Source organism: Marinobacter sp. (assembly GCF_965229985.1).
GTDB lineage: Bacteria > Pseudomonadota > Gammaproteobacteria > Pseudomonadales > Oleiphilaceae > Marinobacter.
Genome location: NZ_OZ245935.1, coordinates 683312 through 739844 on the forward strand (window position 1 = coordinate 683312; position 56533 = coordinate 739844).

The 56533-nt window shown below is 53.3% G+C and carries 59 protein-coding genes (2 of these 59 cut by a window edge); 42 read left to right on the forward strand and 17 right to left on the reverse strand.

Features of this window, described 5'->3' with window-relative positions; translation table 11 throughout:
* A protein-coding gene (locus ACO06L_RS03095) for a TetR/AcrR family transcriptional regulator (protein ID WP_202348624.1) crosses the window boundary here: on the forward strand, positions 1 to 278 show its end. It extends 292 nt beyond the left edge of the window; only the last 278 of its 570 coding nucleotides appear in the window; the start codon falls outside the window, past its left edge; the stop codon is at positions 276 to 278.
* Between the two features lie 26 nt (positions 279 to 304).
* On the opposite strand, the gene nrtS is transcribed toward ACO06L_RS03095, so the two are convergent.
* Genes nrtS through ACO06L_RS03110 form a run of 3 tightly spaced genes read right to left on the reverse strand, consistent with a single transcriptional unit; the run spans position 305 to position 2282 of the window.
* Complete coding sequence (nrtS, locus tag ACO06L_RS03100; protein WP_202348623.1) at positions 305 to 550, reverse strand: nitrate/nitrite transporter NrtS; 246 nt, start codon at positions 548 to 550, stop codon at positions 305 to 307.
* Positions 537 to 1958 (reverse strand): dihydrolipoyl dehydrogenase, encoded by a 1422-nt coding sequence (locus ACO06L_RS03105; protein WP_202348622.1) that lies wholly within the window; start codon positions 1956 to 1958, stop codon positions 537 to 539. The genes nrtS and ACO06L_RS03105 overlap by 14 nt, the downstream gene beginning before the upstream one ends.
* 48 nt (positions 1959 to 2006) lie before the next feature.
* Positions 2007 to 2282 (reverse strand): glutaredoxin family protein, encoded by a 276-nt coding sequence (locus ACO06L_RS03110; protein ID WP_202348621.1) that lies wholly within the window; start codon positions 2280 to 2282, stop codon positions 2007 to 2009.
* Positions 2283 to 2498: 216 nt separating this feature from the next.
* Here ACO06L_RS03110 and ACO06L_RS03115 point away from each other — a divergent pair, with 216 nt between their 5' ends.
* Entirely contained in the window at positions 2499 to 3329 is an 831-nt protein-coding gene (locus ACO06L_RS03115; RefSeq protein ID WP_202348620.1) for an alpha/beta fold hydrolase, read from the forward strand.
* Positions 3330 to 3387: 58 nt separating this feature from the next.
* Here ACO06L_RS03115 and ACO06L_RS03120 read toward each other — a convergent pair whose 3' ends face one another.
* A complete protein-coding gene (locus tag ACO06L_RS03120; RefSeq protein ID WP_202348619.1) occupies positions 3388 to 3639 on the reverse strand; it encodes a hypothetical protein in 252 nt (83 codons plus the stop codon).
* Between the two features lie 292 nt (positions 3640 to 3931).
* On the opposite strand from ACO06L_RS03120, the gene ACO06L_RS03125 reads away from it, so the two are divergent.
* From ACO06L_RS03125 to ACO06L_RS03140, 4 genes are all read left to right on the forward strand, one after another.
* Positions 3932 to 4957 carry a lipid A deacylase LpxR family protein gene (locus tag ACO06L_RS03125; protein WP_202348618.1) on the forward strand — a complete coding sequence of 342 codons (1026 nt, stop codon included), beginning with the start codon at positions 3932 to 3934 and terminating at the stop codon, positions 4955 to 4957.
* Between the two features lie 117 nt (positions 4958 to 5074).
* A complete protein-coding gene (gene trxA, locus ACO06L_RS03130) occupies positions 5075 to 5398 on the forward strand; it encodes a thioredoxin (protein WP_202348617.1) in 324 nt (107 codons plus the stop codon).
* Positions 5399 to 5532: 134 nt separating this feature from the next.
* Positions 5533 to 6486 carry a LysR family transcriptional regulator gene (locus ACO06L_RS03135; RefSeq protein WP_064227940.1) on the forward strand — a complete coding sequence of 318 codons (954 nt, stop codon included), beginning with the start codon at positions 5533 to 5535 and terminating at the stop codon, positions 6484 to 6486.
* Positions 6487 to 6677: 191 nt separating this feature from the next.
* On the forward strand, positions 6678 to 7436 hold the full coding sequence (locus tag ACO06L_RS03140) for a hypothetical protein (protein ID WP_202348616.1): 759 nt from the start codon (positions 6678 to 6680) through the stop codon (positions 7434 to 7436).
* A gap of 111 nt (positions 7437 to 7547) precedes the next feature.
* Here the strand turns inward: ACO06L_RS03140 and ACO06L_RS03145 are convergent, their stop codons facing one another.
* Positions 7548 to 7691 carry a hypothetical protein gene (locus ACO06L_RS03145; RefSeq protein WP_162841242.1) on the reverse strand — a complete coding sequence of 48 codons (144 nt, stop codon included), beginning with the start codon at positions 7689 to 7691 and terminating at the stop codon, positions 7548 to 7550.
* 174 nt (positions 7692 to 7865) lie between these two features.
* Complete coding sequence (locus ACO06L_RS03150) at positions 7866 to 8771, reverse strand: PhzF family phenazine biosynthesis protein (protein WP_421845287.1); 906 nt, start codon at positions 8769 to 8771, stop codon at positions 7866 to 7868.
* A 339-nt stretch (positions 8772 to 9110) separates the two neighbouring features.
* Here ACO06L_RS03150 and ACO06L_RS03155 point away from each other — a divergent pair, with 339 nt between their 5' ends.
* Positions 9111 to 9413: a hypothetical protein gene (locus tag ACO06L_RS03155; protein ID WP_227716158.1), complete on the forward strand. Its 303-nt coding sequence runs from the start codon at positions 9111 to 9113 to the stop codon at positions 9411 to 9413.
* 90 nt (positions 9414 to 9503) lie between these two features.
* Here the strand turns inward: ACO06L_RS03155 and ACO06L_RS03160 are convergent, their stop codons facing one another.
* A complete protein-coding gene (locus ACO06L_RS03160) occupies positions 9504 to 10124 on the reverse strand; it encodes a carboxymuconolactone decarboxylase family protein (protein WP_227716680.1) in 621 nt (206 codons plus the stop codon).
* A gap of 56 nt (positions 10125 to 10180) precedes the next feature.
* Here ACO06L_RS03160 and ACO06L_RS03165 point away from each other — a divergent pair, with 56 nt between their 5' ends.
* Positions 10181 to 11095, forward strand: coding sequence for a LysR family transcriptional regulator (locus ACO06L_RS03165; RefSeq protein ID WP_227716159.1), 915 nt, complete (start codon positions 10181 to 10183; stop codon positions 11093 to 11095).
* Between the two features lie 24 nt (positions 11096 to 11119).
* Here the strand turns inward: ACO06L_RS03165 and ACO06L_RS03170 are convergent, their stop codons facing one another.
* A complete protein-coding gene (locus ACO06L_RS03170; protein ID WP_227716160.1) occupies positions 11120 to 11731 on the reverse strand; it encodes an NADPH-dependent FMN reductase in 612 nt (203 codons plus the stop codon).
* Complete coding sequence (locus tag ACO06L_RS03175) at positions 11724 to 12596, reverse strand: pirin family protein (RefSeq protein ID WP_202348613.1); 873 nt, start codon at positions 12594 to 12596, stop codon at positions 11724 to 11726. Before ACO06L_RS03175 ends, ACO06L_RS03170 begins: the two co-directional genes overlap by 8 nt.
* A gap of 105 nt (positions 12597 to 12701) precedes the next feature.
* On the opposite strand from ACO06L_RS03175, the gene ACO06L_RS03180 reads away from it, so the two are divergent.
* Complete coding sequence (locus tag ACO06L_RS03180) at positions 12702 to 13622, forward strand: LysR substrate-binding domain-containing protein (RefSeq protein ID WP_202348612.1); 921 nt, start codon at positions 12702 to 12704, stop codon at positions 13620 to 13622.
* Between the two features lie 96 nt (positions 13623 to 13718).
* Here the strand turns inward: ACO06L_RS03180 and ACO06L_RS03185 are convergent, their stop codons facing one another.
* On the reverse strand, positions 13719 to 14636 hold the full coding sequence (locus ACO06L_RS03185; protein ID WP_336143669.1) for an META domain-containing protein: 918 nt from the start codon (positions 14634 to 14636) through the stop codon (positions 13719 to 13721).
* Positions 14637 to 14751: 115 nt separating this feature from the next.
* Positions 14752 to 17115: a DUF1254 domain-containing protein gene (locus tag ACO06L_RS03190; protein WP_202348610.1), complete on the reverse strand. Its 2364-nt coding sequence runs from the start codon at positions 17113 to 17115 to the stop codon at positions 14752 to 14754.
* Between the two features lie 245 nt (positions 17116 to 17360).
* Here ACO06L_RS03190 and ACO06L_RS03195 point away from each other — a divergent pair, with 245 nt between their 5' ends.
* The 26 genes from ACO06L_RS03195 to map all read left to right on the forward strand — a co-directional run bounded on the left by ACO06L_RS03195 (position 17361) and on the right by map (position 42731).
* Positions 17361 to 18320 (forward strand): AraC family transcriptional regulator, encoded by a 960-nt coding sequence (locus tag ACO06L_RS03195; RefSeq protein ID WP_202348609.1) that lies wholly within the window; start codon positions 17361 to 17363, stop codon positions 18318 to 18320.
* 204 nt (positions 18321 to 18524) lie between these two features.
* Complete coding sequence (locus tag ACO06L_RS03200) at positions 18525 to 18836, forward strand: helix-turn-helix domain-containing protein (RefSeq protein WP_227716163.1); 312 nt, start codon at positions 18525 to 18527, stop codon at positions 18834 to 18836.
* Positions 18837 to 18938: 102 nt separating this feature from the next.
* The gene (locus ACO06L_RS03205) at positions 18939 to 19715 is read left to right on the forward strand and encodes a hypothetical protein (RefSeq protein WP_202348607.1); all 777 of its coding nucleotides are present in this window, start codon (positions 18939 to 18941) and stop codon (positions 19713 to 19715) included.
* Positions 19716 to 19794: 79 nt separating this feature from the next.
* A complete protein-coding gene (locus ACO06L_RS03210) occupies positions 19795 to 20373 on the forward strand; it encodes a hypothetical protein (protein WP_202348606.1) in 579 nt (192 codons plus the stop codon).
* Between the two features lie 18 nt (positions 20374 to 20391).
* Positions 20392 to 21177 (forward strand): hypothetical protein, encoded by a 786-nt coding sequence (locus ACO06L_RS03215; RefSeq protein WP_202348605.1) that lies wholly within the window; start codon positions 20392 to 20394, stop codon positions 21175 to 21177.
* Between the two features lie 48 nt (positions 21178 to 21225).
* Entirely contained in the window at positions 21226 to 21828 is a 603-nt protein-coding gene (locus ACO06L_RS03220) for a hypothetical protein (protein ID WP_202348604.1), read from the forward strand.
* Between the two features lie 87 nt (positions 21829 to 21915).
* Positions 21916 to 22170: a hypothetical protein gene (locus ACO06L_RS03225; RefSeq protein ID WP_202348603.1), complete on the forward strand. Its 255-nt coding sequence runs from the start codon at positions 21916 to 21918 to the stop codon at positions 22168 to 22170.
* A 494-nt stretch (positions 22171 to 22664) separates the two neighbouring features.
* On the forward strand, positions 22665 to 23513 hold the full coding sequence (locus ACO06L_RS03230; RefSeq protein ID WP_202348602.1) for a sensor histidine kinase: 849 nt from the start codon (positions 22665 to 22667) through the stop codon (positions 23511 to 23513).
* Positions 23510 to 24130, forward strand: a complete 621-nt coding sequence (locus ACO06L_RS03235; RefSeq protein ID WP_202348601.1) for a response regulator transcription factor — start codon at positions 23510 to 23512, stop codon at positions 24128 to 24130. The genes ACO06L_RS03230 and ACO06L_RS03235 overlap by 4 nt, the downstream gene beginning before the upstream one ends.
* A gap of 192 nt (positions 24131 to 24322) precedes the next feature.
* A complete protein-coding gene (locus tag ACO06L_RS03240; protein ID WP_202348600.1) occupies positions 24323 to 24700 on the forward strand; it encodes a response regulator transcription factor in 378 nt (125 codons plus the stop codon).
* 250 nt (positions 24701 to 24950) lie between these two features.
* Positions 24951 to 25808: a hypothetical protein gene (locus ACO06L_RS03245; RefSeq protein WP_202348599.1), complete on the forward strand. Its 858-nt coding sequence runs from the start codon at positions 24951 to 24953 to the stop codon at positions 25806 to 25808.
* 84 nt (positions 25809 to 25892) lie between these two features.
* On the forward strand, positions 25893 to 27518 hold the full coding sequence (locus ACO06L_RS03250; RefSeq protein WP_202348598.1) for an amidohydrolase family protein: 1626 nt from the start codon (positions 25893 to 25895) through the stop codon (positions 27516 to 27518).
* A gap of 51 nt (positions 27519 to 27569) precedes the next feature.
* Positions 27570 to 28913, forward strand: coding sequence for a metal-dependent hydrolase family protein (locus ACO06L_RS03255; protein WP_202348628.1), 1344 nt, complete (start codon positions 27570 to 27572; stop codon positions 28911 to 28913).
* Positions 28914 to 28966: 53 nt separating this feature from the next.
* Positions 28967 to 30310: a metal-dependent hydrolase family protein gene (locus ACO06L_RS03260; protein WP_202348597.1), complete on the forward strand. Its 1344-nt coding sequence runs from the start codon at positions 28967 to 28969 to the stop codon at positions 30308 to 30310.
* 43 nt (positions 30311 to 30353) lie between these two features.
* Positions 30354 to 31676, forward strand: a complete 1323-nt coding sequence (locus ACO06L_RS03265) for a metal-dependent hydrolase family protein (RefSeq protein WP_202348596.1) — start codon at positions 30354 to 30356, stop codon at positions 31674 to 31676.
* A gap of 60 nt (positions 31677 to 31736) precedes the next feature.
* Positions 31737 to 33230 carry a serine hydrolase domain-containing protein gene (locus ACO06L_RS03270; RefSeq protein WP_202374537.1) on the forward strand — a complete coding sequence of 498 codons (1494 nt, stop codon included), beginning with the start codon at positions 31737 to 31739 and terminating at the stop codon, positions 33228 to 33230.
* A 77-nt stretch (positions 33231 to 33307) separates the two neighbouring features.
* On the forward strand, positions 33308 to 34306 hold the full coding sequence (gene bla, locus ACO06L_RS03275; RefSeq protein ID WP_202348594.1) for a class A beta-lactamase: 999 nt from the start codon (positions 33308 to 33310) through the stop codon (positions 34304 to 34306).
* A 70-nt stretch (positions 34307 to 34376) separates the two neighbouring features.
* Positions 34377 to 36005: an amidohydrolase family protein gene (locus tag ACO06L_RS03280; protein WP_227716161.1), complete on the forward strand. Its 1629-nt coding sequence runs from the start codon at positions 34377 to 34379 to the stop codon at positions 36003 to 36005.
* 31 nt (positions 36006 to 36036) lie between these two features.
* The gene (locus tag ACO06L_RS03285; protein WP_202348592.1) at positions 36037 to 36777 is read left to right on the forward strand and encodes a DUF3299 domain-containing protein; all 741 of its coding nucleotides are present in this window, start codon (positions 36037 to 36039) and stop codon (positions 36775 to 36777) included.
* A complete protein-coding gene (locus ACO06L_RS03290; RefSeq protein ID WP_202348591.1) occupies positions 36764 to 37477 on the forward strand; it encodes a DUF3299 domain-containing protein in 714 nt (237 codons plus the stop codon). The genes ACO06L_RS03285 and ACO06L_RS03290 overlap by 14 nt, the downstream gene beginning before the upstream one ends.
* A gap of 114 nt (positions 37478 to 37591) precedes the next feature.
* Positions 37592 to 38275, forward strand: coding sequence for an ABC transporter ATP-binding protein (locus ACO06L_RS03295; protein WP_227716165.1), 684 nt, complete (start codon positions 37592 to 37594; stop codon positions 38273 to 38275).
* Positions 38269 to 39552, forward strand: a complete 1284-nt coding sequence (locus ACO06L_RS03300) for an ABC transporter permease (protein WP_202348590.1) — start codon at positions 38269 to 38271, stop codon at positions 39550 to 39552. Before ACO06L_RS03295 ends, ACO06L_RS03300 begins: the two co-directional genes overlap by 7 nt.
* 162 nt (positions 39553 to 39714) lie before the next feature.
* On the forward strand, positions 39715 to 40638 hold the full coding sequence (locus ACO06L_RS03305; protein ID WP_202348589.1) for a hypothetical protein: 924 nt from the start codon (positions 39715 to 39717) through the stop codon (positions 40636 to 40638).
* Positions 40639 to 40909: 271 nt separating this feature from the next.
* Positions 40910 to 41641 carry a type II CAAX prenyl endopeptidase Rce1 family protein gene (locus tag ACO06L_RS03310; protein ID WP_202348588.1) on the forward strand — a complete coding sequence of 244 codons (732 nt, stop codon included), beginning with the start codon at positions 40910 to 40912 and terminating at the stop codon, positions 41639 to 41641.
* A gap of 117 nt (positions 41642 to 41758) precedes the next feature.
* Positions 41759 to 41965, forward strand: coding sequence for a ParD-like family protein (locus ACO06L_RS03315; protein WP_202348587.1), 207 nt, complete (start codon positions 41759 to 41761; stop codon positions 41963 to 41965).
* Positions 41958 to 42731 carry a type I methionyl aminopeptidase gene (gene map / locus ACO06L_RS03320; protein WP_202348586.1) on the forward strand — a complete coding sequence of 258 codons (774 nt, stop codon included), beginning with the start codon at positions 41958 to 41960 and terminating at the stop codon, positions 42729 to 42731. The genes ACO06L_RS03315 and map overlap by 8 nt, the downstream gene beginning before the upstream one ends.
* Before the next feature lie 85 nt (positions 42732 to 42816).
* Here map and ACO06L_RS03325 read toward each other — a convergent pair whose 3' ends face one another.
* Positions 42817 to 43758: a LysR family transcriptional regulator gene (locus tag ACO06L_RS03325; protein ID WP_202348585.1), complete on the reverse strand. Its 942-nt coding sequence runs from the start codon at positions 43756 to 43758 to the stop codon at positions 42817 to 42819.
* 127 nt (positions 43759 to 43885) lie between these two features.
* Between ACO06L_RS03325 and ACO06L_RS03330 the strand changes: the two genes are divergently transcribed.
* Together ACO06L_RS03330 and ampC are read left to right on the forward strand one after the other, a co-directional pair.
* On the forward strand, positions 43886 to 44293 hold the full coding sequence (locus ACO06L_RS03330) for a RidA family protein (RefSeq protein ID WP_202348584.1): 408 nt from the start codon (positions 43886 to 43888) through the stop codon (positions 44291 to 44293).
* 147 nt (positions 44294 to 44440) lie between these two features.
* On the forward strand, positions 44441 to 45613 hold the full coding sequence (ampC, locus tag ACO06L_RS03335) for a class C beta-lactamase (RefSeq protein WP_202348583.1): 1173 nt from the start codon (positions 44441 to 44443) through the stop codon (positions 45611 to 45613).
* A gap of 98 nt (positions 45614 to 45711) precedes the next feature.
* Here ampC and ACO06L_RS03340 read toward each other — a convergent pair whose 3' ends face one another.
* Positions 45712 to 46434: an SDR family oxidoreductase gene (locus ACO06L_RS03340; RefSeq protein ID WP_202348582.1), complete on the reverse strand. Its 723-nt coding sequence runs from the start codon at positions 46432 to 46434 to the stop codon at positions 45712 to 45714.
* 237 nt (positions 46435 to 46671) lie between these two features.
* Here ACO06L_RS03340 and ACO06L_RS03345 point away from each other — a divergent pair, with 237 nt between their 5' ends.
* On the forward strand, positions 46672 to 47616 hold the full coding sequence (locus ACO06L_RS03345) for an AraC family transcriptional regulator (protein ID WP_202348581.1): 945 nt from the start codon (positions 46672 to 46674) through the stop codon (positions 47614 to 47616).
* A gap of 42 nt (positions 47617 to 47658) precedes the next feature.
* On the opposite strand, the gene ACO06L_RS03350 is transcribed toward ACO06L_RS03345, so the two are convergent.
* Complete coding sequence (locus tag ACO06L_RS03350; RefSeq protein ID WP_202348580.1) at positions 47659 to 48489, reverse strand: AraC family transcriptional regulator; 831 nt, start codon at positions 48487 to 48489, stop codon at positions 47659 to 47661.
* Positions 48490 to 48636: 147 nt separating this feature from the next.
* Between ACO06L_RS03350 and ACO06L_RS03355 the strand changes: the two genes are divergently transcribed.
* The gene (locus ACO06L_RS03355; RefSeq protein WP_413816184.1) at positions 48637 to 49578 is read left to right on the forward strand and encodes an alpha/beta fold hydrolase; all 942 of its coding nucleotides are present in this window, start codon (positions 48637 to 48639) and stop codon (positions 49576 to 49578) included.
* A gap of 90 nt (positions 49579 to 49668) precedes the next feature.
* Here ACO06L_RS03355 and ACO06L_RS03360 read toward each other — a convergent pair whose 3' ends face one another.
* Both ACO06L_RS03360 and ACO06L_RS03365 read right to left on the reverse strand, forming a co-directional pair.
* On the reverse strand, positions 49669 to 51681 hold the full coding sequence (locus ACO06L_RS03360) for a pyridoxamine 5'-phosphate oxidase family protein (protein WP_202348579.1): 2013 nt from the start codon (positions 51679 to 51681) through the stop codon (positions 49669 to 49671).
* A 16-nt stretch (positions 51682 to 51697) separates the two neighbouring features.
* Positions 51698 to 52345, reverse strand: a complete 648-nt coding sequence (locus ACO06L_RS03365) for a glutathione S-transferase family protein (RefSeq protein WP_202348578.1) — start codon at positions 52343 to 52345, stop codon at positions 51698 to 51700.
* Between the two features lie 163 nt (positions 52346 to 52508).
* Here ACO06L_RS03365 and ACO06L_RS03370 point away from each other — a divergent pair, with 163 nt between their 5' ends.
* On the forward strand, positions 52509 to 53405 hold the full coding sequence (locus ACO06L_RS03370; RefSeq protein ID WP_202348577.1) for a LysR family transcriptional regulator: 897 nt from the start codon (positions 52509 to 52511) through the stop codon (positions 53403 to 53405).
* Between the two features lies 1 nt (position 53406).
* Here the strand turns inward: ACO06L_RS03370 and ACO06L_RS03375 are convergent, their stop codons facing one another.
* The gene (locus tag ACO06L_RS03375) at positions 53407 to 54366 is read right to left on the reverse strand and encodes an AraC family transcriptional regulator (protein WP_202348576.1); all 960 of its coding nucleotides are present in this window, start codon (positions 54364 to 54366) and stop codon (positions 53407 to 53409) included.
* 319 nt (positions 54367 to 54685) lie between these two features.
* Here ACO06L_RS03375 and ACO06L_RS03380 point away from each other — a divergent pair, with 319 nt between their 5' ends.
* On the forward strand, positions 54686 to 55876 hold the full coding sequence (locus tag ACO06L_RS03380) for an efflux RND transporter periplasmic adaptor subunit (protein ID WP_202348575.1): 1191 nt from the start codon (positions 54686 to 54688) through the stop codon (positions 55874 to 55876).
* A protein-coding gene (locus ACO06L_RS03385; protein WP_202348574.1) for an efflux RND transporter permease subunit crosses the window boundary here: on the forward strand, positions 55873 to 56533 show its beginning. It continues 2543 nt past the right edge of the window; 661 of the gene's 3204 nt are visible here — the first part of the coding sequence; the start codon lies at positions 55873 to 55875; the stop codon falls past the right edge of the window. The genes ACO06L_RS03380 and ACO06L_RS03385 overlap by 4 nt, the downstream gene beginning before the upstream one ends.

Below are 56533 nucleotides of genomic sequence, written 5' to 3' on the forward strand. Positions count from 1 at the left end.
ATCATTTCTATGGGTGCTTTTTTATCAATACCTGCGGTGAGTACAGCGATCCCGAGCACCCGGTACACAAACGATGTGCGGCCCACAAGACCAGGGTTTTCGAGCTCCTGAAACGGCACGCTCTGGAAATCTCCACTTCAGAAACTGAAGCAGAAGAGCTGGCCAATGCACTGTTTTTATTGAAAGAGGGCGCTATTGTGAAGGCCCACGTCGAAGGCGATCTGGATGCGGCACTAAAGGCAAAAGCGATTGCCTCAAGAATGATTTCGCCGCACTGAGATACAGCGCGGCGAAATCAGGATGGTTAACGGTACCTTGAAACAGGCACATTGAGTCCGGAGGATTTCTGGCAATCCCGCTCGCTGGAAAGCTTACCGAGCGTGAAAACGCAGAAGGGAACGCAGTAGGTCAAAAGTGCCGGCAGCCATTGAATTTCCTGGTATCCGAACAGCGCATCATGCTGGTTGATCAGCAATAGAATCGTACCGACTTCAAGGGCAACCTTAGCCGCCTGGGTGTGGTAGCGCCTGAACAATTCAAGCAACTGCATGGGGCGCCTCCTTACGTTCTGTCTCTTTCAGCTTCTCCGAAGCATCCCGGAAGGCGGTGCGAACACCTTCTTCAATAACCGGGTGATAGAAAGGCATCCCGAGTATCTCGTTTACCGTAAGAGACTGCTGCACGACCCAGGCCAGGAGGTGACCTATATGCTCCGCCGCCGGCCCAAACATTTCTGCGCCCAGTAGAATGCCGCTGTGCTTGTCTGCGTAGATTTTCAGCATGCCCTGGTTTTTGGCCATCACCCGGCTTCTTCCTTGATTGTGAAAGCTGACCTTCCCGGTGATGAAGGTGTGTGGCATCAGTTCATGCGCTCGTTTGCCCACGCTGGCAATTTGCGGGTCTGAAAAGACGACCCCCAGCCCGGCACGTCGATGGCCGGCTTCAACAGTGGGAAAGGTGCCCGCGTTGCTTCCCGCGATACGCCCCTCATCTGAGGCCTCATGCAATAGGGGCAGCTCATTGTTGGCGTCACCTGCAATAAAGATGTGCGGTGCACTGGTTTGCATTGTGTGCCGGTCGTAGGTGGGAACGCCGCGGGCGTCCAGGGCAATGCCGGTACTCTCGAGGCCAAGCTTGTCAGTGTTCGGAGTGCGACCGGTTGCCGCCAGTACATAATCAACCACTACTGTGTGAACGATGCCTCCGGATGTGCGATAGGTTACCTGCACACCGTTCAGGGTTTCTTTTGCTGCGAGAACTTCCGCGTGAAGGACCAGATCAAATTCGGACTGGAAAGTATCCGCCGCAATTTTCCGGATTTCGGAGTCTGCAATTCCACCGATCGATTCGTTACGCGACAGCATCGTAATGTTGACGTTGAGTCGGCTCAGAGCCTGCCCCAATTCCAGACCGATAACACCGGCCCCGACAACAAGTACGGATGTCGGAAGGTGCTCCAGTTCGAATACATCGTCGTTAACGAGCAGGCGGTTACCCGCGCCCTCCAATACTTCAGGAATAAACGGTCTGGAACCTGTGGCAATAACAATCCGGTCGGCAGTGATTTCAAGACCGTTATCAATCTGCAAACGATGGGAGTCCACGAATCGGGCATATCCACGGACCTTGTGGCTATCATCAAACTCGTCGACATCTTCGACAACAAATCCGACGAAACGGTCACGCTCTCTTTTTACCCGATCCAAGACCGCCGCACCGTCAGTCTCAACCGTCGGGACATTAAGTCCGAAAACCCCGGCATGCTTTGCGCCGTGGGCGGCTTCTGCAGCGGCAATCAAAAGCTTACTAGGCATGCAGCCAACACGTGCACAAGTGGTGCCATAGTGGCTCCCCTCAATCAGCGCGATGCTGTCGGTATGTTTGCGAGCTTCGCGATAGGCACCCATACCGGCTGTGCCCGTGCCAATGATGGCAACATCAACTTTTCGTTTGAGCATTTTTGCTCTCCTGAGTTTTGCGTGGATCAATAAAAGGTCTGGTCGCGATCAGCTCGCCTTGGCGGCTTGGCGCTGCAGGAAGCGGACGATGTCTTGAGATTCATACAGCCAACGAACTTCCCCTTTCGATTCGATTCTCAGGCAGGGAACCTGGGCTCGGCCTCCACCTTTGATCAGCTCGGCCCGATAGGTTGGGTTTCTGGCGATATCACGTTCTTCCACTTCGATGTCGATGTGCTTCATCGCAGAGCGGGTGTATGCGCAGAAAGGGCATGAGCGATAGTGGTACAGAGAGAACGATGTGGTTTGCGAGCTGGCGGACATGGTCTGTCTCCTTCGTAATGAATGTGCCTGCAATTCTCTGTTCTTTGGCCAGAGTGGAGGTGGCAGGACGGTTGGAATAGTTGTCCATCTGTTCGAGCAGAACGCTTGTGGTGGGGTGTACAAGAATCGAACAACTAAAGCTTGCATCACCTATTAAGCTGTATATACACTTAATGGTATCAGATGATTCCTTTCAACAGGTTGAGGAAAGCGGAAATGAACCTTTCTCTGAATATGTTTCAGGCTGCGTTCGGTGTTTACAGCCGATTGCTGCCATCCAGCGCGGCATCAAAAGCGGTCGAGCTTATGACCATTCCCCGAATCAAGGCCGAACGGCGCGCGTCATCTCGCGAGCTGTTCGAGCGGGTCGTGCCTCTCGGTAATGACGGCTTGATGTCGATTTATGGGAATGGCCCGAAGAAAATTCTGGTCCTGCATGGGTGGTCGGGTTGGATCGGCCAATTCAAGGATCTGATTAGTGAGTTCGACCCTGGTGAATACACCATTTTTGCGGTTCATCCGGCGGGACATGGCGATTCAGAGGCCACCAAATCTCATCCGGGGCGGTTTATTGAGGCCGTTCTGGACGCCCACGAATACGTGGGGAGTTCTTTTGATGTTGCGATCGGACATTCACTGGGTGCGGCTGCGCTTGTGTATGCTCAATCCACCAGGGGTTGCTTTGATCGCCTGGTACTGGTTTCAGGCCCGGCAACGATTGAGGGCGTCCTGAGCCGATTCGCCCGGTTTGTAAATCTTGGCGAGCGCAGTGAGCGTCTTTTCGTTCGCGACATGGAAGAAACGGTAGGATTGAGCGTTGATCGATTGGATCTGACTACGCTTGCGCCTGGAATCGAGGTACCCGTTTTGCTCATCCATGATGATTCGGATTTGGAAGTTCCGGTTACTGAATCCGTTGCACTGAGCGAGGCGTTTCCGAGGAGCCGTTTAACCCGTACAACGGGATATGGTCATAGCCGGCTTTTACAAAACCCTGAAGTCGTTCGAGAAATCGTCGAATTTACACATTTACCGTTCCGACCATAACCCGAGACTGAAAAAAGCACCGTCCCTGGTGCCAAGACGCAAAAGAAACATCTGAAACTCAACCGTGGCTTTCGGGCTGTACCTGGCCACGGATAACAATCTGACCGCTATACGGGGCCGGATTTGCAGTATCGTTTTTGGCATCGCGATCCTGAATCTCACCACGAATCACAATTTGGCCGCTGTAGGGAGCGGGCTGAGCCTGTTCGGAGCGGGGCTCATCAGATTTACGGTCTGCGAGGGTCGCATGGGCGGGCAGGGCAGCCACAGTAATAAGGGAAGCCAGGGTAACCAGTACAAATTTACGCATTTTCAATTCTCCACAGTTTGAGTTGATTCAGCTGACTCCGATACCGGAATCGGTCGGATATCAGATGAGCGAATTGTGGGACTGAACAATGTGGAGGAATAATTCTGAAACGGTATGGCAAACATCATTATCAGTGATGGGGGTTGATGACGACTGCCCAAAAACCGCAGGTATTACTACTTATCTATCAACCGAGGTGATGTTTTAAATATCAACGCTTGATTGGTTCTGAAGGCCAGGAGTTCGAAGAATAGCAGCCAACTTTTCTACCGACACAATCTCGGAGTTGGCTATGATTTTTCGATTTTTGACCGTTTCTCTTTTAGGCGCTGTTTTGGCTTCGTCTGCACTGGCAGATTCCGCTGATTCGGTGCTTGCGCTCTCCACGGACAACGACCTGTTCGCGCCAACGCAAACGGATCGGGATTACACAGCCGGTGTAGCGATTACCTATTCCTCCAATTCCGAGGATTTCATTGGAAATCCGGTGTCCAGGGTGAGCCAGGGGCTGGACAGTTTCGTGTTTCCTTATCTGGGCCAAGAGGTCGGGAGCCCGCAAAGCGCCGCGCTTGAGCTGGGCGTTTATGGCTTCACCCCTGAGGAAATCAAGGAATCCGCGATTGATCGTAGCGATCGGCCCTACAGCAATCTGGTTTACCTGTCTTCAAGCCAGAGTTACCAGGCTCTCGGGGTCGACTCGGGCTGGACCACATCCATGACCGTGGGTGTTCTGGGACTTGATGTATTCAAATCCGGCCAGAATGCGGTTCACAAGGTGGTAGGTAGTGACCGGGCGAACGGTTGGGACCATCAGATCTCGAATGGCGGAGAGCCCACTTTCCGGTACTCGGCCGCATATCACCGATACCTGGATGCCAGCCAACCGAATCAACAGCTCAAAGTGACGTATTTCGGATCGGTCGGATACCTGACCGAGTTTGGAGCAGCATTGGTATTCCGGGATGGCCTGATTTCCTCTCCGGACAACCGATTTAACCCCGAGCTGATGGCCTACGGTGAGCGAGCGCCTGGCGTTTCCGCACCTGGCGGACGCGAGAATTATTTCTGGGGCGGCGTGTCGGTGAAAGCCCGGGCTTACAACGCTTTTCTTCAGGGCCAGTTTCGTGATTCGGACCATGAACTGGATGCCAATGATCTGAACATCTTGCTGGCTGAAGTATGGGCTGGTTATACCCACAGCTTTCTGGCGGGCACCGAGCTGAGTTATGTGCTGCGTGTTCAGAGCTCCGAGATTAAATCCGGGACGGGAAACCGAACGCTGGCCTGGGGCGGGCTGGTATTCAGCAAACGGCTGTAAAGGCCGGGTGGGCACTCATCATTACAGGAAATAGAGCTTATACCGTCCAGCAATTGGTTTTTGCACGCATCAGGCTTCAATGTCTGAACCATGCTATTTGATAAAGGAGTTGAACCCATGAGCAACATGATTGAAGTAACCGATGTAAATTTTGAGCAGGCTGTTGTACAGAGTGATCGCCCTGTGCTGGTCGATTTCTGGGCACCGTGGTGTGGTCCCTGCAAGACAGTTTCCCCCATGCTGGACGCAATCGCCGATGAGTTTGGCGATGAGTTGACCATCGCCAAAGTGAACGTCGACGACAGTCCCGATGTAACTGCAAAAATGCGGATCAGGGGCATCCCAACCCTGGCGCTGTTTCAGGATGGTGGCGTGATTGCCCAGAAAACCGGGGCCGGCAGCCTGAGTGAATTGAGAACCTTCGTGAAAGGGAATTTGTAAACCTATCCCAAAGCCTCCCGATCGGGAGGCTTCTTCGTATCAACTGCAAGAAAGTCAGGCTTTGAGAAATACTGCAATTGCGGTTCATGCCCTTCCAAGCCAGACTTGCCCGGGTCAATCTCCAGGAACTTTGAATGAAAACGCAAGAACTTCAGCTGTTGTACATTTTCGATGCCATCATGACCGAACGCTCTGTGACGCGAGCGGCAGACCGGCTTGCCATGACCCAGCCTGCAGTATCCAATGCGATTTCCCGAATGCGCCAGATCTGGAACGACCCATTGTTTGTGAGAAAGGGTCGCAACATCGAGCCAACATCCTACGCGCTCAGCCTGTGGGATCAGGTGGGCGATCACATGTACGCACTGACGAATGCAGTCAGTGCCACGCAATTCGATCCGGCGACATCGAAGCGAAAATTCCGCATCGCAGTCACGGATGTAATTGTTGAAATGATTTGGCGGCAGCTGATTGAACTTCTTGAAGACCAGGCGCCGGGCGTTGATATTCATGCCGTGCCATACACACCAGAGGGCACATACGACGACTTGCGCGAGGCGCATGTCGATCTGGCGGTCGGTATGCTTACCCAACACGATCACAGTTTGCGGAGTACGTGGTTGTTTGAAGGCGGGTATGTTCTGGCGATGCGCGCAGACCACCCGTTGGCTGGCCGACAGATCACCATGGATGAATTCCTTCAGGCACGGCACCTGCTTGTGACGATGTCGGGGGATGCACACGGATTCGTGGACAGCTACCTTGATCAGAAGGGCCAGAGCAGACGCATTGCTGCGACGGTCAACCATTTTTCGATTGTCCCCCAGGTCCTGAGGGATTCGAACCTGATCGCCGCGGTTCCCGAGTTGATAAGCCAGGACTGTGGCTTCGTGGACGGGCTATGGATGGGGCAGTTGCCTTTCGAAGTAGACCCGACCAGTCTGTATCTCATCTGGCACACACGCCACGACCGTGATCCCGGAATCGTCTGGTTGCGAAACCACGTAGAACGGCTCCTTCGCGAGCGCTGGCACGACATTATGACCAACTCGCCTTGTGGCCATTCGGCGGTAAAAGCCATCGCCTGAAACGAGTAAAAGTTCATTCATCATTTTTCGTGATGACAAAGATACCGCAACGGAATTATTCAGCCCCCCGAAAACTCCCAATAATCCTCTGCAGATGTCGCGAGTTGCGGCATCGGCAATGGCCCGGTTAAACCAGGATTGATCCGGCCAACTTGACCAATAATCTGCATATCTTGGAGTTGGGAGGGGGAATGAACGGCCAAACGAACTGCCCGTCGATGGGGTCCAGCTGGCAACCTGCTGCAATCACCGATGCCGCTGACCAGAAATGGTACAAGCCAATCATCTCTGTAAACGCCGACAACAGCGGCAACAGGCACGTTTACAAGGCTTTCAGATTCTCCCGGGGCCTGCTCGGGAATTACTTCCGGTTTCTCGCGTCCCACGAACTCAGGATGCTGAGAAAAGTCGAGCACCTGGATTTCACGCCTGATCAAGTCAGCCGGCCGTCAGACACTTCGCCTACCATCCATTATCGTCTGATCGAGGGAAGGCCGGTAAAGGAAATTGCGGCGGGCAAAGGGGTACCGCACAACTTTTTCTCACAACTTTTCAGTGATGTGAAGACCCTGCACCAGCATGGGGTTGCCCACATGGACCTCGGCAATTCCGGAAACATTCTGGTTTCGGGGCGGGGCGACCCTGCAATAATCGATTTTGGCTCTGCCATTCCCCTGAGTTGGCTCCCATCATCCATTCAGGGCTGGGCCTGCCGCAAGGATATCCTTGGGGTTCTGAAGCTCTGGCATCGTTTCGATAGTGAATCCATGCCTTTGTTTCTTGTGCATTACTACCAGAGCAATTATCGCAAAAACATTTACACGCCCAAGCGCTTTCTGAAGGCTCTGAGGCGTTGGGTAACTGGCAGCGCTGACACAGAAGGCTTGTCCGGAGTGACGACCGTGATCAGTGTGTTTTTCGGTCTCCTGGTACTGGTTTCTTTCACCTGAAGAGCGGCATTCTGTCGCTCACTACTATGCCTTGAGTTTGGCGAAAAAATTGGTAGGGGCAAACAAAAAAAGGGGCGGTCATGGTGACCGCCCCTTTTAGTTGTTCTCAGCTCAGTTGCTGATACCAAGATCGACTGTTTCGATCGCTGGATTGTTTCCGCGATCGATATCTTCCTGGCTCACACCTTCCGCCTGTGCGAAAGCAGAGAAAGCGATTACAGAGAAAACGAGAAAAAACTTGTTGATTGCGTTCATGTGATATTCCACCTTTCAAGAGAGTTAAGTTAGACAGCATCGCCGTATTGGCTTGATGGTTATTCTCTTGTTTTCCCGTCCTCAGACAAAATTGCTTTGCGGTATACAACACATCAGGTCAGGTGATGGGTTTAAACGAGCGCTCTAGCGCAGATAGCGGTCGCCTTCGGATCATCAAAATTCAACTTCCATAACTTCTCTGATTGCGCCCCGACCACCCGCGAACAGGTTCTCGATCCTGTTATCGGTTCCAATAGTCAGCCGCACGTTTATGACGCTAGGTGAGGGTGCGACCATCCAGCGACCTTGTTCGATGGTGAATTCCTGCTTTTGAATACCCAGTTGGTCACGCAGATAGCAAGCCAGCGGGCCGGCCGCCATTCCAGTCGCAGACTCTTCCTGAATGCCGTATCGGGGTGCGAACATGCGGGCGCCTGCGTCTCTCCCATCGCCAACGTCGTCGAAGGAGAATACGTAATATCCTATAAGATCCAGAGCTTCACTTAGCTTCTCGATGAGGTCGAAATCTGGCTCAAGACCCTTGATTGTCTTGCCGTCGCGAATGCCAATCACCACAAAGCTGTTGCCGGTATTGACTAACATTGGCTCGGCACCGTCGATCAGATCGTCCCTGGTTATCCCAAGGGAGAGCAGGGCGGCCCGTAGATCACTCTCGCCTAACGCTTCGAAGCGGGGAGCTTTCTGCTCCATATAGGCGGCTTCGCCCTCCATATTGACTGACCTCAGGCCATCAATGGTCTCCTTCGATGACCGATCATTAGCTAACAGCCCTTTTTGCTTCAGAAAACTGAAGGTTGCGATCGTTGCGTGGCCACAGTGAGCGATTTGCTGGGTTGGCGTAAAGAATTCCAGTTTTATGTCCGCCAACTCCGACGCAGACACAAAAGCCGTTTCCGACAAGCCGACAGCCGCCGCGATCTTCTGTTTTTGCTCGCAGCTGAACTGGTCGGCATTCAACACAACACCTGCCGGGTTGCCCCCGAAATCGCCGTCAACAAAGGCACTGATGATTGGGACTTCAATTTTCATGATGAGTATTCCTACCGTTGATTTAGTCACCTAATGTTTTCAGTGAACGGTGCCCGGAACAAACGGGTAAACCTGGTCTTTGCTTAATTTAAAATTAACCATAAACAGAATGGAGATAATGCCAAAACTACCTCCGCCCGATCGAAATTGTTGTCCCGGCAGAATACCAATACTACCTGGTTGCACCGGAAGCGAAATTTCGCACGGACAAGATTCGTGCTTTTGTATCGTGGATTATCGGCGAAGTAGGTTCTTAATCACTCATAGTCATTTTGGCTAGCAAGGCCATTCGGGAAGCTTTTCTGTAACAACATGGCTGCTCTGATCGTCAAAGAAATGACCATCGTTGATTAGGTTCGGGAGGGCGCCATGAACGGTTCGACTCAGCTATCGCAAGGAAATTACCTACCGACAGAGGGAATGAAGGGGCTTTTGCGTCGGTGGTTTTATCTGAAATTCGTTCAGAAAAAGAGCACCGTTGAATTGATGGCCACAGCCTCTGATCTTCGAAATAAAAGCGCGTTGAGTATTGTGGCGTTGCTGGATGTTGACGAGCAAATGATATCTCAAGTGGTAGATAAGAAAAGGCTCATTTTTGTTCAGAACTGCCACGCGTATCTAAAGGGCGCAGTAAATCCTGCTGGCTTGGATTCCGGCTTTTTAAACGACTGATATCTCAAACTGCCTTGAGTTTTTTACAGCCTGGTACCTATGAAATGGAGATCAAGGTGGTGCCTCTTCACCACCGTGATCTCTATTTTGTTACTCCGACAGCGGCTTAACCGACGGAAAATCAATATCAGTCGCTAAAACCCGGTTGATATAGTTTGTCAGAACGTTGAGGGCTACATTGCCAATGATTTCGACCAACTCGGCGTCGCTGTATCCGGCTGAGCGAACCTTTTGGACGTCGTCACTTGAAACATTTCCTCGCTCCTTTGTGATCTTTACCGCGAACTCGACTGCAACGACCGCTTTCTCCTCGTCTGAGCTTCCGCGTCTGGCAGCTTCAATTTCCTCAGAGCTGAGTTTTGCAACGTTTCTGCCCAGATAATCGTGAGCCGCGAGGCAGTAGTCGCAGTCGTTTATCTCCGCGACCGCCAACGCAATGCGTTCGCGTGTTTGGGCTGACAAAGAACCAGCGCTCAGGGCGCCGTTCAGCCCGAGATATCCTTCAAGGGTTTTGGGGCTATTCGAAATAATGCGGAATAGGTTTGGAACACTATCCAAGAGGCTGTTTACAGCTTCGAGCAATGATCGGGCGGCTTCGGGAGCTTCCGAAATTGAGGCTGGTGTTGGAATACGTGACATATCTTTTCTCCTGTTGATTTCGTTAAGGAGCATCGATAATAAAATTTCAAAAACAACAAATAATTGGTGCATAAAGCAATTCACTATTGCGTTTCATGAAAGGATTAATTCGGTAGGATTTCTGGCGTATGGACAAGATTGTATTGATGCGCATCTTCGTGGAAGCAGCCGAACGCGAAAGCTTCGTAGGGGCTGGCCAAAGGCTGGATATGTCGGCACCGACTGTTACTCGTGCAATTGCCCAGTTGGAGGCTTCGTTAGGCGTTCGCTTATTCAACCGCACCACCAGGCGTGTCCGTTTGACCGAGTCTGGAAACCGCTACTATCAGGATGCAAAGAGAATTCTGGAGGAAATCGAGGAGGTTGAGTCGGCGCTAGTGGGGGTTTACAGGGAGCCAAAGGGCGTTTTGTCTGTGACCGCGCCTGTGCTGTTTGGGAGAAAATACATTGTTCCCATCCTTGTTGAGTTCCTCGACAGACACTCGGAAATCCAGGTGAAGGCTGTTTTCTACGATCGAGTGAGTAATATTCTCGATGAGGGCCTGGATGTGGCAATCCGTATCGGCAACCTGAAAGACTCCAGCCAGTTCGCTGTCAGGGTTGGGAATGTCCAAAAGGTAGTGTGTGGCTCTCCGGATTATTTAAGCAAACATGGCATGCCAAACCATCCTGCTGACCTTGCTGATCATCGGATTATCCAATCTTCTGCGGTGGAATCATCGACGAACTGGTGGTTTGAGTCATCAGAGGGCAAGACTTCTGTACGAGTCTCGCCGCGCCTCCAATTTAATCAGAATGACTCTGCAATCTCTGCAGTAAAGAGTGGCTACGGAATTACGCGGCTAATGTCATATCAAGTGGGAGAGGAATTCCAAAGCGGTTCGTTAGTACGAATTCTCCAGGAACACGAAGCCGAACCCATACCGATAAATATTGTTTACCTTGAGGGGTTGAGAGCTAGTGCCAAAATTCGTTCATTCGTAGATTTGGCAAAAGAACGACTTCAGAATAATCCTCTGATCAACCATCAAATGAAACCGTGAATTCAGTGTCCAAGCTGAGGCTCGTTAGGTGGTCTGGGGTTCAAAGGCACCCAATACCTGTTCAAGCTTTTCAACGAGATCACTATTCGTCAGCTCGCCGCGATCGACATCGAAGTTATCGAAAAAGCTTGGAATACTGAGACTGCCAACGACCTTCCCATTAAAAAAGGGAGCAGCGGTTTCAGCAAGCTTCAACACGGTGTGTCCGCCACCTGGCCCCGGAGAAGTGGCGAGCATAACGATCGGCTTGTCACGGTAGACGTGTCGGCCAATTCGGCTCATCCAATCGAAGAGGTTTTTAAACGCTACAGTGAAATTGCCATTGTGTTCGGCAAAGGAAACAAGAATCGCGTCCGCTTGTTCGATTTTGGTCTGGAAGGCGTGGGCGCACTTTGGAATGCCGTACTGCTCTTCCAGGTCGATACTGTAGATCGGCAAGTCAAAATCATTAATCTCAACATAATCGATCTCCGCATTCGCCAGCTTGTTCGCGGCGTATTTCACGAGTTGTCTGTTGATGGATTTGCGACTGTTGGTCGCTGCAAACGTTAAAACTTTCATGTTCAGTCCCTCGACAGGGTTAATGATTGATGGAATAGCTGTGCCGCTGGGGAAGGGGATTTCTCCCTCACTCAAGGTGCCCCAACTCACCCGCGTTATAGCGAGCAACCACTTCATCGATTTCTTGTTGGGTGCTCATTGCAAACGGCCCGTGTTGAACGAAACGTTCATTGATGGTCTCACCGCAAAGCACCGCGAAATGGCTTCTTGTAGGAGACTTTCCTCGCACTGTGACTGCCTCGCCCTCTGCACCATTAATCGCGCTGGACTCTCCCTGGTGGAGAGTGAACCATTCGCCGCGCACCTGATATTCGATGCCGCCTTCAACTGAATAGATCCAGGCATTAAAACCCGTTTGAATGCGGTGTTCGAATACAGAGGTTTTGTCTACAAAACCATCCAGGATGGTGACGGGCCACACCGACGCTGCGTCTGTCTCGACCCCATTGCTTTGGCCAAGAACCAGCCGCACACTGTAGCCTTGCCCCTTCAAGGTCGGCATGTCTTCTCGCTTCACATGCAGGGAGCTCGGCGCCTGGCGCTTCATGCGTGCGGGCAAGTTAACGAAAATCTGCAGTCCATGAATCGTGGCGCCTTTACGCGGTGACTCGTCGTGAATGGCACCGCTGCCCGCAGTCAGCCAGTAAAGGTCGCCAGGGTTAATGTCGAAGTCATTCCCGAGCGAATCGCGGTTGTTGAATCTACCTTCCGTATCTTCAAACAAAACGGTGACCGCCGAGAGGCCCGCGTGAGGGTGGGCACCAAAGGTCGGTACCGTCATGGTGTAGTGATCCACCATGATGAAGGGATCCATCGCCCCATAGAACTGCCCGTGACGAAAACCCACACCCGTGAACCCCGCGCCCACACTCAGTGGGCTTCCCGTTACTGGGGCAAGAGCTGTCATCGAGTCATATTGTTGAGCAACTTGAAGAGTCATTGTTTTTCTCCGTTCCATTTCTGGTTTGAATAAAAGTTAGCAGCTTGGTATTTGAATAAAAATGGCTAAAATCTGAACTATTCGTTCCATATTTAGGACGCAGAGATGAACATTGACCTGAACGACTACTTCTATTTCGTGCATGTCGTTGAAAAGAAGGGATACACCGCAGCGGCAAAGGCATTGGACATGCCCAAGTCGCGATTGAGCCGTCATGTTGCTCAGTTGGAAGACCGCCTCGGTGTGAGACTGCTTCAGAGAAGCTCCCGTTACGTCGCGGTAACCGAAGAAGGGAAGAGCTTCTACCAGCATGCCCGAAAGCTGGTTGATCACTTCGAACTGACGGAAGCAGCAATGGACAATAAAAGTGGAAACCTTTCAGGAAAGGTTGTGATCAGCTGTTCGCTGGGTGTGGCGCAATTCGTTCTGTTCGATATCGTGACTGATTTTGCTAGGCAGCATCCCAAAGTGCTTATCGAACAACGCGTCACCAACTCCATGGTCGACTTGATTACTGAAGGAGTAGACATCGCCATTCGGGGGCACAGTGGCGAATTGCCTGATTCGAGCTTGATCCAGCGGTTTATCGCCAATGTGGAATGGCAGCTTTATTGCTCGCCCGGCTATCTGGAGCAGCTAGAACAACTGGAAACACCGTATGATTTAGCCAGTTGTCGTTTTTTAAAGGTGGGAAGAGCTGGCGCGAAAGAGGCGATTCCCTTACAGCACAAAGACGGCCTCCGAACCCATCAGAATACCCATATCGCGCTTTGCTCAGAGGATATGTCGACAATCAGGCAAGCCGCGATCGATGGCCTGGGCGTTACTGCATTGCCTGATTACGTCTGCAGAGCAGCCGTGCAAGCCGGCCAGCTCATTCGGGTATTGCCAGACTGGATATCCCAATCCGCAAGCCTCAGCCTGTTGATGCCATCACGGTTGGGTGTGCCACCACATACAAAAGCCGTTGCGGAGTTCATTCGTGAGAGACTGCCAGTAGCTTTAGCGCCAGCAATCCAAGAATAGCCCGAGCTACATTGTTGGCGGATGGATGAACACGCATTGTACTTAATTCAGCGTCCGGATTGCGGGTATCGAAGCCGTCGCTATCTGTACAACGCGTTATCGGAATATGGCAGTTCCGCCATCGAGCTTGAGATCAAAGATTAATTCGCCACGCGAGGTGAAATGATAGAGCTGAATATTGTTAAGAAGCGCGAGAAATTCGGCCTCCTGTGACCCTTCACAAAACATCCTTGTCGCGGCAATTTTCCCGAACGAAATGGATTTGCCAACAGCCACATAACCACCACTGATTTGATTACAGTCGGTTGTCGCCGAAAAGCGGCCGTCTTCAGTAAAAGAGAGGGTGAATATGTCAGGTTGACTGGGTTCGATCTGACGCCCGTCGCTGTATAGCGCAGAAAACCAGGTCCAATCCTTCATAGTGAGGGACATGCGAGCCGGATCGGCCTCGCCCTCAAAGTCTTGCTCCACCACTCCAAAGCTGAGAGAGTCGGGATCAAGCTTAAGCAAAACATTTTTGCCTATTGACGGCTGCGATGACATTGGCTCGCCCGGAGCGCGGTCAGCGAAGCTCACGACGATGACATTCTTGTGGCGAGGATCCTGGCTGAGTTCTGTCGTCTGTGGCGCGACGCGATCGCCAAGCAGATAGCCCTGTGAGCCAAGATATCCATCCGCAGTATTTAGCGCTGCCACGACGTAGAAGAACGTGCCTGAGCCGTCTGATTCCTGGGTGAGCAGAAAAACAACATCAGCACGGCCATCACCATCCAGATCAGTCGTGACTTCATTGCCGAAGTGTCGAGTAGTGGTCTTCGATGCGGATTTAGAAGCTGATGCGGTCTCAGCAAAGCCATCATGCAGCGTTACACGCGTCCCGTCGATGACATACTCGGCATCCTTGTAATGGACCGAAGGTGTGGCATGCCTCTCGTTGTGTATGCTGGCATTACAACCAACGAGGCCTGTAATCATTACTGCTGGAATTCCGAGTGCAATGATAAAAAAGTTCATGATGGTTGGCATATATGGGTTAGCGGCGAAATGCCGTAGAGACTTTCGGTGTTGGCGGCAAGGAACAGTGACGAAGAGTCCATCAGTTGTTCCATGACCGCCGTATCTTTCAGATCTATTTCACAGGTGTCGGATCAGGAAATGACCAACTGCCGTCGAGGAGAGCCTGACGCGGTTGATAGAGGCGCACGAGGTAATTCCACCCATTGGTAATGGGTATGCAGTTCACCCGACCGTCGTCGCAACCACCAAAGAATACTGTAACCCCTCCGTTTGGATCAGGTGTCGCCGTTAAGTTGTTGATCGAATTGATCCCGAGGTCGTTCGCTTCCATGAAGCCGTCCTTGTTGTAGACAGTAATTGAAAAAAACCCATCAACAGGGACGTCTTTGACATACAGTCTGTGGTTCACCGAGCCATCGTTTTGATCGGGATAGGCGTTGATGTAGATTGCGTCCTTCTTCGGGTTGCCCCCGAAGCCAAACGCCGTTCCAAGAAGATGGTAGATCGGATTGAGTTTGTCTTTTTCCCCAAACATGACAGACGTGTCGCTAAGGGTGGCAGATAGGATATTGAGCGCGTCACGCACTGTAGCCAGTGACTCTTCGTCCCAGTCCGGGACCTCCAACGCGCCCGCGTCTGCCTGTTGCACCGTTATCTGATCCTGCAAAGCGTTCGCCTGGAGGACGTCATCGGGGTCATTCGCAATCACAAGGGTCCGGAAAACCACCGCGAGATAACGAGTTCCGATCTGCTCCTGGGTGAACGTGTAAGTGCCCGCTTCATAGATCGCAGGCAGAATCGAGTGATCCTGATTAATCAGCAGCATTGATTGCCAGCGGTCGGTGTCTGGCTTGGTAATGGTGAGTGGGGTTGTTAAATCGAAGATCCCGATAGAATACAGGGTGTCCTGATTCATACGGATAACATCTTGTTTATCCAATGGCGTCGGCTGACGGATATGGACCAGTTTTCCAAATCCGCCAACAGCTTCATAACGCTTAAAGTACGTATCCGCCTCAGCGCGAACGAAGTTGTCGACGGTTACCTTTTCGCTGTCCTGTTTCACCATTTCCAGTTTCGGAGCGGTCCACGTACCATCCAGAGCAGCCGCTTCTGGCCAATAGATGCGCAGATAGGCTGAGAATGGTCCCTTGGGCGCAGGAAGCCAGTTGGACTCTAGATCCTTGCCGGGTGACTCGTGCTGGATGTAGAGCGTGAGGCCGCCATCGGTATCCATTTTCAGCTTCGGCAGCATCGGCGAATTGATGAGGTAGCGGTCGATAGGATTGGCCACCAGCAAGCTCTCAGGCAACTGATACATGGTGAGCGACCAGAACGCATGCGCGGGTGGCAGTTGGCCCTTAGGGAAATGCAGAGTATATCGGTTAGCGCCATCGAGCTTTTGGCCGCTAGCGTCAGTAAAATAAATAGGATACATCGCTTCCTGTTTTGAATTCCCCCAGATGCCAATGGTTGCGAGCCAGCGATAGAAGTAATTGTTGTTCATGGATTCGCGCGTACCGAAGACATCGCCGGCGGTAATTTTACCTTCCGCCAATAACTTCGCGCCGCCCGCAAATTCTTTCCAGGCGTCGCCGATGCCTGCCTCGAAGGCTTTCTTCATTTCAGGGGAAAGCTTTGTGGGATCAAAGGTCTTTCCGGCGCCGATGCCAATCTTGGCGAACCTTTCCATGAGTTCCTTCTCGGACGGAACAGTCGGACTGAATTGCAGGACGAAATTCAGGATATTGAAAACCTCGAGCGAGCTTTTCTGTTCTTCCTGGCTGATCGGCTTGATGAAGTCGATGGCCGGTGCGGGGGTGGGCGCGGGCTGGCCGAGGAACTGGCTCAAGGGCTGCACCTTGTACTCCGACTGAATTCTCTTCACGTTGTCGAGGTCGGTCGGATCGAAAAGCTGGGTGCGGTAGATAAGGGTGTTTATCTCGGTCTCTGACTGGATGACCTCCTTGATTCCCTGCGGTTTCTCGCCCTTCCAATTCGGGCCAGCCAGCATGATGCTACCCGCTTCGTTACCGGTGGTTCGGCTGCCGGCATAAGCAAAGTTGAACGTATAGGCGTCGATGAACTGAATCGAATAATAGCGACCTTCCGGAATTTCCGGGACCGTCAGAACGAGCGGTTCGGCGCGAAGGTCTGCACCGAGAAAGGAATACGGCGTGTCGGAATTGGGCGTTTGGACGGCCTTGTCCTCCGGGGTGTAGACGCGCGGGATGTTGTGGATCTCATTCCACTGTCCCTTATATTCGGGGTCGGTCTTGTCAACGAAGTAGCCGTATTGGATGCGGTAGCCGTCCACCATGGGGTAGCCGTAGATATAGGCTTCCTTGGCGATAGCGCGTGCTTCCGCTGGCGTTACAGCGGGTGCAGCAGCGCTGGCAGCCCCGGCCGGCAACAAGACCAACGCAAACACGCTCGCAATGGTGAGTTTGAACGTGGCGTGAACAGATGTTTTCACAGCAATTGCTCCTGCTTGATGTCCATTTTTTCGCGTGTGCGAACCGGTGACTTGTTTAAAGCTCCTTCTTAATCATCACCGGTGCGTCTTTCAGGCGCTATCAGTTATGCGCAAGACACGGAGGGCCCAGGGCCGTGTGGGTAGGGAGGATATGCGCTGCATTTATTATTGAGAGGTTTCTTGCGGTGGGGTCACAGCGGGCTTAATCTTAACTATGTCTATCGAGAAATCGCAGGGAGCGATCCATGGACGCGACACGTGGTATTTCAGGGAACCATTACCAGCCTCCGGTGTTTCATGATCTGGACGAGGTTAACCATGCCATCAGCGGTTCGAACCTGGAATTTATCCAACTGAAGTCTGGCAATCTCGACGTCGCGCTTGATCAGATGTCACTGGGCGACCTTTCAATCGATGTCGGTGCAGTCAACCTGCCCATCCGTGTGATGGGCGAACTGGACCCCGGGCGATTCAGTATTGGTGTCTTCACAAGAGGCGCTCAGGCCACCTGGAACGGCAATCACGTCGATGACTCGCAATTGTTAGTGTTCCCACCTGGCAAGGAGCTTAGTGGCTATGCTTCGACAATGTACGGGTGGACATCTCTTATCATTCCTCCCGCGTGGATTGATGTAATCGAACAATCCACTTCTCGGACGAACATAACCCAGGTGGCTTCCTGCATCACCACTCGTCCCGCCCCCGAAACGCTTGCGGAGCTAAAACAGGCCATCTCAAACGTATTTCGACTAACAGAGAGCCCGTTGGCTGGCCCAGCGGAAGAGTGGTTGGTGACCGATCTCCGCAATATGCTGGGTGCCGTTCTGAGCGCCATGGATGTCCCTCCGGCGAAAGTCAGTTCTCAGGCCAGGGGGCATTTCATTGTCGCGAAGCGAGCCGAACGTTATATGCGCGAGAGAACCGAAGAGCCGTTGAGCATCGATGTCTTATGCGTTGCGATGAATGTTAGCCGTCGATACCTGGAATATGCATTCGCCGATGCCTTCGGTACGAGCCCGTCCCGCTATCTACGCCTGATGCGGCTTCACCAGGTACGCAGCAGACTTAAGGCGTCACGTGGCCAAACCACAGTCACAAACGAGGCGCTCAGGTTGGGCTTCAGCCACCTGAGCCTGTTTGCTACCCAGTACAAGAATGCCTTTGGTGAGTGCCCGAGCCAGACGCTTGCTCGGGCGACCCGATAGTCACCGTACGCCTGATATACAATTTCCTCCCGCCAACCCGCATCCATGCGGAATCACGATAGCGCAGCCGTCTCTCACCGCAATAGAATCCACTCTTACGCAATCTGGCGTCTAAGGGTGTTCTCGATTATTCAGACCATGCAAATCAAGAGATCGACTCATCAAAGCAGACTGGATGAAGCGCTTGCCTACATCGCACGACATATGAAAGAAAGAATCCAACTCGGTCATCTTTCTGAAGCGTCTGGTGTAAGCAAGCGAACGCTCGGCTATCTTTTTCTACACACCTACGGCATCACACCAATGGCCTTCTTGAAACGGGAGCGACTGAGGAAAGCCAGGATGCTACTCCAGCATGCCGACCCCTCCACGACCACAGTTACGAGTATCGCCCGAGAATGCGGCTTCCAACACATGGGCCAGTTCTCGCTCGACTACAAGCGGCTGTTCGGAGAATCACCTTCCGCCACCTTGCACCAGAGCCTGACAGGTGAGGGGAGCCCGGAGCGTTCGTAATCGACGGGCGGCGCGACCGTTCGGAAACGCTATGCGTTTTCTTGATAGCGACCGGACAGCTATAGGGGAATAGTGAAGCTATGAACGTGGAGGAGGGATCACATGCGCGTCATTTCGTTTTTTATATTTCTGATTATCACGAGCACGGCGATCGCTGAAGAAGACCCGAGATTTAGCATAAGCATCGGTGCTTTTTTTACAGATCGTGAAAGCCAAACGAGAGTGGATGGAGAATCTGGCCGGGGAACGGACGTCGACCTGGAGGACGACCTTGGACTCGAGAAGTCGGATACGGTGTTCCGTGTCGATGCCTACTGGAGATTTGCCGAAAAGCATCGATTCGATTTCAGTGCGTTCGATCTGTCCCGCTCTTCATCAAAACAGATTGAGAGGGAAATCATCTGGGAGGACACAACTTACCCTATCAGCAGCACTGTAGAGACAAAGATGGACCTGGCCATCTATAAGCTGGGATACACCTGGATGTTTCTGAAACGGGATCGCAGCTTTCTTGGCGCCACTGCTGGCCTGTACATAGCAGACATGAGCGCGACTCTCTCTGGCTCTGGCGGCGGCAGTGTCGAATCGAATGACCTGACAGCACCATTGCCAGTAATCGGTCTTCGCGGCGAACACCGCTTTGCTGAGCGATGGGCTATCCGCGGCAGTGGAGAAATTTTTGCCGTTGACTACGGAGACTATGAGGGATCGCTTTACGACGTCTTTGTCGGTCTCGATTTCAGCGTGACTAAAGCCATTGCGATTGGCGTTGGTATTAATGCTGTTGAACTCGACGTTGCGGTCTCAAAAAGCAGTTTTCAGGGAGACTTGAACTGGCAATACGAGGGTGCGCTGGCTTATCTCAAATTTGATTTTTAGGTGCGAATACCTCCTTTAACGATTTTCAACAGGAGTAATTCCTCATGCACGTACGCAGACAGCTCTCGATTCTCGTCATATGTTCGATCGTCTGGTCGCTGGACCGCCCACGATGAGTTTTGTGCAGAAGCTGATGCACGAGATCCGGGAAGTGGCAGTGACAACGCTGTACTTTGCTGTCTGGATTGGCCTGCTGATGGTGCTCAAAGTTCTGGTACTGGCGGAATATCAGATCGAGTTTAAAGGCCTGTCGTTGGTGCTGGTTGGCGCAATGGTCCTCGCCAAGGTCGTGCTTGTGCTGGAGCATGTTCCGTTGGGCAGTTTGACGCGCAAACAACCAGCCTGGGTGGATGTCCTGGTGCGCACGGCCCTCTACAGTCTGGGTGTATTTGTTGTGCTGGTGCTTGAGAAGGCCTTTGAAGGCAGGCACGAGCATGGCGGCTTTGGTCCGTCGTTGATGTCGTTGTTCCAGCGAGCCGATGCGGACCATGTCTGGGCAAATGCTATTGCTCTCTGTGGCGCGCTACTTGTGTACAACTGCTTTTATGTCGTGAAAAGACGCTTTGGGGCAGGGGAGATCGCCAGGCTTTTCTTATTACCCCTTCCGGAAGAACCCCGTGCCGGTGGGCTCAGCGCCAAAAACGCGGACAGCCCATGACCATATGGAGATAAGTCCATGCGCACCAACAAGCTATTTGCGATTCCGCTGGTCCTGTTGGGCTGCGGTGGAAGCCAGATCGCGTTTTCGGCCCCGAGTGATGCCTGGCAATACGAAGTCGCACCCTATTTGTTTGCAGCTGGTATGGACGGAAAAATCGGTATCCGCGGTGTCACCAGCGATGTGGATGCTTCCTTCAGTGACATAGCGGATAACCTGAACCAAGGTTTTATGGGCTTATTCACGGCAAGCAAGGGGCCATGGACCTACGGTCTTGAAGGCGTGTACATGAAGTTGTCCGATGAAGGTTCGGAGAGTGTGACCGGGCCTTTTGGTGATGTGGAGGTCGCTGGTGCTTTAAAAGTGTCTGGCAAAATGTACATCTATCAAGGATCAGTCGCGTTCCGGGTGCTGGACGAAACCACCGCTGTCGATCTGGTTGGAGCGGCGCGATACACGAAGCTGGAGACTGATGGCAGCGTTGCTATTACGACGAGCCCTGGCATCGTTTTTCCCGGTGGTGCCACGAGCGCCAGCGGCTCCGAGAGCTGGACCGATGTTGTGGTCGGCGTACGTGCATTACACCCGCTCAACAAACAATGGTCTTTGCTGGGTTATGCAGATGTCGGCGGCGGTGGTTCCGATCTGACCTATCAGTTCATGCTCGGCGCGAACTGGGAATTTGCCAGGAATTTCAACGCCAAGGTCGGTTATCGGCAACTCTATTGGGATTACAAAAACGAGGGAACCATATGGAACATAACCGCAAGCGGCCCATACCTGGGATTGGGCATGCGGTTCTAAAAAGACCCGTTATCACAAATACTGTTAATCAAAAATAAGGAAACCACAATGCACCGTTTGTTACTCATCAAGGTTTTGGCTTTATCTATAGTATCGTTGCCCGCTTTGGCACAGAAAGCCCCGCAGGAGCAATCGATCATTGAAAGTCGGGCAGGCAGCGCAACCCGCACCACCACCATCTCGGCTTCGGCAGTCGTCAAAGGTATCGAAAAAGAAACTCGAACACTGATGCTTGAACTTCCTGATGGAGACGTAATTGAAGTGGTGGCGGGCGAGGGTATTCGCAATTTTAATCAGATCGGCTTGAACGATGAGGTTGTTGTTGAGTACACGCAGTCGCTGTCGTTGACCTTACAAAAAGTCCGGTCGGACGACACGGACGTCACAATCGGTTCCGCTGCGGCGCGGGCCGAGCCCGGTATGAAGCCTGCTGGCGGGGTAGGGCAAATCGTTCAAGCCTTCGCCGATGTTGTGGCTGTTTCTCCTGAAAAAGGCACAATTACGCTTAAAGGCCCGCAGGGGCGAATATTTGAGCTTCTCGTGAATAATCCTGATCACTTCAAGGTAGTCAATGCCGGAGACCAGGTGTTGGTCACTTACACCGAGGCGGTGGCAGTTTCAGTCGAGCCTGCAAACCAGCCGGGCTCATGAGGCGCTGCCAAGTCCAACTGATGCATACACACCGACTGTTGCGCAGAACTGATAGCGGAACAATCAAGAGACTCGAATCCGGATGAGTTGGAAAAGCAGCACGCGGAAACTCGTGCCGATTTCCAGAATTTGATTATGGACGAGATCGATGACCCGGCGAGGGCTGAAAAGTTTGCGACTTTATCAGCTGAAAGGGAACAGTTGATCAGCCAACACGCAACTACAGTGCAGCACTACTCAAAAAGACTGAAGACTTTGAGCCGGGATTATTCAACCGAACGCGAAAACCTGGAAAACCTCATTCAGGAGTACAACGTTGAACGCCGCGCCGTAATCACATGACAGAAGATGAGTGGGCAGCAGCGGTTGCGCAAACTGCCGAATAATTAGCAGTTTCTGTGGGCATCCAATGGACGACCAAACAGAGTACTAAATTTTCGCGACCGTATATCAGTGACTTACCAGTCGAAATCCACACAAAGTGCTAAACAAACTTAAAGTGAATTCTGGAATAGCGAGCTGATTTTAGTTTCCATACAAAGAACTAAATTCGGCGGCCAGCTCTATATACCTAAGATGGCAATCAGGTCATCGGCCGCACTCAACCTTGACCCACCAGAAACCGTTGGAGTTTGGTGCTGGTTAGCAGAATATGATTCAGGTCAAAACTGGGTGAAAACAGGTTGCCATTAACAACTATAATGATCATATTTTGGTCAAATGGAGTGGTCCAATTAGCATCAGTGCCAAGTATCAATGATGCTGAGGAGGCGATGCCAACGTGATGTAATCCCATCTGATTGGTATCTTTTGCTGCGGGCACCAGGATGGTAGACATGGTGAAATTGGAAGAAGACGAACGACAAGCAGCGTCGGCCCGTAACCAAGACACAATGCGAGGCTTGCCCCTTGATATCGAGGATGCGACAGGTCCGCACCATGCCCAACTGATGCACACACACCGACTGGCGGTCGTTGGAAAGCTTTCTGCCTCAATAGCGCACGAAATAAATCAACCGCTTGGCGCGATAATGAGCAACGCGGATGCCGCCAAACTCCTGCTGGCCCAATCCGACCCGAATCTTGACGAAGTTCGCCTGATCCTGGAGGACGTCAGCACGGATTGCGTGCGGGCAAGCGAAGTCGTTCGTCAGGTCAGAGCCCTTGCAAAGAAACGCCAACCCGAGTTACCGGAGGTCGACCTGCAGGATCTGCTTAGAGGCATCTTGCACCTGGCGTCCCCGATCGCGGCGCGCCGGGGGGCGACGATCCTGACTGATTTTGGATCTCAGGAACTTCGGGTATACGGGGATGAAGTTCTGCTCCGGCAGGCAATTTTAAACTTGTTGTTGAATGCGATGGACGAACTCGACGGTGTTCCCCAGGAGGCAGCAATCATTGAACTGGGAACCAACTTGTCGCGGGCTGGAGATGTCGAAATCACTGTGCGGGATCACGGCAACGGCTTGCCAGAACCGCAATTGCCCCAGTTGTTCGAAGCGTTCTTTACTACCAAGTCCCAGGGGCTGGGCCTCGGCCTCACTATCGTGCGATCAATTGTCGAATACCATAATGGCAGCGTTACCGCAGAAAACCATCCTGCAGGGGGGGCTTTGTTTCGAATGAGCATTCCGACGGTATTTCCTGGAGGAACCAGCAAACCTTCAGAGGACGAAATGATATGAGCAAGGATGCTCCAGCCATTGTGCATATTATTGATGACGATGAATCGCTTCGGACGGCTCTTGGGCGGCTTTTAGGCGCAGCCGGACTGAGAACACGCACTTATTCCGGAGCCGGGGATTTCCTTCTGAATTGGCATGACGACGGCGCAGGTTGCATTTTGCTGGATGTGGAGATGCCCGGGGGCCCTAGTGGCCCTGAACTGCATCAAGCTCTAAATCGGCGTGCCGATGCCCTGCCGGTGGTGTTCCTTACGGGGCACGGCGATATTGGTATGGGTGTGCATGCGATGAAGTTTGGCGCCGTGGATTTTCTGACCAAACCCGTCGAACGTGACGCTCTGTTCGGAGCTGTCGAAGAAGCCATCGCACGGGATCGCGCTCGACGTGACGCGCAAGCCAGAGACCGTGATTTGCAGGCGGACTACGACTCTCTCTCACCACGCGAACGCGAAGTGTTCAAGCAAATCATAGCTGGACGCCTCAATAAGCAGATCGCCTACGATCTGGGCACGAGCGAGCGCACGATCAAGGCGCATCGCGCCCACGTGATGGAAAAGTTCCATGTCCATCGGTTCTTAGACCTCATCAAAATCGCGAACAGACTCCACCTGGAATAGATTTTCGAACCCCGCTTGCTGCCTCTCCTCCCGGATCAGATGAAACGAGAAGACTCATAATTTTTTCCAACCCCTGTTTTGCACCGAAGGGCAGGGCAGGCGCCCCCGAAGCCAATAGCGCAAACGCTTGATCCAAAGGATGCTTTATTCCAAGCGGGCGAGTTACCCGCACTTCAACTCTGGGCAGACCTCATGTCAGATCACCGATTGGGCATAATTTTGGTCGAGGACGATGCAAGCCTGCGCCGAGCGATACAACGCATGCTAGAAGCGGCGGGATATCGCATTACGCCCCATGCATCCGCCGAAGCGCTACTGGAGGCTGGCATTGACCGTGTAAAGCAAAGCGCTTGCCTGGTATTCGATATAGGTTTGCCCGGGATGTCCGGCCTTGATCTGTGCCGCACCCTAATGGCGATAAGTCCCTGCCCACCCTGCATCCTCATCACCGGTATTGATACACCCGAGTTGCATAGCCTGGCCGAGGGCGCCGGCGCTCATAGCTGCCTTCTCAAACCCTTCAGCGGAACTGCGTTGCTCGACGCCGTAAAGCAAGCCATTCCTTTATAAACCACATCTTTAGAAGCACTACCCCTTGGCCCTTTTTAATTGCCCCCAGGGACAATTCCAAGCATTGGCCCTCCGTGGTGAGATCAAATTATAAAACAGCTGACCGCAGGCAGCGGTAATAACAAGGCCCAACGGACGGAGCCTTCGAATGACGGCGGATACAAGAGTTCTCACAGAACGGCTCCTGCATTTTCGGTTACACAGGTCGTATCCGGGAATATCTCTATTAATAAAGACTTAGGAACAAAACATGAAAGGGAAATCCGATTTTAGTCATCTGATCACAATCTGTGTCCTCTCTACGATTAGCGTTACCGCTCTTGCTCAAGAAGAACAGGCGGTGTCAGCCGACGAGGTTGCCAGGCAGTTGTCAGATCCGAACTCTGTGCTTGGGTCAATGAACTTCAATCTCGACTACTTTACTTATAAAGGCGACCTGCCGGGGGCATCTGATCAGAGCGCAACTCGCTTGACCTTTCAACCCGTCCTTCCCTATCCGATCAACGACACTACCAACTTTTACCTGCGGCCCGCTGTGCCGGTTGTTATTTCTCAAGACGTTCCGACAGCAGGCGGATTCGATAATAAAGGTGTCGACCTTGGGGATATTGGATTTGATGCCGCGGTGGGCAAAAGTCTTCCAGGTGGCTATGTGGTGGTCGGTGGCATTGTGGGGGCTTTGCCCACGGCAACAGACGACGCACTGGGTCTTGACCAGTGGTTGCTGGGCCCCGAGGTCGCTGTTGGAAAGGTTGCCAAATGGGGTGTGGTCGGTTTGCTCGTCTCGCATCAGTGGGACGTTGCTGGCGAGGACAGTTTTTCAACAAGTATCACCGGTGGACAGTATTTTTACACGTTTAACCTCAGTGATGGCTGGCAGATTAGCTCGTCTCCGACCTTCTCCTACAACCACGAGGCGCAAAGCGGACAGGAGTGGACGTTTCCGCTTGGTTTCGGTGTGTCCAAGACCACAATCCTTGATGGCAATCCCTGGAAGTTCGGTCTCCAATATTGGGACTACATCGAGCAACCCGATCCATTCGGTCCCGATTGGCAGATTCGTTTTAGTGTGACCCGGGTTGTGTCATTACCGTGGGGTAACAATTAGCAGATGCCAGGGCCTGGCAGCAAAGCCTTGCCGCCGATGAAATCTTCCAAGGCGTGAATTTTACTTTTGGGCAGGACAACGAGAATGAAACGGCTAACAGCGCTTTTAAGTGTACTAATACTAACCCAGGTGATTGTCATACCGGCAATGGCTGCCGATTACGATGTCGTGATCAACAACGGCAGGGTGATGGACCCTGAGACCAACTTCGATGGCGTACGTAATGTTGGCGTCAAAGACGGCAAAATTGTTGTTATCACTAAAAAGGCAATCAGCGGTAAAGAAACCATTGACGCCAGCGGCCACGTCGTCGCACCGGGTTTTATTGAGGGGCACCAGCACGCAACCGATCCATTTAGCCGCAAGGTCAATTTACGTGATGGCTTGACCACTCAGATGGATTTTGAAGCAGGCGCCGGTGATATTGCCAAATGGTATGCGGATCACGCGGGAAAAACCCAGGCCAACTACGGCATGGTCGTGCTCGCAACGCTTGCCCGTGTATCGGTGTTAGACGGTCCTGAGATAGCGGCTAGTGGAAATGAAATGGGCACGCTATTCACGACAGTGGTGCCTGGTGCCGCCAAAAAGGCCCAGGCAGAAGGCCGCAAGCCGGGCTGGTCATCAACCTTACCCAACAAAGAAGAAATGACCAAAATCATGAGCTATGTCGACGAAGGCCTTCGGCAGGGCGCCTTGGGTGTGGGTATTCCTGTCGGTTATATGACCACAGGTGTCACCTCGTACGAATTGTATAAATATCAGGAGTTGGCGGCAAAATACGGTCGTATTTCAAATGGACATGTACGCTTCGCAGGTATTCGTCCACCCACTGAGGGGGCATTAGGCATACAGGAGATGCTGGCCAATGCCATGGTTTTGGATGCGCCTTTTATGGCAGTACACCTGAACTCCGTCATGGACTGGGAATACACCATTCCTTTGATTAACGCCGCAAGAGAAGAAAGAGGCGCCAAGGTATGGGGTGAGGTGTACCCCTATGCAGCCGGTTCTACCATTGCTTCTACCGATATTCTCTCGGAATCGAGTATGGCTCAAATGGGGATCACCTATTCGGACGTTTCGAACCTTGATGGCACCCGTTGGGACAAGGCGATGTATGAGGATGTGCGCAAGAATGATCCCGGCAGGGCGATTGTGATTTACAACAATCCCGAGGAAGACATCGGCAAATGGATGGCGGCGCCAGGAGTCGTTGTTGTCTCTGACGGGATGGCTATCCAGGATGAAAAGGGCCAATACTACCCTTGGGATTCACCCTATGAGGGTAAGTCAGTCCATCCACGCAGCGCAGGCACCCGGGCCAAGGTGCTTCGCATGGTTCGCGAAGAAAAACTCATGCCTTTAATGGAAGCCATTTCCAAGATGAGCTACCTGCACGCCAAATATTTTGACGAGTTGGGCGGTATTCCTCACTTTAAAACCAAAGGACGTATTCAGGAAGGTATGGATGCAGACATTGTAGTTTTCAATCCAGATACCGTTAGAGACAACTCTACCTATGAGCCTGGAATGGGCGCAATACCTTCCACCGGGATGCCCTATGTATTGGTTAATGGGGTAGTGGTAGTAAAAGATTCTGTGGTGCAAAAGGTTTTTCCAGGTAAACCAATTCGTTTCCCTGTATTGGCTGAAGGACGCTTAGACCAGATTAACATTGAGCCCAGAGTTTTTGACCCGAACCAGTGAGTATCCTAAGGATTTAGCCCGACTTTGTCGTCGTCAATCGAGACTAAAAAAATGAAAAGTTCCAGATTCAAGAGCCTAACCGCAGCGCTTGCGCTTGCCGCGAGTGTCCCCCTGCCGGCCGCTGCCCAGGACGCTTCTGGGCCGATCCTGTTCACGAACGTCAACGTCTTTGACGGCGTTAACGAAGCCCTGATTGTAAATGCCAACGTCGTCGTGACGGGTAACAAGATCACCTCGGTCTCCACAGAGCCTGTTGCTGTGGCTGGCGGTCACGTCATCAACGGTGAAGGGCGCACCCTGATGCCTGGCCTCACAGATTGTCATTGGCACAACATGGCGGCCTATATGGGTGCGGACGTGTTTGAGGCGGGTTTGGGCAAGTTGAATCTGGTGGCGGCCCATGGGGCGGAAAAGACGCTTTTGCGAGGGTTCACCTCGGTTAGAGACCCGGGCGGCCCTGTATTCGATTTAAAGGCGGCGATCGACGAGGGTCTGTTTGTTGGCCCTCGGATCTACGCTGCGGGTGCAATGATCTCCCAAACATCTGGACATGCCGATTTCCGTAGCCCGATTGATATACCTCGAAGCTATTCACGGGATCTTACCCCTCAGGAAGGGATGGCTTCGATCGCCATCGCAGACGGCAAGGCGCAAGTCATGCAGCGCGTGCGTGAGAGCCTGATGCATGGGGCGGCCTTTATTAAGCTCATGGGCGGTGGAGGGGTCGCCTCACCCTCGGATCCACTCGACGTATCGCAATACACCATCGAGGAAATCGCTGCAGCGGTTGAAGTCGCGGAGAACTGGGGCACCTATGTGACCGTTCACGCCTATACCGCGAAGGCTATCCAGAATGCGATTCGCGGCGGTGTCCGGAATGTCGAGCACGGCCAGATGATTGACGAGGAAACAGCAAAACTTATGCAGGAGATGAATACTTCGATCTGCCTGCAGCCCTTCTATGACGATGAGGATGCTGTTCCATTCCCTCCAGATTCATTTGCTTATAAAAAGTACCACGAGATGATCTCAGGAACCGATACTGCCTACGCGTTAGCGCAGAAATACGACCTGCTCTCCGGATTCGGTACTGACACTCAGGGCAATCCCGCGGGCGCCGAGCGTCAGGGGGCGCAGTTGGCCAAGCTCGCCCGCTATTACGAGCCCTGGGAAGTGCTGAAGATTGCGACCAGCCAGAACTACGAGATCTTCAAGCGTTCCGGGCCGCGCGATCCCTACCCCGGTGACAACGGTGTGGTTCGGGAAGGTGCGTATGCCGACCTGCTCCTGGTCGACGGCAATCCGCTCGAGAACATCGACTTGATCGCCGACCCGGAAAAGAACTTCGTCATCATCATGAAGGATGGGGAAATCTACAAGAACACTGTTAACTAAGCTGGTCGAGAACCTTACAAAAGGCTCTCGATACGAGCGTAAGGTGTTAAGAAATGAAATGCAAAAATCTCTTAATCGCTTTACTGGTTGTCATTGCCTGTATGCCAGGTTTCGCACAAGCAGTAGAGTCGCCCGAGCCGAAACTGACGCTCATCAGCAACGTCAATATCTTCGACGGCAGCGACAAGCTCGTCGCCGATATGAGCGTGCTCGTCGAGGGCAACAAGATCGCGAAAATCGCCAAGTCGATCGAAGCGCCTGCCGTGGCGACGATGATCGACGCGAAAGGCCGCACGATGACTCCGGGGCTGATCGACTCTCACGTCCACCTTGCCTGGGTCATCTCGAGCCCCTATGCCATGTTCGATGCTCCAGTTGATTACCAGGCCGCTCTCGCGCTCGTGGAGGCAAAAGCCATGCTGATGCGCGGGTACACGAGTATCCGTGATACTGCCGGGCAGGTTTTCGGTACGAAACGAGCCATTGACGAGGGGCTCTTCCCGGGGCCGCGCATCTGGGGCTCCGGCGCCGCGATCAGCATGACCTCTGGGCATGGGGACTTCAGGACGCTCAATACCGAGCCTCGCCAGATGGGCGGTTCGAATTTCACTGAGGTCGAACGCGTCCAGTTGGTCATCTTCGCGGACGGCGTCCCGGAGGTGCTGACCGCCGCGCGGATGCAGATGCGCAAGGGTGCTAATTTCGTGAAGATGTTTACCGGCGGCGCCGTCAGCGGACTGCGTGATCCATTGGATATCACCGAGTATTCATTCGACGAGATCAAGGCGGCGGCGGACGAAGCCAAACGCTGGAATACCTATCTGTCGGTGCACTCCTATACGGACGCCTCCGTCAAGCTGGCGCTCGAGGCCGGCGCCATGTCGATCGAGCACGGCAATCTTCTGACGGACTCAACGATGAAACTGCTGGCCAAGAAAGGTGCCTTCCTCAGCACCCAGACCGGACTTTTCCTCGGCGAAGCACCAGCCGACTGGAACCCGGAGCAGAAGGCCAAGCAGAAAGCCACAAAAGATGGCTTGGACACCATGTTTGCCGCGGCGAAAAAGTACAAGGTGAAGATCGCCCTGGGAAGCGATCTGATGGGTCCACCTGCTGCCAAGGCGGAACAGGCCAAGGAGCTCTCATTCCGTCTCCGCTGGTTCACCCCCGTGGAGATCCTCAACCAGGCCACGACGAACAACGCGGAATTGTTGGCCATGTCCGGACCGCGCAATCCCTACCCGGGCAAACTCGGAGTGATCGAAGAAGGTGCCTACGCGGATCTCCTGCTGGTCGACGGCAATCCGCTCGAGAACCTCCACCTCTTCGATGAGCCTGAAAAGAACCTCGCCCTGATCATGAAGGACGGCAAAATCTACAAGAACATCTTCCGATAGGTCATCAAAGCCCAGTCAAATCTCAGATGATTAGGAGATAAAAGTGAAAATTTTGACAGCAGTCGTTGCCATCATTGGATTCTGTTCTGTCGCGATTGCGCAGGACGATCCTGCGCGTACGCTTTTTACGAATGTGCACGTCTTTGATGGCGTGAGTCCTGAGCGGATCGAAAACGCCAATGTGCTCGTCGAAGGCAACCTGATCAAAAGCGTCTCGACCGACCCGATTAAGGCCGAGGGTGCGACGGTGATTGACGGGGGTGGGCGCACCATGACGCCGGGGTTCATCGACGCCCACGTGCACATCATGCTTCAGGTCAATTACGCAGAACTCAATGCGCTGGACGAAAGTTACTACGCCCTGAAGGCGGCTGACGAAGCTGAAAAGATGTTGATGCGCGGATTTACGACTGCGCGTGATGCGGCGGGTAACCTGTTCTCCCTCAGGCGCGCCATCGATGAAGGTATGGTAACGGGCCCGAGGATCTACGTGTCCGGTGCAGGCATCGGGCAGTCCGGCGGGCATGGTGATTACCGACTGCCGAACGATCCGCCAAAGCTGTTGGAAACCCAGTCTTTCTGGGCTGAGCGCCAAGGAATGTCCGCACTAGTGGATGGCCCCGATGAAGCGATCTCCGCCGCTCGTGAGCAATTCCGCCGCGGGGCGTCGCAGCTCAAGATATTCACCGGTGGTGGCGTCGCGTCACCGAATGATCCGCTCGATGTGGTTCAGATGACGCCCGAAGAAGTCAGAGCGGTGGTGCAGGCTGCTGAGAACTGGAATACCTACGTCATGAGCCACGTGTACAACACTCGCGGGATCAGGCTCGCTGTCGAAAACGGCGTAAAATGCATAGAGCACGCCACTTTCATTGATGAAGAGACCCTTGATTTTGTCATCAAGAATGATGTGTGGATGAGCGTTCAGGCGCTCGTCTTCGTAAATACACCGGCAGGTCAGACGCCGGAAGTAAATGCGCGCTTCGCGCAGGCTCTTTCCGAGCTCGACAACATGTTTAAGCTGATCAAGAAGAAAGGCTATAAAAAGGTCGCTTTTGGAACGGACGTCATTGGCGATCCTGCCCTGATGGCTCGCCAGAACGAAGAATTCACGCTGCGCACAAAATGGTTCGAACCGGCAGAAATCCTGCGTCAGGCGACCTCCGGTAATGCCGAATTGCTTTCGATGTCTGGCCCCCGGAGTCCGTACCCCCACCCATTGGGTGTGTTGACCGAAGGCGCCTATGCCGATTTACTTCTGATCGCTGGTAATCCGCTGGATGATATCAGCATTCTTGAGGACTACGACGCCAATATCGACCTGATCATGAAGGACGGCCAAATCTACAAAAACAATATTAAATAGGTAACTGGTTCGTAATGGATTGAACACTGTAAATCTTAAAAATGGCGATTGGGAAACATCATGAAAAATATAGTCAGGTACTCAAATGAGATAAACGCAATGTTTCAAAAGAAAAGCCCCATGAAACGAAACATAGCGCTATTTATCTTTGTAATAGCCTCGTCATTTGTTGCAGTTCAACCGGCAGCTGCCCAGAACAACATGGACACGCGGTTTGAGGAAATCAGGAGCGAAGCTCAGCGACTCATGGACGAGATCAAAGTGCCAGGTATAGCCATTGGGATTATGCACGATGGCAAGGTCCAAATGGCCGGCCTCGGCATTACCAATGTTGACGACCCTCAGGCTGTCACTGAAGACACCGTGTTTTATATCGGCTCCATATCGAAGTCTTTTACGTCCACCGTAGTTCTTAAAATGTCAGAACGCGGAGAGCTCGACCTCGAAACCCCGGTTCGGAAGTATCTCCCGGAGTTTTCGGTCCTGGATAGAGAGGCTTCAGAAAAGGCGAAGGTCATCGACCTTTTCCAGCACCGGACTGGCTGGCAAGGCGACTACTTTGAGGATCCCAGTTCGGGGGAAGATGCCCTGGAGAAGGCCGTGCGGGCTTTTCGATTCCTACCGCAACGCACACCTTATGGCGAGGTCTGGGCCTACAACAATAACAACTTCATCATTGCGGGACGCCTCATTCAAGTCGTAAGCGGCGCAAAATCTTATGAACAACAAGTTAAGAACGAGTTGTTTCTGCCCCTGGGCATGACCCACACCTCCTTCTTCATGGCGGAACTAATGGCAGACCGCTTTGCTGTTGGCCATGCCGGAGTAATCGACGGGACGTCCGAACCTCAGGTCAGCTTTGCGCCTTTTCCGCGCAGCGTCTATCCGGCCGGAGCCATACTCAGTAATGTCAGCGATATGATGAAGTGGCTCCAATTTCAGTTTGATGGTAAGGACAAGGACGGCAGTCAACTGTTGTCTCGAAAGTTGCTGGATATGGCGCACAGTCCCCTGGTCGAAGGCGAGCTGAGTGAATACACCGGCGTTACGTGGTTCGTTGAGGATATCGGCGGTGTGCGAACCGTTTCTCATGCCGGTCGGTCGGCAGGGGCTACCGCCAAGATGCTGTTTGCACCGGATAAGAAATTCGGGATCGTTGTTCTTACGAACAGCGACCGTGGCATTGAGGTGTACGATGCGGTAATCGCACTGGCTCTCAAAAAGTATTTGGATATTGAGAAAATACCCTTGGTTGCAATCCCTGCGGATCGTAGTTCCCTTGAACCTTTCGAAGGTCTTTGGTTAGGGGATAATGAAGACTACAGAATCTATTTTGACAACGACCAGCTCATGGCTGAGCGCTTATTCAAACCATTGGGAGACCTCCAAATCTATGAGAACCCTCCACCCATTTCGATGAGTAGCGCGGGTGAAGACATGGTTATCATGACAGATGGTCCCTATCAAGGAACGGTTGGTGAGTTGCTGCGTGACGAGTCTGGAAAGCCGGCGTTCCTTAGCATGCAGCACCGGATCTTCCGTCTTGAGGAATAGATTTCATGGTTTTACCCAGATGATGGCCACGCTTATGCAAGAAGGATATAAACGGAATGATTCAAAGGAGAAGTCCCATGAAACGAAACATAGCAACATTTCTTATTGTAATAGCTTCGTTATTCTTTGCAGTTCAACCGGCATTTTCGGAGGAACACAATGTTAAAGATGTTCCTCAGAAACTTGAGAAACTTTCGGAGGGGCTGGTTGGCCGCCTTGGTGTGGCTGCACAGGAAATTGGCTCCGGGGTGAGTGTCACCGTAAACGGCGATGAATCGTTTGTTATGGCGAGTACCTATAAAGTGGCAATTGCAGTCGCCTTGCTAGACCGCGTTGATCAGGGCCAGATCAAACTTTCTGATTTAATTGATCTTCCACAAGAAGAGATGGTCGTAGGCACCAATGCGATCGCAGAGACCTACGTTCATCCCGGTGTACAGTTTTCTGTGGCCAACTTGATAGAAGTGATGATAACAGAAAGCGACAACACAGCGACGGACTTCAGTTTAGAGCTAGCGGGAGGTCCAGAAGCAGTAACTAAGAAATTGCGCAGTCTTGGTATTACAGATCAACGAGTTGATCGGTCTACTTCCGAAATCTTAAGAGATTTCTATGGTTTGCCCGACAAGGCCTATTTTCCCGTCGTGACAAAAGCTGTTGCTGATGACCCCTCACTCTTATTAAAGATGACTCAGCCAAACATGGCGTTCGAAAAGGACCCACGCGACCACTCAACGCCCAAAGCCATGTTGCAATTGCTTCTCGCTATCGATGCTGGTACGGCAATGAGCGCAGAGAGCAGCAAGTTTTTGCTGGGAGTTATGTCGCGCACACGTACAGGTGCAGGAAGGCTAAAAGGTCTTCTTCCAAAAGGAGCGCCAGTCGCCCACAAAACAGGAACTATTGGCGGTGTTGCTAATGACGTGGGCTTCATTACTCTACCCGATGGTCGTCGTTTTGCGATTGCGGTATTCACCAATAGTAGTACAACTTCCACAGCTGACCAGGATCGAGCCATTGCAGAAATAAGCCGGTCTTTATACGACCTTTATTATTTAACGCCACAAAGTAAATAGCCTTTGTGTCGTTAAGAATGTGTTTGAAATCTAATTTGGGAAATGTAGAAACAAAAAAAGGGAAATCGCAATGAAACGGAAAAAAATTCTTTTAAGCACATTGGTGTCCTCGCTTGTTATGGCCATGCCGGCATTGGCCGTCGATTACGATCTGGTGATCAACAACGGCCGGGTCATCGACCCTGAAACACTGTTTGACGACATTGCCAATGTCGGCATCAAGGACGGTCGTATTGTCGCGATAAGCCAGAATGCACTAACGGGGACCGAGAGCGTGGATGCCACCGGCCACATCGTCGCGCCGGGCTTCATCGACACGCACTTCCACTTTCAAATGCCGATCGGCTATTCCCTCGGGTTGCGCGATGGGTTGACCAGCAGCATGGATTTCGAGATGGGCTGTGCAGGGTCCTATATGGCGGAATGGTACAAGGCGCGCGAAGGTGTGACCCAGGCCAACTACGGCTGTGCGGTCAGCCACGAGTTTGCCCGCGCGATGGTGATCGACGGGTCAGACGGCGCCGATTACCTGATAAATGGCCCCGTAGCCGCTTTAACAACCCGGGCGAAAACTGGCTGGAGCGCGACGCGCCCGACCCTGGAACAGGGCAACGCGATTCTCGAGGAGATTGATAAGGGGCTGCAGGCTGGCGCACCCGGCATCGGCAGCACCGTAGGCTACATGAGAGAGGGAGTCTCATCACGTGAGATGTTCGAGGTGCAGAAAGTCGGGGCACGCTATGGCCGCCCGACCGGTGCCCATACCCGCTATACGCTCGGCACCGACACGACTGAGAACAACGGCGCGCAGGAACTCATTGCCAACGCCGTGGCGCTTGGCGCCCCGGCGATCGTCCTGCACTTCAACAATGACGGCTGGCGGCTCGCACACCAGATGATTATCGAGCTTCAGGAACAGGGCCACAACATCTGGGGTGAAGTCTATCCCTACGCTGCGGGTTCCACCACGATCAATGCTTCGTTCCTGGCGCCTGAGAGCTGGATCGACGTATTCGGCAGGCGCTATGAAGATACTATGCTGGATCCGGTCACGGGTGAGTACTATACCCTGGAGACCTACAATGCCACCATCGCATCCGAACCGACCAGACCGATCGTCATATTCAAGCAGCCCGTAGAAAACGAGGCTAAGTGGCTGACGCTCAAGGGCGTGACCATGGCCAGTGATGCGGTTGCTGCCACGCCGTACGACGCCCCGTGGGATTACCCGATGGAAAAACTGGGCGGCACCCATCCGCGCACGGCTGGTGCCCGAGGCAAAACGATACGACTTGGTCGGGAAAACAACATCCCGATGATGCAGCTGATGTCGATCATGAGCTACACTGCGGCCAAGCATCTGGGCGATACCGGCCTGACGTTCATGCAAGAGCGCGGCCGCATCCAGACTGGTATGGTTGCCGATATCGTGGTCTTTGACCCCGAAACCTTCACGGACAATTCAACCTACGAACAGGGCGCTATTCCTTCGACGGGCATGAAAGCCGTGATCGTCAACGGTCAGATCGTTGTGCGCGACGATGAGCTGCTTTCTGTCTTCCCCGGTCAGCCGATCCGGTTTGAACCCGAAGCCAAACCCCGCTTCGAACCGATATCGCTAGAAGGGTGGAACAAGACCTTCTCCACCGGTATGCCATCTGGCTTCACGGGTGCCTTTCCCCAGAAAGTCGAAAACTGACGGTGAGAAACCTGAGCAAGGAGGCGGGAACATGCGTTTTTTGACCTCTGTCTTCGTGGCGGCCATTTTGGTCGCCACCCAGGCGTCTGCAGAACCCGAGGAAATCGGGTTTTCAGACCTTGTGGACCCTCTGGCCGTCGTTTTCGACGACCCCTACAGAGACATGGGGTTCCGTTTGCTGAATGAGTTGAAGCTTCTGGTCGAGCTGGATCAGAAGCTCTCGCAAAATGATCTTGCCAAAGAAGAGCGCGCCCGGCTCATAGACCGACGCAAAGCGGCGAAGGACATGCTGGAGATCAACGGTCATGACGTCGATGCGCTTTTAACCCAGCGTTGGGAGGTCGCCAGAAAGCGGCAAACCGCGCGCATGGCTACAAACCCTGTGCTGGACGGCGCCAAAGTTGCGCTATCGGGCTATCTGATCCCCGCGCCGCAGGCCCCCGATGGCAGCTATTTCGGTTATCTGGTCCCTCAGGTGGGTATGTGCAGTCATCTTCCACCCCCTCCACCGAACCAGCTCGTGCGGGTGAGATTGCTGGACGACCCCAAGGGCCAGTCCCTCTATGTGCCGGTTCAGGTCTCAGGCCTGCTCCGAAGCGAAGAAAGCGATGCCACCATATACATCCTCGATGGAGAGGCGCGCATGTTCAGCGGCTGGACCCTATACGCAAACACCGTCGCCGTCGACCGACGGGAAGATTTGGGCGGTAATGGTAATCTGGGTGCGCCCGAGCAAGCCGTCGTTACTAAGGAAGTTAATGGTGACAGGTAAGACTCGAAAAAGAAGCACTTTTGGCAGCTGGCCGGCACTCAATATGCTGGTTTTTTCCATTCTGTTCATCTGGCTCGCCGGCAGTGCCTTGGCTGCCACCACTGAAAAGGCGCAACAGATAACGTGGAGAGATCTTGTCCCGCAAGTTGAGGTATATAACGATCCCTTCCTCGAGCTGACCCCTGAGCAGAAACTCGACCTGGTGGTGGTCTCCAGAACAAGGCAGCTACAGTCGGTCGGCGTGGACAATACACCAGAGCAAACTGAAAGGCTCAATAACGCTTTAAAGCGGCTTGAGAAGGACAATATCGATATTGATGGTTTACTCGCTTTGCGCGGAGAGATTGCCGCCAAGCGAAAGCACGCGATGGAAGCGGTCAACGAAACCCTGAACGAACAGCAGGTACGGCTCGCCGGCTATGTCCTGCCACTCGAGATGGACGGGCTGAAAATAACGGAATTCCTGCTCGTTCCCTACGTCGGTGCCTGCATTCATGAGCCGGTACCACCAGCCAATCAGATCGTACTGGTGAAGTTTGCGCAGGGGATTGAGGTCGATGGCCAATTCACGCCGGTGTGGGTACAGGGAAAAATGAGCACACAGATTGGCACAACGAAACTTTATTTGATTGATGGCCACGCAGATATTCCGCGCAGCTACACGCTGGAGGCCGGCGCTATTGAGCTTTATAGCAAATAGCAGGGAGATAGTTTGATGCCCGAACAGGTCCAGACCGCACCTGAGCAGGATCTTGAAGGTTCGCCCGCAGCACATACTGCGAAGGTCGAAGTTGCATCGTTGTATGAGTCGCAGTTGACGCCTATTCTTGCTGTTCAAAATATGAGTTTTGCCTGGCCAGCTTCTGCGTTCCAGATTGGTATCACAGACTTGAACGTCAAGTCAGGTGAACATTGGTTGCTTCAAGGACCGAGTGGTTCAGGCAAGAGTACCTTGCTGCAGTTGCTGGGCGGGGTGCTGCTACCGCAGCGGGGAGACGTCCGAATTCTCGGTCAGAGCTGGGCGTCGCTCAACGCTGCCCAGCGCGACCTAAGCAGGGCTGATCATGTTGGTTTTATCTTTCAGCAATTCAACCTTGTCCCCTATTTAAGCGTTCTCGACAACGTCTTGCTGCCGTGCCAATTTTCGATAAGGCGGCGCAAGGAGGCTGAGAACGGCGGTACGCTGGTTGATGAAGCGCGGCGCCTGCTCGCTGCCCTCGGGCTCGGTGCCAGGGACGTCCAGTTGCGGCGCGCGGCGCGCTTGAGCGTCGGCCAGCAACAGCGGGTTGCCGCCGCACGGGCGCTGATCGGAAGGCCATCGCTGGTGCTCGCTGATGAACCCACCTCGGCCCTTGATGCCGACAATCGTGACTCTTTTCTGGAAGTGCTTTTCTCGGAGGCGCGCAGCGCCAATACAGCGATCGTACTCGTCAGCCACGATACCAACCTGCGCCCGCATTTCGAGCGTCACCTGACATTGGAGGGAGGCCTATGCTGATGCGGTCTCTGCTAACCCTGGCCTGGAGCAGTCTCGGTTCGCGGCGCTTCGTCGCGTTGCTGACGGTTGCCTGTATCGGTCTGGGTTCTGCCATGCTGATCGTCGTCGAACAAATCCGGACCGAGGCCCGTGAATCCTTCACGCGTAGCGTCTCCGGAGTTGACCTGATTGTGGGGCCCCGCGGCGGCTCGGTTGAGTTATTAATGGGGGTTGTATTTCGTACCGGAACGCCGGGAAAAGGTATGACCTTTGATTCTTACCGCCAGATAGCAGGTCTTCCCGGAGTGACCTGGGCACTACCCCTTAGTTTCGGCGACTCTCACCATGGGTACCCGGTAATGGGTACTGAGCCGGACTATTTCAAATATTTTCGCTATGGACGGTCACAGCCTCTGGCCTTTGCTGCGGGAAATCCTTTCACTGATGTCTTCGATGCTGTGATAGGTGCTGAGGTCGCTGAAAAGCTTGGTTACCAACTGAACCAACAGATTGTTCTTGAGCATGGTCTAAAAGCTTCGATGTATGCGGCGCACGGCCATGAGGACAAACCGTTTCAAATTGTCGGCATACTGCAACGCACCGGCACGGCGATTGATCGTACGGTCCATGTCAGCCTGGCTGGCATCCAAGCGATGCACGCCGACTGGGAGGATGGACGCCCCCCTGAGGCATTTGACAGGCTCAGTGCCGAAGAGGCCCGCCTGGTGGTTGAAGCTCCGGAACGGATCTCGGCGATGCTGGTGGCCCTGGATCAGCGCGCGGCCGCACTGTTTATGCAGGCGCGACTCGGCAACTGGCCAGCTGAGCCCCTCAGCGCTGTCATGCCGGGCCCAGCACTGCTGGAGCTTTGGCAGATTGTTGGTGTGGCTGAGAATGTACTACGGGGCATGTCATGGTGTGTGATCACTGTGGTGCTGGCGGGGATGCTGACCGTACTTTGGAGTGGCCTGGAAGAGCGCCGTCACGAAATGGCCGTGTTGCGCGCTGTCGGTGCGAGGCCTCGGCACATATTTCTGCTGATCGTGGGTGAAGCCTTTCTACTCACCCTTGGCGGCTTGGTGGTGGGGATATTTTTTGCGACGTTAACCTTATCGGCACTCGAAAGCACGCTGGTCCAGCAATATGGATTGAGTCTGTCCACTGCATTCTCCGGGAGAACCTTCTTGCCGCTGTTTACAGGGCTACTCGCGGCCGGCTTGCTGGCTGGACTGCTGCCAGCGATACGCTGCTATCGTCGTTCACTCTCTGACGGGCTCAATCCCAACATGGGAGGCTGATCATTCTTTACGAATACTTCAGCAGCCCGTATTACCGGGGTGCTGGCTGAAACTGACAAGGCCGAGACTTCAGGCAGCGACAATTGACGCGCACGATAATACGCGGGCCATTGTCGGTAGGATCTTGGATCAAAATTTGGCGTTGAGTTTGAGTGGTGCAGAATGACTATAAAAGATCGAAGCAACGCGACTTACTTACTGGCCTTGAGCTATTTCTGCCTCTCCGGGGCGATTGTTTACTTCGGCGTTGAGTTAACGCGCATGACCCGGCAATTGCCGGAATTGATCAGGAGCGTTGACGCCGCTCAGCAAAAGATCCAACCGGTTATAGAGGAGATCCGCCAGACAAGAAACGAAGTACCCACCATTCTGGACGAGGTAGGAAAAGTACGGGAGCAGATCCCATTTATTCTGGAGGAAGTCAGGCAGGTGAGGGCGCTGATCCCGTCTATCTTGGACGAGGTTGCTCGAGTGCGTGAGCAAATTCCCCCGACCCTGAGTGAGGTAAAGCATGTGCGACAAATGGTTCCTCCGATACTCAAAGAAGTGAAGGGACTACAGCAGCAGGTTCCGGCTGTCCTGGAGGAAGTGCGCTCCACGCGAACTGTGGCAAGCAGGGCTATAAATGAGGTAGTTACTACCCGTGAAGCTTTGCCCCCTCTATTGGATCAAGCTGAGAGAATCGTCGATAACATGTACGAGATCGGTCAAAACACCGGCGAAGGGGCCGTAACCGGCATTTTCAGGGGAATTTTGAAGACACCCTTTAACATCGTTGGCAATATTGGGAGGTCCATTTTCTCGCTGGGTTCCAAAGACGTTCAAGGTCTGACCCCAATGGATGAAACATTGATCGTTCAGCGGATCAACGAACTAGCCCTTAAAAACCAGCTCGGTAAAACCCTTGGCTGGGCAAATCCGCGAAGCGGTAGTGAGGGCGCCGTCACTCTCAATAAGAGAACATCCATCAATGATCAGGAATGTCTGGTCCTGGATTTTGTGATCAGGCTGGAACAAAGCGAGAGTACTAGTGAAGATGTAACTCTCTGCCTGAACGCTGATTCTGAGTGGGAAGTGGTCGAATAGCGGAGCAACCATGACAAGCTTTGGAAAAAACTCATCAATATCTCTATTGGTGGTTATTGGACGACCACACAAAGCATTAAACTTCCGCCACCGTATATCAGTGACTTACCCGCCAAAACCCACACAAAGTGCTAAACAAACTTAAAGTAGTTTCTAGAATAGCCAGCCAGTTCGCAATTCCACACAAAGTACTAAATTCGTCGACCGGGTCAGGGTCACGCCCGAGAGTACCTCTGGTATTCTGCCACCCAATCAAATTGAGGAATTGATAATGAACTGGAGACTCGCATTCCTGGTGGCTTTGGTAGCCATCCCCGGGCCTATAGCCATATCGTGGTTGGCTCTACCAATTCTGATCGATACTGATAATCTCTCGGTTCCCCTTCAGACATTGCAGATTGCCACCGCGGCTCAAAGCATCGTATTGGTTGCTCTGGCAGCTGGGCTGGGAACATTCCTGAGTGCGAAAGTAGGCTTCCGCGCTCCTGTTCTGACAGCACTGGCCAAACGTGGCGACTTCTTGCCCGCAATTGCCCCCCAGCTGCTTCCGGGGGTTATCGGTGGCATTTTAGGCGCAGCAGTCATTGTCGGGTTCTACGAATTCTCGCCCAAAGAACTGGCTGTCTTGCAGGAGACGGATTCAATCCCATTGGCGGCACGTGTTCTCTACGGTGGTATAACAGAGGAAGTGCTTGTCCGGTGGGGGCTGATGACGACCCTTGTCTGGTTAGGCTGGCGCGTTCTGCAACGAGGAAAAGCTGCTCCATCTGGCACCGTAGTTTGGCTGGGGATCGGGATAAGTGCATTGCTGTTCGGAGTATCCCACGTTCCTTCCGTTGTTGCCGCTGTGGGTGGCGTGCCCCTGACAATCGTTGCTTACATCACCCTTGGTAACGCACTTTTCGGTCTGGTTGCCGGCATTCTCTTCTGGCGTTATGGGTTGGAGGCTGCCATTACGGCACATGTGCTTGCGCACATTATTGCATACGGTATACACGGCTGAAGGCCACATCAGAGAAGGCTGGCGGTAGCAAAAGGATGAGATTTCTCACGGTTCCTATTGCTAGCTTGGAACCTGGAATATATGATCCATATACACATCGTATATCACGGGTTTGCTATGGGAATTGTAAAGATTGACGACAAACTACATGGGGAGATCCGCAAGGCTAGCTCGGTAATGGTCCGTTCTATCAATGCGCAGGCCGAGTATTGGATAAAGATTGGTATGCTCGCTGAGGCGAATCCGACGATGTCTTTTACTGAAATCATGCGCGAGCAGATGAAGTTGGCTGAAGTAGACACAAGGAAGACCGTTTGTGGCTAGTGTAATACTGAAAAGCGCTGAAGAATTGGATGTGATGCGCGAGTCTGGTCGGCTTCTGGCAACGGTATTTCAGTACCTTGACGGCTTTATCGAGGTCGGTGTGTCCACGATGGAGATTAACGACCTTGCGGAGAGGTTTATCACCGATCAGTTGAACGCTCGACCAGCGAGTAAAGGTCAGTATGGTTACGAGTATGTTTTAAACAGTTCTGTCAATCGCGTTGTTTGTCACGGCGTCCCTTCGACCACTCAGAAGCTAAAATCCGGCGATATTATCAACGTAGATATCACTTTGGAGCAGGGCGGGTTTATCGCTGACTCCAGCAAGATGTACATGATCGGTAGCGTAAGCCCTGTGGCCAAGCGTTTGGTCGATAAAACCTATGAAGCAATGTGGGAGGGAATACGGCGCGTAAGGCCCGGTGCGACCCTGGGTGATATTGGTCATGCCATCCAAAGCCACGCTCAGAAAAACGGGTATTCTGTTGTGCGCGAATATTGTGGGCACGGTATTGGACGAGAAATGCATGAGGAGCCACAGGTACTGCACTATGGCCAGCCCGGTAAAGGTCTGGAGCTTCAGGAAGGGATGGTTTTTACGATAGAGCCCATGATTAACCAGGGAAAGGCCAAGGTTAAGTTGAAAAACGATGGGTGGACCGTTGTCACCAGTGATAAGAAGCTATCTGCGCAGTGGGAACATACGGTGGCCGTTACCTCAGACGGCTACGAAGTACTGACGCTCAGAGCCGAAGAGCGTCTATAACTAGTCTTTAGACTGAACTGCCTGCGCTCAATCTACTCTTGCACTTTGTGCTGACTTCTTCAACTTGAATTGAATCAATCGTGGGCTAGGGGCAACTCTCTTGACGGTGCTTAACTAAACCATCAATAAATAAACGTATTTTTTGCGCCAGGTGATTACGACTCACATAGACCACCTGTATGGGCAGTCTTTTACCTCCGTAATTCGGCAAAAGCCTGACTAAACGTCCAGATTCAACATCATCGTTGACCAAAAAAGAAGGAAGATAGGCCACTCCCATGCCGTGAAGCGCACTCTCTCGAATTGCCTCTCCGCTATCGAAGCGCAATTTTCTACCGCCATCGATAAAGACCTCCGATCCGGACGAGGTGACCAGATTCCAACCTGTGGAATGAATGCCCAGCCCGTAAATAAGCCTTTGGTGATTCCCGAGATCCGACGGTTCTGTCAACGAGCCAAACGAATTGATGTACGATGGCGCCGCATATAAGTAGGGTCGCGCATATTCAACGTTGCGTGCTATGAGTTGGGAATTTGTTGGGATGTCGCCTATGCGGATGCTCAAGTCAAACCCTTCCTCAACCAAGTCGACGATTCTGTCAGTAAGGTTGACCTCCACGTCGAGTTCGGACCACGTCTCCAGGAATCTCTTTAGGAAAGGTAGAACCACTATCCGGCCGTAAGCTTCGGTAACTGATATGCGCAGGGTACCTGTAGGCTGAGGCAAGTCCTGACGAATGTCGGCTTCAGCTTCCTCCAGGTCCTGTAAAATCTGAACACACCGTTGATAAAAGCGCTCACCATCCACTGTCAGTGAAACCGTTCTTGTGGTTCTGTGTAGCAGGCGGGTGCCAAGATGAGCCTCAAGCCGTGCCATAGCTTTGCCCGCTGCGGAGCGTGTTAAACCCAGACTTTTCCCTCCAGAAACAAAACTCCCTGTCTCGACGATTGCGACGAAAATCCGAAGCGTGCCCAAGTCAAGGTTTGAGCTGGGACTACTGGGTGTAGCGATTGACAGTCGTCTCATTGGCGAATCCGCTTCGACAGAATTGTCTGTACATTGTCTGTTGTCGAATATGAGTACTCAAGAGTGAGTCGTGAAGTTTCCCTAAGAGCTTCGGGAAATTATCTTTATTGAAGAAAGAGGAAAGATCATGTCAGACGCAATCGTTCGCCTTAACCCCTCAACATTGCCGAATGCTGGAGGGATGGGCTACTCCCAAATCTCAATAGTCGAGCCCGGCCGCATGGCTTTTGTCTCCGGTCAAGTAGCTTGGCAACCTAGTGGCGAGGCTGTTCCAGATAATTTAGCGGAACAAATGAAATTAGTGTCGATAAATGCACGCTCGGCGTTAAATGCCGTCCATGCCAAACCTGAGCATGTTGTAATGGCGCGCATTTATGTCACTAATCTGACAAGTGAAAGGTTAGAGGAGCTTATGCCTGCATTTTTAGAAACATTTGATGGCGCACAGCCGTGTGTGACGGGTATTGGAGTTCAGGCCCTGGCAGCGCCCGAGCTTCAAGTCGAAATGGAATTGATCGTACGAATTCCCGATTAGAAATTTCGTTAGATTTTTCTCTTTGCTAGAACTTTTTTCATTTTTTTCAGTGGTTTGATTAAAAATTGTTAGCGTGAGTGCAGGGAAGCATCGCGCTATATTTGGAGCCTATTTAATTGCAAAAATTAACTGCGAATTAAGGGAAACATGAGAAAGCCTTCTGCTCAATTGTTGATGGGACTATTACTTGGATCACATTTGTCGTTTGCTCAGGCAGCAGGCCAGGATTTGAAAAGCCAAGTCGATCTGGAAATCGAGTCCCTGATGGATAAACACAATATTTCCGGAATGGCGGTAGCAATCATTCGCCCAGGTGGAACATCGATTCTCAACTATGGGATGGACGCCCGTATCAATGGTTCTCTCGTCAACGACAAAACCTTGTTTGAGATTGGTTCGCTCAGCAAACCATTTACGGCCACTTTGGCGTCAATTGCCGACTCACGAGGTAAGTTCGATCTCAAGGCTCCAGTAAGCAGCGCTCTTCATGGGCTACATGGAACCGCTTTCGATGATATAACCGGGGAGAATCTCGCCACCTATACAGGGGGAGGCCTACCGTTGTTCGTGCCCGAGGACATCACCAATCATGCATCACTCATGAATTGGTATCGAGAGTGGCAACCAACCGAGGCCATTGGAGAAAGCCGAACCTATTCGAACCTCAGCATCGGTCTTCTAGGACTTGCCACGGCAGCAAGTTTTAATGACGACTTTGTATCAGTGATGCATTCCGAAGTTTTCGAGCCTTTGGGAATGTCCCGAACCTGGTATGAAGTACCTGACGCTCAAAGAGACCACTATGCAATGGGCGAAGATAGAGAAGGTCAGTCGGCACGTGTTTCGCCTGGCATGCTCGATGATCAGGCCTACGGCATCAAAACCACCGCAAATGATTTAGCAACGTTTGTTCAGGCTAATCTAGGGCTTCTAGAGCTTGACGAAACGCTTCAAGCGTCGATTTATGCCACCCAGAGAGGACACTATCAGGTTGGTGAAATGACCCAAGGTTTGGTCTGGGAAGAGTACACACTGCCAGTGAAGCTCCAAACGCTGCTTTCTGGTAATGGCTACGACATGATTCTGGAACCGAATTTTGCTGAGGCTATCACGCCTCCTATGGAGCCCAGAGATGATGTTTGGGTCAACAAGACTGGTTCGACTAACGGGTTCGGCGCATATGTCGCAATGGTTCCCGGTAAGCAGACCGGAATAGTGATGTTGGCGAACAAAAACTATCCTAACGAAGCGCGAGTGGAGTCTGCTTTTCGCATTATGGTCAGTCTTGGTGTGATTGAGGGAAATAGCGAAAGAGAATAGCGTGATGATCTTGCAATAAAAGCGCACAGAACCTGGATCCGTTAGGTTCTGTGCCACCCAAAAACCACTAATTACTCACCATCTCTTGAATGTTAAGTTTATGCCGGGCTTGCGGTCGGGCGAACGACAATATCGCTTGTATCCACATCGTCTGGCTGGTCGATGACATGGGCGATGGCCTTTGCTATGGCGTCAGGTTTCAGAGCAATTTCGCGGAAACTCCTCATCGCTTCGGCAGTGCCGGCATGAGTAATGGTATTGGCCAATTCCGATTCGACTACGCCAGGGTAAACACAGGTAACACGGAGGTTGTTGTGTTCCTGGCGTAAGCCGTCAGAAATGGCGCGCACTGCATATTTGGTTGCGCAATAAACCGCGGCGGTTGGCACAACGTAGAGCCCCCCTATTGAGGAGATGTTGATAACCTGACCGCTGCGCTGAGCCTGCATGGTAGGAAGTACGGCTGCGATCCCGTGAAGCACGCCGCGGATGTTGACGTCGATCATGCGGTCCCATTCGTCAACCTTGAGCGAAGCCAGCGGCGAGAGCGGCATGACACCAGCATTGTTGATGATAACGTCGATGCGACCATAAAGCGTCAGCGCCGCATCGGCGAAGGCTTGGAGGTCTTCGCCCCGTGTAACGTCCACCGCACGATACTCCACGTTGCCGCCCTCAGAGCGCAAATCATCGGCCAACGCCGCGAGCCGCTCAGTACGTCGAGCGCCAATAACCAGCCGATGACCTTGTTTTGACAGAACTCTTGCTGTGGCCTCGCCAATACCACTGCTGGCACCAGTTAGAAGAATAACTTTGCTCATAAAAGAATCTCCGTATGGGTGTTTTGGGGGCGCGCTTGGTTTACGGGCTGAGTAACGATCAATGAGTTGTTCCAAGGGCGCGTACTAAAATCATAGGGAGAGGGCGGAGATGTCGATATTCACGTTTCTCTGAAATGCTTGCCTGATTCTATTGAGAGGATTGCTTTTAGAAAGGCTTTCGTGAACGATCGTTGCCTATACCTTTGCCGATTCGGTAGGACGACGGAGAACCTCAAAATGCTGGGACAAACGAATTCCGCTGCGCAAGAACGGATGGTCGAATTGTTGTATTCGCTGGCACCTGGCGAGGGTTACACCCAGTCATTGCTGGAGGGCGTTCGCTTCATGCGATCAAACCGTCCACTGAAGCTGACTCCAGTCCTCTATGAACCAAGCATCGTCATCGTATGCCAAGGGCGTAAACGAGGGTATCTGGGCAACGAAGTCTACGTTTACGACGCAATGCATTACCTCGTGCTGTCCGTGCCGCTGCCCTTTATCTCAGAGACGGAAGCCACTCCTGATGACCCTCTGTTGGCGGTTTCAATTCGACTCAACATGGCGACGGTGGCAGAACTGGTCAGCATGGTGGCGCACGGGGAGTCCCGTTCCAGCAACTCGCCCCAGTGTATGTTCTCAACACCTCTCAAGATGAATATGGCGAATGCAACTGTCAGGCTGCTTGAGGCGCTTCGCTCTCCCGAGGAGGCACAGGTCTTGGCGCCCAGCATCGTTCGCGAGATCTGCTACAGGGTTTTGGTTGATGAACAGGGTGGGGCAGTACGAACGGCCTTGGCACAACAAGGCCAGTTCGGAAGAATCGCCAAGGCGCTAAACCGTATTCACGCCGATTTCGCAGAGCCTCTGGAGGTTAGTCGGCTGGCCAATGAAGTCGGTATGAGCACATCAGTATTTCATGTGCACTTCAAGGCGGTGACGCAAAGCAGCCCTCTGCAGTACATCAAGTCCACCCGGTTGCACCATGCTCGTATGATGATGATACGGGATGGCTTGCCAGCAGCGGCCGCCGCCATGCGGGTGGGCTACGAAAGCCCTTCGCAGTTCAGCCGTGAGTTCAAGCGCTTCTTCGGGCGTCCACCTGGAGAGGAGGTGCGTGAGATGAAGGCCTTGTTGACGCTGCTTCCGCCTGAAAGGATTGAAGGCCTAGCCGTGCCGCATTGAGAAGCGCCTGGGAAACCTCAATACCGCCAACTTCGAAGTTACTTACAGAGTTGCCACTTGTGCTTCGCGCCATTGTCTTGGTGACATCCCAGTGTAGGCCTTAAAGGCGCGCGATAATGCAACCTCGCTTCCATATCCTACTTCACCGGCAATAATCTTGATCGGCCGACCGCGCTTCATTGCCTCCTGCGCCAGCCTGATACGCCACCCTTGCAAATATTTGCCCGGCGTATCGCCGACGACCTCCCGGAAGGTGGTGGCAAACACACTGCGAGACATGCCTGCCAGCCCAGCCAACTTTTCCAGCGACCACGTTTTCGTCGGCTCTTCATGTATGGCGACAAGCGCGTTGCGCAGGCGTGGATGGGAGAGTCCTGCCAGCATGCCCGCCTTCACATGGTTGCTCTCCATCAACTCACGCAGTATCTGAATCATCACCACCTCAAACAGACGGTTGACCACAGCAACACGGCCGCAACGCTGAGTAAATGCTTCGTCAAACAGTAGGTCCAGAACCTGCGACGCACCGGCAATGGCAGCCAGCGGCAAACACACGACATTCGGCAAACTCGCCGCAATCGGATTTTGCTCGCCTCCCTCGAAAAGCAGGCTCGCACAAGCCATGTCAGCCCCGTGCTCGGGGTCGGTCACGAAACGATGCGTCACCGGCCGGGCATAAAGCAACAAACTGGGCTGCGTGATGGTTAAAGAACCATCGCTGTGTATCACCTTAACGGTTCCACGCCGCACCAAGTGCAGCTGGCCAGACATCCCGTCGGATTCCAATGTGTTGATGCCGCATAGGGCTCCGGCGTGGAACACCCGGGCCGTCACGGAAAAACGCTCTACCAAAGCTCCCAATCTATCGACCATTTAATACGCTCAGTTAAGTTTTCGAGACCAAGGATAAACAATCGTACTATTTATGCGCGCAGAATAGCTATTACCGGATGACGCTAGTCCGGCAAACGCCAAATGAGCAACAACGCGGCTCAAACCCATAATCAGGAAAACGACACCATGAAGAAATCCAACGGAAAACTGACCACGGCAATGCTGGCCATTGGCCTTCAACTCGGCGCAGGCGCCCAAGCTGCGGATGCCCCAAAAGGCATCAGTGTTGACCAAAGTGCAAGCACGATCACCACGGCTGATGGCGTGGAACTGTATTACAAAGACTGGGGACCCAGAACCGGGCCTGTCATTACCTTCAGTCATGGTTGGCCGCTTAGCTCCGATAGCTGGGAATCACAAATGATATTCCTGGCTTCCGAAGGTTACCGGGTGATAGCTCATGACCGCCGTGGCCACGGACGTTCCAGCCAACCCTGGGATGGCAATGACATGGATCATTATGCTGACGATCTCGCTACGGTGATCAATACCCTCGACCTGGACGATGTGACGCTCGTCGGTTTTTCTACGGGCGGCGGAGAAGTGGCTCGTTACATTGGTCGCCACGGCACGGATCGCGTTGCAAAAGCCGTTCTGGTATCGGCGGTACCCCCGTTGATGCTGCAAACCGATGACAACCCAGATGGTTTGCCTATCGACGTGTTCGATGGCCTTCGCGAAGCTTCTCTGGACAATCGCTCCCAACTGTATCTGGACATTGCATCAGGCCCGTTTTTTGGGTTTAACCGTCCAGGAGCGGAGCCCAATCAGGGCCTGATCCAGTCATTCTGGGTGCAAGGTATGCAGGCCGGCCACAAAAATACCTATGACTCCATCGCCGCATTCTCCGCCACTGATTTCCGTGAGGATCTCGCAGCATTCGACATTCCCACTCTGGTGATCCATGGTGGGGACGATCAGATCGTACCGTTAGAGATCTCCGGGCAAGCGTCCGCGGCCTTGGTTGATGGCGCGGAACTGATCGTTTACGACGGGGCGCCCCACGGCTTGGCAGACACGCATAAAGAGCGGCTGAACCAGGATTTGCTTGAGTTCGTTCAGCAGTAGATTGCACCGTCGATCTGAGTACCCTAGAGGCCCATTGCTCTGCAATGGGCCTCTTTCATTTACCTTGTGTTTATGATGAAAGCGAGCGCTTCAAATATCGATCTGGACGTCCTCACTCATAGGCACTGCGCAACAGGTCAATACTTCGCCTTTGCCTGGAGTTATCACCGGGCTTCGCTGATAGTGCACAACGCCCGAGGTCAGTCGGGTGGCGCAAGCACCACATTTACCCGAGCGGCAGTTGTAGTCCGGTTTCAAGCCCGAAGCTTCTGCGGTTTCCAGGAGCGTACCGCTTTGATGGGTCCATTCGGCTTGGACGCCTGAGCGGCCGAAAGTAATGTTTGCGCGTTCGGGAAGCACCACAGTCGGGGTTAATTCCTCGGATTCACCGAGCTCTCCGGCACCGAAAAATTCATAATGGATATGCGAGCGGTCGACCCCAATTTCGCGTAGTCCTGAATAAAGCGAACGCATGAACATTTCAGGGCCGCACAAGTAAAACTGGTAACCGCCAAACGGCAGAAGTCTGGAGAGAATATCCACGCTGAGCCGTGCTTCGATACGATGGGTATCACCCAGCAAATCGTCTTTGAGTGGGGCACTGTAAGCGGTGAAGAGATGAAGCCAGTCATATTGGCTGGCCAGACCAGCCAGTTCCGCCCTGAAAGCCTGGCTGGCGCTGTTTTGAGTGGCATGAATAAAATACACCTCTCGTCTGGGAGCACCGCCGCGCAAGGCAGCCATCTGAGCGTCCAGCATGGCCATCATCGGTGTTATGCCGACGCCACCGGAAAGCATCACGATCGGCTGAGTACCCTCGTCCAGAACGAAATTACCCGATGGTGAGCCGACCTCGAGGATATCGCCGCTTTCGAGTTCATCGTGCAGAATTCGGGACGCCAGGCCTTTAGGTTCGCGCTTGATCGAGAGGCGATAATCTTGCCCATTTGGCCCTTGCGATATTGTGTAACTTCGCAGAATTGCATCGTCGTCTTTCCGGATCCGTATTGGCAGGAACTGCCCCGCCACATGCGACTCAATAGGGCCACCGTCAGCGGGCGTCAGATAGAAAGAGGTGATGCTGTTACTTTCCTTCCGCTTTGAGGCAATCTGGAAGCGCCGATAACCACCGATTTTGAGGGCAGCGAGGCGCGCCTCTTTCCAGGTCCCTGTGTTATCGAGTCCGGGCCATGGCTCGGGGGCTGACGCAGCAACCGGCAAAGCCGAAGTGACATGCCAGATCTCTTCTGGCACTACGTCGACGATACGCTCCGCGCCGTCGAACGACCCAACACGGGCGGAATCCCAGTCGATGGTGCCGCGACCGGTCAATAATACTGCGTCGCCAGTTTCGAAATCCGGAATGAATAGACTGACCCGGCCGTCGCTTTCAATGTTGCCTAACGTGTTGAAAAAGCGATTGCCAGAAAAATCCGGAAAGGATAGAGAGCCGTCGTCATTGATACCTAGAAATCCGGGCCGCCCTCCACGATGCGAGGCATCGACTCCGGCGCTCCCGCCATCGAGCGAACCCGCCGCACGGGAGGCGATGAAAAAAGTATCGGCAGCCTCAACCATCCGGCGAACCTCCGGATCATGCAAGGTGGTCTGCCTGCGACTCGCTGGCTTAGCTTCTTGCCAAGCCGCGGCCATGGCACGGGTTTGAATGTACTGCGGGCAATTCCCAAAGCTTTGGTCCACCTGAATGGTCATGGCGCCATCGGATGTATGTTGTACTCGACCATTCACCCGGTTGCGGCGCCGGCTGTTCAGATCGATCCCGACGATACCAACACTCGCGTCGGTCGACCGGTCCAGTCCGAACTCATTGGAGAGAACCGGTGTTCTTCGTAACTCCAGAAGATCCGGAGCAGGGGAGACCACGAACCCCGGCGCTCCGAAAGCAGGAACGCACCAGGGCCGGCCATTGCGGTCGAGCAGCGCTAGAAACAACAAGGGCAGGCTCTCAAAGAAGTCCCTGTGTTGCTGCGGCATTTCGGTGCGAACGAAGCTTTCTGTTTGCTTCAACCACGTATCTGGAACGTCAGCACGGGCCTGCACGGCGCGCTCACCGATGTGGAAAACATCAGGGGTCTTCTTCATGGGAACCTCCTCTTGGTCAGACGCCTACGGGTAGTGGAGTACGGGCCATTCCCACAAAGCGGTCCTGGCTCTCGATTCTTTTCAGCCAGGCCCGGATCGAGGGGTAGCCGTCAAGGCTCACACCACCTTCCGGCGCATGAGCGACATAGCTGTAGCCCGCTACATCGGCAATTGTCATCGCCGACCCCGAGAGGAATTCACGAACTTCCAGTGTTTGTTCCATCACTGCAAACAACTGGTGAGAGGCTGCCTTGGCGCGCTCGTGATCCAGCGGTGCATTAAAAACCGTGACCAGCCGAGCTGCACAGGGGCCGTGTGCGATCTCTCCGGCGGCAACTGACAGCCAGCGCTGGACTTCTGCAGCAGCCTCCGGGCTTTCCGGCAGCCAGTTGTAACCGGTGGGGTAGGATTTCACCAGGTAGATCAAGATGGCGTTGGAGTCTGAGAGCGTCACACCATTGTCATCGATGGCTGGGACCTGACCTAACGGACTCATGGCCAGGAACGACGGAGCCTTATGCGCACCATTTGCGACATCAATATCGATTGCCTCGTAAGGAAGATCGAGCAGGGCCATCATGAGTTCAACTCTATGGCAGTGGCCGGACTTCGGGTGTCGATAGAGCTTTATTGGCGCAGCGTGGATGGGGAAGTTCGTGTTCATATTACGATTCCTTCTGACTAAAAATGGACAGTTTTGCGCTGAATGGCATTTGTTGCCCATCAAGGGTAAGGTTTTCCATAAACGTGGAGTAGATGGCATTTTTGGAAGATTGATTTCCATTTTATGGATGCCTAAATGGGAATTCAGCGAGGCTTGATGCGCTATGCCAGACCGACTACAAACGATGGCCATCCTCGTGAGGGTGGTTGATAAAGGAAGTATTTCATCGGGAGCAAAAGCATTGGGAATGCCTGTTGCGACCGTTAGTCGACGGATATCGGAGCTGGAAACCGACCTGAATGCCGAGTTAGTGTTGCGTTCGCCCCGTGGATTGACGTTGACAGATACTGGGGTTGCCTACGTGGCCGCATGCCGCAGGATTCTTGACGACGTTGCTGAAATTGAGCGGGGAGCCTCAGGGGAGTTTTCAGCACCCAGGGGAACATTGACCCTAACGGCGCCGATAGTTTTCGGACGTATGCACGTGCTGCCGGTAGTCACTGAGTTTTTGCAGCGCTATCCGGACATCAACGTTCGGCTGCAGCTTATCGACCGACCAGTCAGCCTCAATGAGGAGCATATCGATATGGCCGTTCGAATTGGACCACTACCAGACAGTGGTCTGATTGCGCGTAAGGTAGGCGAGGTACGTCATATCGTTTGTGCAAGCCGGTCATACCTTGAGACGAATGGCAGGCCCAAAGCGCCAAACGACCTTGAGGGGGCTCCGTGCATCGTCTTCGACCAGTTTTTAGCTGACCAGGCCTGGAGTTTCGAAGCGGAAGGAAAGACACTCCGGATTCCAGTCAATGCACGTCTCCATGTGAATACGGCCGAAGCCGCTCTTGACGCCGCAGAGGCCGGGCTTGGCTTCACTCGAGTTCTTTCTTATCAAGCGGCGCCCGGGATAAAAGCCGGGCGCCTCGAAGCGATCTTGCCGTCGTGGGAAGGCACGCCTTCGCCTGTTCATTTTATATATGAGCAGCGGTCTCTGATTCCGCAGAAGCTCCGTGCTTTCATTGATTTTGCGGCGCCGCGCATCGCAAATAGGATTGGATAGGTTAAGCAGAGTCCGCGGTTTCTCTCGCACCTTGTAGCACTGCAACATCGGTTTTTGGCGGTGCACCAAACAAACGGCTGTACTCCCGGCTGAAGTGAGATGGGCTCTCATAGCCCACGCGATAACTGGCGGTTGCCGCCTCCAGTCCCTCCATCAGCATGAGCCTGCGCGCCTCATGCAGGCGCAGCTTTTTCTGGAACTGCAACGGCGACATCCGCGTAACCTGCTTGAAGCTGTGGTACAGCGTTGATTCGCTCATGTTGGCCGCTTCCGCTAACTGGCCGACTCGAAGTGGCTCCGCGTAATGGTCCTTCAGTGTCGAAATCACCTTGGAGATCCGGTTTGCCTGGGTGTCTGTGGCCGCAAATTTCCGCATTCTTGACCCTCTTTCACCCATCAGCGCCCGATAAATGATTTCTCGACGGATCAGGGGCGCAAGGACCGGAATATCACTGGGCGAATCCAATAGTTGTAGAAGCCGGTAGAGCGCGTTCTGCATAGGCTCATCCATCACCGTGACACAGAGTCCGCACAGGGTATCCGTGCAAAGCTCATCGGGGTCTGGCGCGGGCGCTTTGTCGCCGAGCTCCATCACCAGTTCCGCGACTTCCTGACGATCAACCTTCAGCCTGACCGACAGATAGGGGTGGTCGATCGAAGCTGTCTCGATGCTTCCCGACACCGGCAAAGGAACCGATGTGACCAGATAGGAAAGGGGCCGATAGGTGATTTGTCGATCACCAAGTTCGATGGTCTTAGTGCCCTGAATAAGGAAACAGAGTGACGGCTCATAAACGCTCGGGCCGGTATTGGAAGGTTGGTCGCACCGAATTAAATCTAAGCCTTCAATGGCGGACCCCTGAACGCCCTGCTGGGGTGTCCACCGGCCGGCAGTGCTTGCCAGCTGTTGCTGGAGACTGGCTGTAAGGTCTGCGGAAATCTCTGGAATCTTGGCGGTCATCAATGATTCTCCCTTTCGAAGCAGTATATTCCTTGCGCATAAGATTCGTAGGGCTGTTCCTGTATTGTCTGCAGGATCAGGCAATAACTCCGTAGAAATTGACAATTGGCTCGTTAAGTCAACGGTGACTCGGCAGAATTAGGCAAGCTTCCCGCAGTAACCCGATACCGTCCTCAATCCCAGACCCTTTATCTTACCCCGTGACATTCGCCCGGTGTCGAAATAGGTCCCACCCAACCGACTAGACAAGCGATCTCACCGATTACTTGACCAACCAGGAAAGCCCACAAGGCCATTCCCGATTCAGGAGTGTGAAACCATGGCAAGTCCGAAAGAAGCAACCAACCGCGCCGATTCCCGATGGGCAGGGCTAAGCCTTGTCCTGGCCGTTTTACTGACCGGCTGCGAGGCTCAAAGCGATGCAGCGGTAGCAATGCCACCGCCGCCGGCTGTTGACGTCGCGGAAGTCCTTGAGGAGCCGGTAACCCTGTGGGAATCGTTTACCGGTCGCGTAGAATCGCCGGACACCGTCGATTTGCGACCCCGAGTCACCGGATACATTACCGAGGTGGCCTTTGAAGAGGGCCAGCTGGTTGAACAAGGCGAACTCCTGTTCCAGATCGACCCAAGACCCTATCGGGCCCGTGCGGAATCAGCTCGAGCAGATCTGGCCATAGCCGAGAGCCAGCTGGAACTGGCCCGTAGCGAAGCCGGACGAGCAAAGTCCCTTTGGGAAAGTCGTGCCATTTCCCGGGAGGAGTTTGATCAGCGACAGTCGGCATTCAACAGTGCACTGGCCCGGGTTGAGTCAGCCCAGGCGGTATTAGACACCGCCGAGTTGGACCTGCGCTTCACTAAAGTTACCGCTCCGGTGAGTGGCCGAACCGGGCGTGCGCTGGTTACACGGGGCAACTTGGCCAATGCTGACCAGAGCCTGTTGACCACACTGGTCTCTGTTGACCCGCTGTATGTGTATTTTGAAGCTAACGAAACGGCTGCGGCTAGCGCCCAGAATCTCCTTACCGATGGAAAATTTCCCGCGGTGCGTGTGTCCCTGGGGGCCGATAGCCGGCGCCAGTACCGGGGTCAATTGGACTTTATCGATAACCGTTTGAATACCGGAACGGGCACCCTGCAGTACCGTGCGGTGCTGGATAATCCCGGCAACGTGATCCGGCCGGGCCAGTTTGCCCGTGTTGAAATGCCCGTGGCTGAGGTTGAGAGTGCGCTTCTGGTGCAACGCAAGGCGGTGCTTGCAGACCAGGACCGCCGTTACGTTTATGTTGTGGACGAAAACAACCGGGCGGTACCCAGGCACGTGACCAGCGGCCGCCAGGTGGGTGATCTGCTCGTGATTGAAGACGGGCTTGCCCAGGGTGAGCTTGTCATTATCAACGGTGTACAGAAGGTGTTCGGTGCGGGCATGGAGGTCAGCCCACAGCTGATCGCCATGAAAGAGCTGAACAAGAACGAAACAGCCGTGGCTGTTATGCAGGAGCGGGCACAATGAACTTTTCCCGCTTTTTTGTCGACCGGCCAATTTTTGCGGCTGTCCTGTCAATCATCATTTTTGCCATAGGCCTTATTTCGATACCCAACCTGCCGGTCAGCGAGTATCCGGAAGTGGTGCCGCCCTCGGTGGTTGTGCGCACGGTGTATCCGGGAGCCAACCCGAAAGAGATCTCGGAAACCGTCGCTACCCCGCTGGAGGAGGCCATCAGCGGGGTTGAGGACATGATGTACTTCAAGTCCGTGGCCGGTTCGGACGGTGTCCTTCAGATGACCGTGACGTTCCGGCCCGGAACTAATGCCGAAGACGCCACAGTGCGGGTCCAGAACCGGGTCAGTCAGGCGCTGGCTCGGCTCCCGGAGGAGGTCCGACGTCAAGGTGTAACCACGCAAAAGCAGTCACCGACGTTTCTGATGGTGGTTCACCTCACGTCTCCGCAGGGCACCTACGACACACTGTATCTTCGTAACTACGCCCGTTTGCACGTTCGTGACCGTCTTGCCAGGATTCAGGGAGTAGGGGACGCCCAGATATTTGGCGGTGGTGACTATGCCATGCGTGCCTGGCTTGACCCAGAACGGGTAGCGGCCAGGGGGCTGACGGCCAGCGATGTCGTCCGTGCCATGCGCGAGCAAAACGTTCAGGTTTCGGCGGGAC

Bases quoted from the DNA above. Each gene is read 5' to 3' on its own strand.
- ACO06L_RS03230 (WP_202348602.1), top strand. From the start codon at position 22,665: ATGGTGAAATTGGAAGAAGACGAACGACAAGCAGCGTCGGCCCGTAAC.
- ACO06L_RS03285 (WP_202348592.1), top strand. From the start codon at position 36,037: ATGCGTTTTTTGACCTCTGTCTTCGTGGCGGCCATTTTGGTCGCCACC.
- ACO06L_RS03305 (WP_202348589.1), top strand. From the start codon at position 39,715: ATGACTATAAAAGATCGAAGCAACGCGACTTACTTACTGGCCTTGAGC.
- ACO06L_RS03145 (WP_162841242.1), bottom strand. From the start codon at position 7,691: ATGAACGCAATCAACAAGTTTTTTCTCGTTTTCTCTGTAATCGCTTTC.
- ACO06L_RS03115 (WP_202348620.1), top strand. From the start codon at position 2,499: ATGAACCTTTCTCTGAATATGTTTCAGGCTGCGTTCGGTGTTTACAGC.
- ACO06L_RS03155 (WP_227716158.1), top strand. From the start codon at position 9,111: ATGAACGGTTCGACTCAGCTATCGCAAGGAAATTACCTACCGACAGAG.
- ACO06L_RS03330 (WP_202348584.1), top strand. From the start codon at position 43,886: ATGTCAGACGCAATCGTTCGCCTTAACCCCTCAACATTGCCGAATGCT.
- ACO06L_RS03370 (WP_202348577.1), top strand. From the start codon at position 52,509: ATGCCAGACCGACTACAAACGATGGCCATCCTCGTGAGGGTGGTTGAT.
- ACO06L_RS03255 (WP_202348628.1), top strand. From the start codon at position 27,570: ATGAAAAGTTCCAGATTCAAGAGCCTAACCGCAGCGCTTGCGCTTGCC.
- ACO06L_RS03180 (WP_202348612.1), top strand. From the start codon at position 12,702: ATGAACATTGACCTGAACGACTACTTCTATTTCGTGCATGTCGTTGAA.
- ACO06L_RS03270 (WP_202374537.1), top strand. From the start codon at position 31,737: ATGAAAAATATAGTCAGGTACTCAAATGAGATAAACGCAATGTTTCAA.
- ACO06L_RS03375 (WP_202348576.1), bottom strand. From the start codon at position 54,366: ATGACCGCCAAGATTCCAGAGATTTCCGCAGACCTTACAGCCAGTCTC.
- ACO06L_RS03350 (WP_202348580.1), bottom strand. From the start codon at position 48,489: ATGGTCGATAGATTGGGAGCTTTGGTAGAGCGTTTTTCCGTGACGGCC.
- ACO06L_RS03260 (WP_202348597.1), top strand. From the start codon at position 28,967: ATGAAATGCAAAAATCTCTTAATCGCTTTACTGGTTGTCATTGCCTGT.
- ACO06L_RS03140 (WP_202348616.1), top strand. From the start codon at position 6,678: ATGAACGGCCAAACGAACTGCCCGTCGATGGGGTCCAGCTGGCAACCT.
- ACO06L_RS03175 (WP_202348613.1), bottom strand. From the start codon at position 12,596: ATGACTCTTCAAGTTGCTCAACAATATGACTCGATGACAGCTCTTGCC.
- ACO06L_RS03345 (WP_202348581.1), top strand. From the start codon at position 46,672: ATGCTGGGACAAACGAATTCCGCTGCGCAAGAACGGATGGTCGAATTG.
- nrtS (WP_202348623.1), bottom strand. From the start codon at position 550: ATGCAGTTGCTTGAATTGTTCAGGCGCTACCACACCCAGGCGGCTAAG.
- ACO06L_RS03245 (WP_202348599.1), top strand. From the start codon at position 24,951: ATGAAAGGGAAATCCGATTTTAGTCATCTGATCACAATCTGTGTCCTC.
- ACO06L_RS03105 (WP_202348622.1), bottom strand. From the start codon at position 1,958: ATGCTCAAACGAAAAGTTGATGTTGCCATCATTGGCACGGGCACAGCC.
- ACO06L_RS03325 (WP_202348585.1), bottom strand. From the start codon at position 43,758: ATGAGACGACTGTCAATCGCTACACCCAGTAGTCCCAGCTCAAACCTT.
- ACO06L_RS03280 (WP_227716161.1), top strand. From the start codon at position 34,377: ATGAAACGGAAAAAAATTCTTTTAAGCACATTGGTGTCCTCGCTTGTT.
- ACO06L_RS03220 (WP_202348604.1), top strand. From the start codon at position 21,226: ATGCACCGTTTGTTACTCATCAAGGTTTTGGCTTTATCTATAGTATCG.
- ACO06L_RS03360 (WP_202348579.1), bottom strand. From the start codon at position 51,681: ATGAAGAAGACCCCTGATGTTTTCCACATCGGTGAGCGCGCCGTGCAG.
- ACO06L_RS03120 (WP_202348619.1), bottom strand. From the start codon at position 3,639: ATGCGTAAATTTGTACTGGTTACCCTGGCTTCCCTTATTACTGTGGCT.
- ACO06L_RS03380 (WP_202348575.1), top strand. From the start codon at position 54,686: ATGGCAAGTCCGAAAGAAGCAACCAACCGCGCCGATTCCCGATGGGCA.
- ACO06L_RS03165 (WP_227716159.1), top strand. From the start codon at position 10,181: ATGGACAAGATTGTATTGATGCGCATCTTCGTGGAAGCAGCCGAACGC.
- trxA (WP_202348617.1), top strand. From the start codon at position 5,075: ATGAGCAACATGATTGAAGTAACCGATGTAAATTTTGAGCAGGCTGTT.
- ACO06L_RS03215 (WP_202348605.1), top strand. From the start codon at position 20,392: ATGCGCACCAACAAGCTATTTGCGATTCCGCTGGTCCTGTTGGGCTGC.
- ACO06L_RS03205 (WP_202348607.1), top strand. From the start codon at position 18,939: ATGCGCGTCATTTCGTTTTTTATATTTCTGATTATCACGAGCACGGCG.
- ACO06L_RS03110 (WP_202348621.1), bottom strand. From the start codon at position 2,282: ATGTCCGCCAGCTCGCAAACCACATCGTTCTCTCTGTACCACTATCGC.
- ACO06L_RS03365 (WP_202348578.1), bottom strand. From the start codon at position 52,345: ATGAACACGAACTTCCCCATCCACGCTGCGCCAATAAAGCTCTATCGA.
- ACO06L_RS03240 (WP_202348600.1), top strand. From the start codon at position 24,323: ATGTCAGATCACCGATTGGGCATAATTTTGGTCGAGGACGATGCAAGC.
- ACO06L_RS03125 (WP_202348618.1), top strand. From the start codon at position 3,932: ATGATTTTTCGATTTTTGACCGTTTCTCTTTTAGGCGCTGTTTTGGCT.
- ACO06L_RS03340 (WP_202348582.1), bottom strand. From the start codon at position 46,434: ATGAGCAAAGTTATTCTTCTAACTGGTGCCAGCAGTGGTATTGGCGAG.
- ACO06L_RS03355 (WP_413816184.1), top strand. From the start codon at position 48,637: ATGAAGAAATCCAACGGAAAACTGACCACGGCAATGCTGGCCATTGGC.
- ACO06L_RS03290 (WP_202348591.1), top strand. From the start codon at position 36,764: ATGGTGACAGGTAAGACTCGAAAAAGAAGCACTTTTGGCAGCTGGCCG.
- ACO06L_RS03300 (WP_202348590.1), top strand. From the start codon at position 38,269: ATGCTGATGCGGTCTCTGCTAACCCTGGCCTGGAGCAGTCTCGGTTCG.
- ACO06L_RS03195 (WP_202348609.1), top strand. From the start codon at position 17,361: ATGGACGCGACACGTGGTATTTCAGGGAACCATTACCAGCCTCCGGTG.
- ampC (WP_202348583.1), top strand. From the start codon at position 44,441: ATGAGAAAGCCTTCTGCTCAATTGTTGATGGGACTATTACTTGGATCA.
- ACO06L_RS03310 (WP_202348588.1), top strand. From the start codon at position 40,910: ATGAACTGGAGACTCGCATTCCTGGTGGCTTTGGTAGCCATCCCCGGG.
- ACO06L_RS03160 (WP_227716680.1), bottom strand. From the start codon at position 10,124: ATGCACCAATTATTTGTTGTTTTTGAAATTTTATTATCGATGCTCCTT.
- bla (WP_202348594.1), top strand. From the start codon at position 33,308: ATGAAACGAAACATAGCAACATTTCTTATTGTAATAGCTTCGTTATTC.
- ACO06L_RS03315 (WP_202348587.1), top strand. From the start codon at position 41,759: ATGGGAATTGTAAAGATTGACGACAAACTACATGGGGAGATCCGCAAG.
- ACO06L_RS03135 (WP_064227940.1), top strand. From the start codon at position 5,533: ATGAAAACGCAAGAACTTCAGCTGTTGTACATTTTCGATGCCATCATG.
- ACO06L_RS03250 (WP_202348598.1), top strand. From the start codon at position 25,893: ATGAAACGGCTAACAGCGCTTTTAAGTGTACTAATACTAACCCAGGTG.
- ACO06L_RS03185 (WP_336143669.1), bottom strand. From the start codon at position 14,636: ATGAACTTTTTTATCATTGCACTCGGAATTCCAGCAGTAATGATTACA.
- ACO06L_RS03200 (WP_227716163.1), top strand. From the start codon at position 18,525: ATGAAAGAAAGAATCCAACTCGGTCATCTTTCTGAAGCGTCTGGTGTA.
- ACO06L_RS03235 (WP_202348601.1), top strand. From the start codon at position 23,510: ATGAGCAAGGATGCTCCAGCCATTGTGCATATTATTGATGACGATGAA.
- ACO06L_RS03210 (WP_202348606.1), top strand. From the start codon at position 19,795: ATGTTCGATCGTCTGGTCGCTGGACCGCCCACGATGAGTTTTGTGCAG.